The organism is Chitinophaga pinensis (genome assembly GCF_007896845.1).
In the GTDB taxonomy this organism is placed as follows: domain Bacteria; phylum Bacteroidota; class Bacteroidia; order Chitinophagales; family Chitinophagaceae; genus Chitinophaga; species Chitinophaga pinensis_C.
This window is the reverse complement of the sequence record NZ_VOHS01000051.1, coordinates 1-47,640: the sequence shown is the minus strand read 5'-3', so window position 1 is coordinate 47,640 and position 47,640 is coordinate 1. Positions and strand designations below refer to the sequence as shown.

Below are 47,640 nucleotides of genomic sequence, written 5' to 3'. Positions count from 1 at the left end.
GAAACAATGCTGGCAGAACACTACGCATTAAGGGATGGATTCTTTTACAGCTGTATTGATGCTGGTGACTCTGATCCCAGCTTCGAAACTGCCACAGAAAGTACAACGCCGGTTAAAACACAAAGAGGCACTTGATGAATGTAGTGAGTATTAACTGCTACACTGTTGTGTCACATCAACGCACTTTAACCATTTGCTATAGATATTCTGGCTGTATTTGCTACTGGTACGATTTTCCTGTTTATCAGGAAAAAGCCGGGGACATGAGAAATCCTGTATTTGACAAAAAACATTGGTTGGAATACTTAATGTATGGCTTAATAGCCGCTTTGTTGTATAGTGTGTTACTGATCATTCATCTGAAGGACGGTAACTATGAAAGTTTGTATTTACTCTATATTGGAAATGCCTTATTTGGCGTGGCAATACTGGCCTATAATTTCAAACTGATATACAGGCCATATGAGAAACAGCGGACAGTCTCCATGTTGATTGCTGCACATCTGACCACCGTGATCGGTACCATCATTTCCATGATTTTTGCAGCAATTTGCTAACAGTATTCTATCCGGATATTTTGTCGTCTACCCCGGATACACTTGCTCCCGATAGCGCCCCGCCTCAGGTACCGGAAAGACCGGCTGGCTGGTTGTTTATGTTGATAATAAATGCTCTCGTACTCAACTTCAGCATGGGATCATTTATCTCGATCGTATCATCTTACGCCGGGAAAATCAATCAGACAAAGGATAAACCCGCTCATTTGAACAAGCGGGTGTCTGATGGACCTGTGACCAACGATGCCTGAGTAATTTCTTCATCATGCACAGTATTGTTAAACCATAAAAAAATTGTTATGAACGAAAATTCTTCAACAGGCAATAAACCTGCAGTAAACGTAAATAACACCGAACGTATCATTTCTGCCGTAGCAGGCGGGTTTCTGCTCATCAATGCGATTACCGGAAAAAAAGCCCGTTTCCTCAAAGCCGGGGCCGGCGCCTTCCTGCTCTATCGTGCCATCACAGGTAATTGCCTGCATACAGCGCACTGAGGAAAAAACGGTTGCCTGATCCGGCAAAGAATGTTAATGTCCGCGTATCATTGACCGTCGGCCGTCCACGCAATGAAGTCTATGCTTTCTGGAGAGATCTGGAGAACCTGCCGCTTTTTATGAGACATCTCAAAACAGTCACAGATCTGGGCGGAGGGCGTTACCATTGGGAAGCCGAGATTCCAGGGATGCCAGGCCCCATTAATTGGGATGCAGAGATCATCAAGGAAGAAGAAGGTGCATTGCTTGGCTGGAATGCCTTGCCGGGCGCAGATATCGACAACGCAGGTAAAGTTACCTTCGTCGATGCAGGAGAGAAGAGCACAGAACTACAGATCGTCATCACCTATAGGGCGCCGCTCGGCCCTGCAGGCAGAGGTCTGGCAAAATTGCTGAATCCTTTGTTTGAATCAATGATCAAAGAAGATCTCCGGAATTTCAAAGCGTATATTGAAACCAGTGGAGCACAGCCCATCAATGAAGAAACTTCCAACAGCGGACCAGTATTATATGTTGACGAATCTCCCGACAGTGAAAGCGGCAAATAGCAGTAAACGCATTCTTTAGCGTAACGGATCCATAAACAAATCGGGAGCGCATTTTAATGCGCTCCCGATTTAATGTGTCTGGCATGTATCATATTACTATAGGGTGTAGATACCCATGGAGATTTAAATAGCTAAGAAAACAAAAATGTTTAAAGAATGCGTGTTCAACTTGCTTATTCTTCATGAGCTCTCCCTGTGTTGATTTCAGCAAGCTTTTTTTCTATCAGGTTTTTATGTTCCTCAATAATTGCTTTGCCAAGCTCGTTAATCTGATCTAAGCTTAGATATTCCCCGTAAGAGTGCCTGTAATAAATTTTGCCTCCATCAAAGTTTGTAGTGTAATAGGTTTTTTGAAATTCCCACACAATTTGAGCTGTATGGCTAAACTCTTTGAAACCTTCTAACTTGAAGCGTTCGTAAGTAAACCGGAGAATAATTCTGTTAAGGTTATTTGTTATCTGTTTTTTCGCAATATGGATAGTACTGTAACGTTCACCCAATCTTCTACTCGTTCCGTCAATTTCTATTGTCTGGTCAACAGTAAAATAGTAATCCGCAAACTGAAGAAAGTTTGGCAAAAAGGTATCATAAGCCTTCACAATCGCATTGTCAAACAGTTCATTCAGTGTTTCTGCTGTCCTATGTTCTATTACATTGCCAATGGCATTTAAGCGTTGTTTTAATAATGCGGCTTCTTTATAAACATCGTCTTGCTCTTCTATATTCTCTCCCTTAGCACCTGCAATCATAATTTCAAGTGAGCGAACCAGATTTTCCGCAATATATTCAACGAATGCCGGAAAGTTATCTGCATCTGCCTGCCGGAGCGCATTGAAATAATTTTGTTTATCCTGTGTCTTGATAATAGCCGGAGGAAAACCACTTTTCATCAATATAAAGTTCATCAGTATACGTGCTGACCTTCCATTCCCATCATCAAAAGGGTGTATCCTTATGAATTGATAGTGGAATTCTGCCGCTAGTATAATAGGATTTACATCTGGTTTTTCGCTTTCCTCCCTGTACCATTCGATCAGATCATGCATTTTTGCCGGCGTTTCCTCCGGGCTGGCGAAATAAAAAATTTCACCTGTAATAGTCTGAACATGATTCGGGGCTGATTTGTAACGGCCTACTTCGATCCGGCGTTTGGTGGCATTGCCGTCTGGTGTTATTGCACGTGCATCATAAGATTCTTTTAAAAGCAAAACGTGTAATTCCCTGATAAACATTTCGGTTAACGGATAGTCACCTTTTACAACCTCTTCAACCCATTTAATAGCCTCGTTATGCCCTGTAATTTCGAAATGATCTTTGAGTGGCTTCCCTTGAGCGGTAACACCAAACATAATCAGTGCTTTAGCCTCTCCATAGGAAAGACTATTACCTTCCAGATTATTACTGTGATAATTCCAATCCAGACGGAACTTCTGCATAATGCGGGCTTCCTGCTCTGGGCTAAGGGGAGGCAACTGGTCAAGTTCTTGCTTAAGTTGCATGGCTATTTGAATAGCATCTACGGACATATCTAAGCTTTAATAACATCTTACTGATACCTGTCAAATTTAAAGGACAAATATGGGGTTTAGGTACAAAAGGTTGGATTTCACCAGTGGATGATCTTCACATGAAGAGAATTCGGGGAGAGTGAAGAATCCTTAATAGATATCGGAAAGTAGAAGAATGATGGGGAAACAACATCAGTGGACATTAAAGTAAAAGGGTGTATCAAGTATTTTGATACACCCTTTTTTCTTTATCCTTCGCAACTCTTACATGTCACAAGACTGTTCACCAGCTCTTTAGACACGCTTTGACTACGTTGATAATACAATGTCTTCACACCTAATTTCCATGCCTCAATCAACAGTCTGTTCACCTCTTTCACCGGCAGGTTAGAAGGAATATTCAGGTTCAGGCTCTGTGCCTGATCAACATGCGTCTGACGGATAGCAGCCTGCTGAACGATTTCCAGCTGACTGATCTCTTTGAAGGTCTTGAACACATCTTTCTCGTGTTCAGTCAGTTCTTCGAGATGCTGTACGCTACCGTGATTCAGCATGATGCTGCGCCAGGTGTCTTCATTGTCGATACCTTTCTGCTCCAGCAGGGCTTTCAGGTATTTGTTTTTACGCATGAAGTTACCTTTTGACAGACCTGCTTTGAAATAATTGCTGCTGAATGGCTCAATACCGGGAGAAGTCTGACCGAGTATCGCAGAAGAAGAAGTAGTAGGCGCAATTGCCATCAGGGTAGTATTCCTGCGGCCATATCCTTTCAATACTTCTGGTTCTCCGTAAATCCATGCCAGTTCTTTGGTCGCTTTTTCAGCTTTATCTCTGATATCTTTGAAGATGATAGAGGTCAGTTGTTTTGCCTGCATACCTTCAAAAGCAATCATATTTTTCTGCAGATAAGAATGCCATCCCAATACACCCAGACCTAAAGCACGGTGACGTTTTGCAAAACGGTTAGCCGCTGCGAGGAAGTGGTTACCTTCAGTTTTAACGATAAACTCCTGCAATACGGCATCGAGGAAGAATGTAGCCAGTTTAACAGCGTCTGTATCTTTCCACTCATCGTATAACTCGAGGTTCATGGAAGAGAGACAGCAGATGAATGACTCATCTTCTGTAGATGGCAGCATGATCTCCGAACAGAGATTGCTGGCGTTGATAGCAAGGTTCAGATCTTTATATACCTGTGGTTTATTACGATTCACGTTGTCAGTGAAGAACAGATAAGGCAGACCTTTCTGCTGACGGCTTTCCAGCACTTTCGCCCAGATCTCACGTTTCTCCATATCACCGTCGATCATATCCTGCATCCAGTAGTCAGGTACACATACACCGTAGAAGAGATTCTGGATCGGGTGACCGATATCCTTGATGGATAAGAATTCCTGAATATCATCATGGTCAATGTCCATGTAGGCTGCAAATGCACCACGACGTACACCACCCTGAGAGATAGTATCCATAGCGGTATCAAACAGACGCATGAAGCTCACCGCACCACTGCTCTTACCATTATCAGTTACCGCGCTCCCACGTGCACGCAATCCGCCGAAATAAGCAGAAGTACCTCCACCTATTTTAGTCTGCATGATCACCTCACCCAGCTTGTGTGTAATGCCTTCAATATTATCCGGAATATGCACATTGAAGCAGGAGATCGGCAATCCACGTTCTGTACCCATGTTGGCCCAGATAGGAGAGCTGAGGCTCATCCAGCCTCTTTCGATCATCTCAACAAATGCTTCTTTCAGTTCCGGTTTATAGAGACGCTGTGCAGCAGCGGTACAGATCCTGTCAATTGCTCCTTCTACTGTTTCGCCTTTTAACAGATATCCTCTGTTCAGGATCTGTTCACTCTCTGAATTCTTCCACCACAACTTAGGCATTTCGTATTGTTCCGTCACACCTGTTAGCTGTGCTAATTCTGTTATCGCCATGACAAATGTTTTTTCCGTTTAATGATTCAATAAATGAGATTAGAAGAGGTCAAGCGCAGAAATGCTCTTGTCGTGTTTTGTGTAATCCACAGGACGTTTTGCAAAGAAATCGTCCAGGCTGTTGGCAAACACCTCTTCTTCAAACCACAGCATAGGCTTGTTATCCTCTGTACTGATATTGAAAAGCGTAGGCAGGTTGATCTTTTTCAGACTGTCATCTGCACGGTATTTCATGAAGTTTACCAGATGCTCTTTACTCACAGTATCAATCTTACCTTCAGAGAAGATCCAGTCCAGGATCCTGCTTTCTACTTCAATAGATTCTTTTACCAGATTACTTACTCTGGTGATAGTTGCTTCGTCGAACATTTCCGGATATTCTTCCCTGATCTTATTGATCAGATAGATACCTGCATTCGCGTGGATCTGCTCGTCTACTGAAGTCCAGGCAATGATATTGCTCACATTCTTCATCAGCCCTTTGAAACGGGTAAATGAAAGGATGATGGCAAATTGACTGAACAGGCTCACGTTCTCAATCAGAATAGAGAACAGAATGAGTGAAATGGTATATTCTCTGGTATCAGTTGATTTTGCGTTGCTGAGAGCATCAGATAAGTATTCGATACGCTGGCGGATAACCGGTACTTCTACCAGCTTTTCAAACTGGCTGTTATAACCCAGTACCTCTACCAGACGGGAATAAGCTTCTGAGTGACGGAATTCACATTCCGCAAAAGTAGAACCCAGTCCGTTCATCTCCGGCTTTGGCAGATGATTGTACAGGTTACCCCAGAAGGACTTTACAGCTACTTCGATCTGTGCAATAGCCAACAGACTGTTTCTTACTGCTGTTCTTTCAGCCGGATTCAGGTGGGAATGGAAGTCCTGCGTGTCCGCCGTGAAATCAACCTCGGCATGTACCCAGAATGATTTATTGATCGCTTCGGTAAACTGTAACACTTCCGGATACTCAAATGGCTTATACTGTAATCTCTTATCAAAAATTCCCATACCTTCTATTTATTTAGCGTTAAAGTCTGATTGGTGTGCCAGCCGTTGAGGGACAATGTAAATCCTCAAAAAGGCAATGCAGCGCAGCATTCACATGACGTATATAAACTACTTTTCATATGCTGCCAGACTACAAAAGTGAAGTAGCGAATGGTTTTTTCAAAAAAAAGGAACTAACACATGTGGAAAACTAATAAACGAAATAATCAAAGTCATACTGGTAGGCACTTATTGCTTATTCTGACAGTGGATACCCCGCCTCCCGTTCGAAAATGAACAATTTTTGTACCGAAAGTGGACACCTTTCTGGCACTTTTGCTTATTAACATATTAATTTACAACTTCTTAAATATGCGGCATTAAATTAGATCCGCTTTCCCAAATTTCCCCTTCATGATCCGCAACTACCTGAAAATTGCGCTCCGCAACCTCCTTAGAAACAAAACCTTCAGCGTTATTAACATCGTTGGTTTGTCTGTAGGTACGGTCTGCTGCCTGTATATTATCTTGTATGTAACAGGTCAATACAGCTACGATCGCCAGCATCCGGGTGCTGATGACGTCTATAGGGTGAACTCGAGGATTATCAGCGAAGGGGTACTACATAATAATGCCACCAGTTCTCCACCTATCGCCCCCGCCCTGAAAAGCGACTTTCCCGAAGTCGTAGCGTACACCCGGGTAGTGCCGACCGTAAACCTTGGTGCTGCACAACACCTGTTGACTTATGAAGGAGAGAGTATATATGAGAAGAATGCAGTATATGCGGACTCTACCTTTTTCGATATATTCAATTTCCATTTTATATATGGCAGACCCCGGAATGCGCTTTCTGATCCTTACACTGTAGTGTTGCTAAAAAGTACAGCCGAGAAATTATTTGGCAACAGTGATCCGGTAGGGAAGACAATAGAAATGTCCAATGCATATGGTAAAAATAGTTTCCGGGTGACCGGCGTATTGGATGAGCGTCTGGGAAAATCGCATATACATGCCAATATTTTCATGTCGATGAACAGCGGGGGAATGGGTAGTTTTACAAGAGAAAGCAATTCCTGGGCTGCTTATAACTACGTAGCCTCTTATGTGAAGCTGCGTGAGGGAACAGACCTCGCCACACTGGAAAGAAAATTACCAGCCTTCCTGTCAAAATATGGCGCACAGCAGCTCAAAGACCACGGTATGCAAAAAGAACTGCACCTGCAACAGCTAAGCAGCATCCATACGACCAAAGGTTACTCCAACGAACTAATGCCCACCAACGATCGCTCTTTCCTGAACAGATTACTACTGATCGCCATATTAATACAGGTAATGGCCTGTATCAACTTTATGAACCTGAGCACAGCAAGGGCTTCTAAACGCGCAAAAGAAGTAGGTATAAGAAAAGTAATCGGCGCCAGAATGAACGATATCATCAGCCAGTTTCTGGGAGAAGCTCTGCTCTTGTCTGTATTCGCCATCGTCATTGCTATCCCTTTACTGGCATTCCTGCTGCCAGTCCTGAACCGGCTGACAGACGCAGACATTAATCTGTTCAGTTTAGTGAATTATCGCTTCGCTTTTCTGTTGCTCGGTTTTATATTCATTACCGGTTTGCTGGCAGGAAGTTATCCGGCCTTTTATCTTTCTGCCTTCCGGCCCATCAGCGTACTAAAGGGTAACTTCAGTAGCCGCCTTTCCTCAGTCAGCATACGTCGCTTACTGATCGTCTTCCAGTTCTCCCTGTCTATTGTATTCGTCTCCGGAATCATCGTTATTGCCCGTCAACTGAATTACCTGCAGCGGATGGATATCGGCTTCGAACGTACACAGAAACTGGTATTCAATTTTCACACAGACGAAGAAAAGACAAAGCTTCATGCATTTATGAGCGACCTGCGACAGCTGACCGGCATAAAGACCGTCAGCCAGACCGATAATTATCCCAGCCAGAAGATCAGCCATGACTGGCCCTACTATCTGGAAGCTGCAGGCGCTGTCATCGGAAAAGATGTACAATTCATCTCCTCCGACGAAAACTATGTAAAAGCATTAGGTGTAAACTAATCGGTGGAAGAGATTTCAGATCCGGTGACTCCGGAAAAGTAGTGATTAATGAAACATTTGCAAAGGCACTTGGTCTGACTGCCTTAAACGCACCCGGAAGAAGATTATATCCCCAGCACGATGCTAACGAACCAGTAAATTTTGTGGAGATTATTGGTGTAATAAAAGACTATAACAATAACTCCCTCCATGAGGAGGTACAGCCTCTGATGCTGCGTTACGGACCGGTAGACGCTACTAATAATATCATCGTCGCCGCCGATACTAAAGACTATCAGCGATTACTCAAAAACATCAGCCATGTCTGGCAACGTAACTTTCCACAAACACCTTTTGCCTATTCGTTCCTTGACGAAGACGTTCAGCAACAATATCAGGCAGAAGTAACACTATCGAATATCATCAATGCCTTCACCCTGATCGCCATCTTCATCTGTTGTCTGGGCCTGTTCGGACTCTCCGCATTCATGGCAGAGCAACGGAAAAAAGAAATCGGTATCCGCAAAGTACTCGGCGCAAATCTCCTGATATTGGTGTCCCTCTTATCAAAAGACTTCGTAAGACTGGCCGGCATCGCCCTGATTATTGCCATACCATTCGCATGGTGGGCGCTCGATAAATGGCTGCAGACTTTCGCTTACCGTATCACACTGTCCTGGTGGGAATTCGCGCTCGCCGGCTTTGTTGTTATGCTGATAGCCCTGACAACCGTCAGCATACAAGCCATCAGATCCGCTGTCGCAAATCCGGTGAAAAGTCTGAAAATAGAGTAGGAGTCCGTTCTTCTCAGAACGACTCCTCAATCATATCCTTGTTGAGTATCGCTCCGGTAAACGTACCGGTGGCCACCGCATTAGCTACTGAACGCATCATACTCGTATTATCACCGCATGCATACACATGTGGAACGGTCGTCTTTTGCATCGCATCCACCTTCAGATATCCCTGTTCCGTCAATTCACAACCCAACTGCACAGGTATATCGCAATGCTGCTTAAAATTAACACGGGCATACAATGCCTTCAGCGCAAATCTACTCCCATCCTCAAACACAAGCTGACGGATATAACCATTATCGTGTTCAATCGCTTTAATGACTTTCTCCACCACAGCTATATGATGTTGCGCAAGTTTCTCCACCTGCTCAGGTTTCAATGTAGACGCACCATTAGTGAAGATGGTCAGCTCATCCGTCCAGTTGGAAATCAGTTTACCAAATCAAACGCCATATCCCCATTCGCCAATATACCTGTCTTCTCCTTCTTCACCTCATATCCATGACAATACGGACAATGTATCACGGATATCCCCCAACACTCCGCAAAGCCCGGAATAGCAGGCTGTTCATCAGCAATACCTGTAGCAAAAATGAGCTTGACAGCCGAAAAAGTATCACCCTTATCTGTACACACTTCAAACCCCGCTTCTGTCTTCACACCACTTGTCGCCAGACCAGTATAAAACTGCACCGTATCATACTTCAACACCTGTTCTTTCCCGATCGCCGCAATCTCCGCCGGCGTATTACCATCCCTCGTCAGAAAATTATGTGAATGCGGCGTCTGACGATTACACGGCTTCCCACTATCAATGATCAATACCTTACGTAAAGCGCGACCTAAAGACATCGCCGCCGCCAATCCGGCATAACTGCCACCTATGATGATTACATCAAAATGATTATTCCCTCTCATTACTATCAATGCTGTTCTGTGCTGTTAGTGACTGAATTTCCTTTTAACCAAAGCAAAGGTAAAAGAAAAACCCATACATTTGCAACAAAGATGCAAATATGTTTTAATCAGGACCAATCATCTCATCAACCACCAATCTCCATCTTCAATCTCCATTACCAATTCCATCACCAATTCCATCTCACCACCTCCGTCTATTCCCTAAACCCTCAATAACTTACGAAGCCGCAATATTTGCAGATGAGGATGAAGGGCCTCAGGCCTTCACACACCGCCTAACCCATCCACCAACAGTTTAATCAACCATCCAACGCTGCCCCACAACCCACCGCTCAATACACGAACGTGTGGAGGGCGTCAGCCCGCAATCCCATCTGCAAATGTTGCGCAGCCCTAAAGCACCAACACCACCTCTATCACCCATCTCGCCACCTCCCTCAATTCCCCAAACCACCGAATAACTTTACGAAGCCGCAATATTTGCAGATGAGGATGAAGGGCCTCAGGCCTTCACACACCGCCCAACCCATCCACCAACAGTTTAATCAACCATCCAACACTGCCCCACAACCCGCCGCTCAATACACGAACGTGTGGAGGGCGTCAGCCCGCAATCCCATCTGCAAATGTTGCGCAGCCCTAAAGCATCACCACCACCTCTATCATCCATCTCGCCACCTCCCTCAATTCCCCAAACCACCCAATAACTTACGAAGCCGCAATATTTGCAGATGAGGATGAAGGGCCTCAGGCCTTCACACACCGCCCAACCCATCCACCAACAGCTTAATCAACCATCCAACGCTGCCCCACAACCCACCGCTCAATACACGAACGTGTGGAGGGCGTCAGCCCGCAATCCCATCTGCAAATGTTGCGCAGCCCTAAAGCACCCACACCCAAACCCCGCGAAGAAAATAGGAAGATTCGTTATTAACAAGGAAAGCACATATCACACAATATTATTGCCATGGCAAAAAGCAAAAATTCGCATAAGCGAGAGGAAGACATCACCACGCACTACTCAGCCTCTTCATTTCTTCCGCCGTAACAGGCATTACAGTACCATGCCGCGGATGAAAATCCAGCGAAATGTTCTCATCTATCGCTACGAAGTTTTTAAAATCAGTCGTTTTGGTAAATTGATACCTGCCACTGGTATACATATCATACATCAGTATATAACCACTACCATCATTCAACCTGAACGTCCCGGCACCCTCCACAGGTTTATCCGTCTGTTGCACATAATCATTGCTCTGCATCTTATACCCGCCTGTCAACCGGTCAGACACCGCAACCTTAATCCCCGGCCGTCTGTCTTCCGTCTTAAAGAACAGATAAAATTTACCATCCTTTTGCTGTATATCACCATCAATACACGCAGCCTGCTCCGGATTAAAAAACAGTTGTCCGGGCGCACCTTCCAGCCCCGTAAAGTCTTTATTCGCATAAACGTACACGATCTTATCCGGCTGACTACCATATTTCGTAGAAAAATAGATCATGTATTTTTTCGCCTGCTCATCATAGATCGTCTGCGGTGCCCATACACGCAACAAACTATCCTGACCAGCATATTGTGTCTGAAGATTAATGGCTGTTGAAGTCCAGTGTACAAGATCATCAGATTTCATCAGCACCAATCCGCGATTGCTGTTCCAGCCTTTGGCAGATACCATATCAGTCGCCACCATGTAAAACGTCTTTCCATCAGCACCGCGCAGAATATGCGGATCACGCACACCACCTGTTTCACTGATATCTGCCGAATTGATCACAGGTTGATTCCCGTTCAGTGCTTTAAAATGATAACCATCATCACTAAGGGCAAAGCAAATTTGCTCTTTACTTTTATCATTCCCGGTAAAGTAGGTAAAAAGATAGCCACTAAACACCGGTTTTGCTTTACCTGTACCGCGGCGCTGTGCAGAAGAGGGGAGTACCATGCCCAATATAACAGCAGATATGAAAGTAATACGGGCAAAATGCCATGTCTGACGAAGAAAGTAAAGGACGAATATTTTCATCATGGAATTTGATATTGAACAATACTAATTATTACTGTCAAATGTACAATAATATATGAGGAAACAATAAAGGCGCTGCAGTTTCCCGCAGCGCCTTCGTTAACAACAAATATACAACTATAGCAATTGTGCTAATGCTTCTTTAGAAAATCCTTTCAACTCACCTGTTCTCTCGTCTCTGATTTTCTGTACCCATTCTGCATCAGCCAGCAGTGGTCTGCCTACCGCTACAAGATCAAAGTCACCTCTGTCAAATCTACGTAGCAGTTCTTCCAGCGAACTAGGTTCAGAACTTTCACCTTTGAAAGCCGCGAGGAATTCACCATTCAGTCCTACAGAACCTACTGTGATAGTTGCCTTACCAGTTACTTTTTTCGCCCATCCTGCAAAGTTCAGGTCTGATCCTTCAAATTCAGGTTCCCAGAAACGGCGTTGTGAGCAATGGAAGATGTCAATACCGGCTTCTGATAATGGTTGCAGCCATGCTTCCAGTTCTTCCGGCGTATTAGCCATTTTACCATTGTATTCATACGGTTTCCATTGGGAAAGACGGATGATCAATGGAAAATCTTCTCCCACACGCTTACGCACTTCTTTGATCACCTCTACAGCAAAACGGGTACGCGCTGCCAGTGATTGACCACCATATTTATCTGTACGGAGATTTGTCTTTTCGGAGAAGAACTGGTCGATCAGGTAGTTATGTGCACCGTGTATTTCAACCGTGTCGAAGCCCAGTCTTTTGGCATCCGCAGCAGCGTCGCCAAATGCTTTGATGGTATCGGCAATATCTTTTTCAGACATCGCATGACCGTTGGTGTTTTCTGGCCTGTTCAGACCGGAAGGACCTTCAAAAGGCGTCAGCGGCGTCCAGCCGGAATGATGATTATCCATGATACCCTGATGCCAGATCTGCGGACCCATTGCACCACCGGCTGCATGTACCCCGTTGATTACTTTCTGCCAGCCACCAAGGGAAATATCACCATGAAAACGGGGAATGTTCGGATCTGCGGAAGAGGCAGGACGATTGATCACGGTGCCTTCAGATAAAATTAATCCCACTTCTCCTGCAGCACGACGCTGATAATATGCGGCGACATCCTCTCCGGGTACGCCGTTTGGTGAAAATGACCTCGTCATAGGGGCCATTACAATTCTATTCTTTATATTCAGCGACTTGAGGCTGAAAGGCTTAAACAAGCTCAGATTACTCATGTTTGTCTACGTTTATGTTTACGTTATCAACGGATCTCTGCTGCAAAGATATCGGAGAATTCCGAAATGCCAATAATATTTTATCCCGGGCGGAGCTTCCCGGCACTCAAAAAAGACCGCTTTTTTCCGTCAAATGCTCCTTTTTTCATTGATCTCCGGGCCGATTTGTAGTATTATCCTCTTACTACCACAGTATCTGGCCGTTAATGCGCCGTTCCCCGACGAAGCACTAACGGACAAATACGGTAATAATAAGGGGGTAATACGAGGAAAAAAGCATGGACAAATGCGTATATAACTCCTTTATACAATGTGAGTTTAAACTTTGATTTATAGCAAAAAATGTGTAGTTTGGTATGGAGGAATATATGCCCCAAAACAACATTAGAAAAATCCTCAGACGGAAACAGTTAACACCCCAAAAAATCACATGTAGATGAATCCCTCCTCATCACCCGCTACGCGTCACGATTACGCGCATACGCAGTTGTTACAATTGCGTAAACAATCTTATCGGACAGATTGCGTTATTACGCAAAGAACTCCGTATTTTCAGCACCCTTAAAAACGCTTAGCATGAAATCAACAGAAGAACTGCATCGGGAGAACGAAATGATCCGGGACCTGCTGAAGAACGGAATAGAAGAGCTGTTACTGAAGATCCCCGGTGTACACCACGTCAGCATCGGTTTGAAAGAAACCGGTGGCCGGGTCACAGACCAGCTCTGCATCCGGATCTATGTGGACGAAAAGAAAGACCACAGCGAACTGCATGCCCATGAGGTACTGCCTTCCGAAATCAATGGCATCCCGACTGACGTGAACATTATTCCCGGTTTCCGTGCCTGTCTGGATGAAAACAAATACCGTCCCGTAAAAGGAGGTATTCAGATCACCAACCGTATTATTATCCGTGACGAAGAAAGCTTCGGTACAGAAGTCGCTCATGGTACCCTCGGTTGTCTGGCACGAAGAAATAAGGATGGTAAACCTGTCCTGTTGAGTAATTGTCATGTACTCATGGCCAATACCGCAAAACCTGGAGATAAAGTCTACCAGCCTGCTCCCGCAGTCATTCCTGAAATGCCTGATAAAGACCTGCCTTTCCATCCCACAGATGATAAGAATGCCATCGGTCAGATCGTGAAAGGTGTTATCAACGAAAGAGTAGATGCCGCTATCGCGGAAGTGGAAGATACCGCTATTGGTCAGTCAACAGGCAATGAGATCAATGGTCTGAGTATCGATGGTATGCCCCGGTATAATAGCATCGTTGGTATGGGTGTGGCACTCGCGGGTCAGATCGTTTTTAAGGTAGGCGAAGTCTCCGGTCGTACAGAAGGCAGAGTAGTGGATATCAATTATCCGGCGACCACCTTCCCGATAGAAGGAAAAGAACACACCTTCAGAGGACAGATCGCCATTCAGCCGGTAGATCCTACTCACCATTTTTCCGAAAAAGGAGATTCTGGCGCCGTTATCGTCGATAAGGAAAGCAGGATCATCGGATTAATGTTTGCAAACAACGGTAATGCGCAACCTCAGATCACATTGGCCAATCATATTGCAGACGTTACAGAAGAAATGGATATCAGTATTCAGTTTTCACCGGTAGTGGCAGGCGCTGTGCAGGCGATGGAAGCAAAATAAATTAAGCATTGACAATTAAGAATTGAGAATTGGCACCGCAATAATTTTTGTTGCATTCAATGCTTAATTCTTAGTTGTTAATTTTTAATTCTTCAACAAGCCAAGATCCGGTTGCGCATACTTATACACCTTAAAATAAAGCGTAGTCTTCGTCTGATAAACCCCTTCCAGTTTTGATAACTCATTGACAAATTCCAGCAGGTGGTCATTATCCCTGCACATCACATTTACTTCGAGGTCATAAGCCCCGGAGGTCATTGCCAGAAAGCTCACTTCCGGCATAACAGCAATCTGTTGTGCAACCGTATCCTTTAGCGTCGCCGGTCTGACATAGACCGCAATATGGGCATAAGAGCGAAAACCGACCTTGTCAGGGTCAACCCTGCCCACAATATTAATAGTCCCTTCTTCAATCAGACGATTAAAACGGGTCCGGATCGTTCCGATAGATACGTGCAGCTTTTCAGCAATAACTGTAAAGGAAATCCTGCCGTCCTGTTGCAGGTATGTCAGAATAGAGAAATCCAGTTCATCAAGGGGTGTTTTGTCGGCGGACTTAGTTTTTCCCATTTCTCTTAAATATATAGGTGAGGAGTTAAAAGGGCTACTTACAGAAATGTTAGAAAATACATACTAAATGTACAGATTTTTCAGTAAATTAAGGGTATCGTATAAAAAATGCACCCATAACCCAAACTCCCCAAAGCATATGAAGTACGAACGGGTCAGGAACTTTGTTAATGGAAGTTTTAAAGAAGTATCATCTCAACGGACACTGCCTGTCATTTCACCAACAGACGGCTCCTTGTTAGCAGAAATGCCATGCTCCACAGCAGCCGATCTTGATGAAGCCGTACAGGCAGCAAAAGCAGCATTCCCCGCATGGAGTAAAACACCCATCAAAGAACGGGTACAGGTGTTCTTTCGCTATAAATATCTGCTTGAACAACATCTGCAGGGACTGGCCGCACTGGTCAGTGAAGAAAACGGTAAAACCATCAGTGAAGCCATTGCAGAAGTAGAAAAGTGTATCGAACTGACAGAATTTGCCACTTCTTTACCACAACTGATCGCGGGAGAAGTACTGGAAGTCAGTGCAGGTGTCGAATGTCGTACTTCGCATGTACCATTGGGAATCGTCGCGTCTATCGTGCCTTTCAATTTCCCTGCGATGGTACCTAACTGGACCATCCCGAATGCCATTGCCCTCGGCAATTGCCTGATCATGAAACCTTCTGAAAAAGTACCACTCAGTCTTGGTATCATCGCCCGTTTACTGAAAGAAGCAGGTCTGCCAAATGGTGTACTCAATATTGTCAATGGTGACAGCGAAATAGTAAATGCCATCTGCGATCATCCGGATATAGAAGCAGTCTCTTTTGTAGGTTCTACAAAGGTTGCCAGAATAGTCTATCAGCGGGCGACGCAACACCTGAAACGTTGTCTCGCATTAGGTGGCGCGAAGAATCACCTGTTGGTATTACCGGATGCTAAACCCGGTATGACGGCACAGAATGTAGCCGCTTCAATGAGCGGCTGCGCCGGACAACGTTGTATGGCGGCATCTGCCATGATCGGTGTCGGAGACGTTAATCATATCGTAGACCTCGTATGTGAGGAGGCACGAAAGATTGTACCCGGACAAAACCTGGGTGCAGTCATCAGTAAAGAATCAAAAGAAAGAATCGAAAAATATATCACTGAAGCAGAAGCGCAAGGCGCCCGCATTCTTGTAGACGGTCGTGGTGTGCAGGTAGCAGGTAAAGAAAACGGTACCTATGTTGGCCCTACCGTGATCGATTATGTGACCGCTGATATGGCGGTCGCCCGCGAAGAGATCTTCGGACCTGTTATCAGTATCATGCGCACTGACACCGTAGATGAAGCGCTCCGCATTGAAAATGCCAATCCCTACGGCAATGCGGCATCCGTTTTTACACAGAACGGAGGGATGGCCCGCTATATCGCTGAAAGAGCCAGCGCCGGTATGATCGGCGTAAATGTAGGTGTGCCCGTTCCCCGCGAACCCTTCTCTTTCGGCGGATGGAATGAAAGTAAATTCGGCGTAGGTGATATCACCGGAAAAAGCTCAATAGAATTCTGGACCAAGTTGAAGAAAAGTACGACCAAATGGAACCCTGAAGAAGGCGTTAACTGGATGAGTTAACATTATTGACTACAAAAATGGCGTTTATGCCGGAAGCTAAGACATTATCACATGCCCAGGAGATCATCCAGGACAATCTGGATTATACATTATTCTCGTGGAGCAAACAGAAAGGTATCAGCCCTATCGCGGTGAAATACGCAGCCGGGGTATATCTCTATGACTATGATGACAAACGTTATCTGGACTTTTCATCAGGACTGATTAACGTTAACATCGGCCACGGTCACCCACGGGTGACTGCGGCCGTTATGAAACAGATGCAGGAAGTCAGCTATGTCACGCCGGGATGTGTTACTGAGGCTCGTGGCCAACTGGGGCGTAAACTGGCTGAAATCACACCGGGCAATCTGCAAAAGACATTGTTTACCGTATGCGGCGCCAGTGCTATAGAAAATGCCATCAAACTGGCCAGACTGTATACCGGCAGACATAAGATCATAGCCCGCTATCGTGCCTTTCACGGCGCCTCTTACGCGTCTATGGCCGCCGGAGGTGATCCCCGTAAACTGCCGCATGATATGCAACAGGCGCCTAACTTTGTGCATGTGGAAGATCCATACTGCTACCGCTGTCCCTTCGGAAAGGAAATCACTTCCTGTAACCGCGAATGTGTCAGTCATGTAGAAAGAGTGATACAGTTCGAAGGCCCGGAAAATGTAGCCGCCATTCTGATGGAAGGAGAAAGTGGCTCCTCTGGTTGCATCAAATATCCGCCGGATTATCTGCAAAAGATCCGGGCCATCTGTGATAAATATGGCATCTTGCTGATCATGGATGAGGTCATGAGCGGATTCGGAAGAACAGGTAAATGGTTTGCCTGTGAACTGCACGGTGTAGTACCTGATATGATCGCTACCGCCAAAGGAATTACCGCCGGATACATCCCCTTGGGTGCTTTGATTGTTACTGATACAATAGCGGCTCATTTCGATGATAAAACGCTCTGGCTGGGACTGACCTATTCAGCCCACCCTGTAGCCTGCGCAGCGGGTGTGGAAGTGCTGAAGATCTATGAAGATGAACACCTGATAGAAAACGCTGCCGATATGGGCATGTACATCGAAAAAGAAGTAGAAGCCATGAAATTACATCACCCCTGTATTGGCGACTTCCGTAATACCGGACTATTGGGTTGCATCGAACTGGTGAAGAACCGGGACTCAAAAGAACCCATGGTGCCTTTCAACGCCAGACCGGAAGAAATGGCGGTGATGAACAGGGTCGCCGCAAGGCTGAAACAACTGGGAATGTATGCCTTCGTGCGTTGGAATTATGTCTTCATCGCACCGCCGCTGAGCATTACCAGAACACAGGTAGACGAAGGGCTGGCCATGATTGATGACGCGCTGTCTATTGCTGATGAATATGTGACCTGATAATATACGGCCAGCGCCGATCGCATAAATACCTATAATCCGACATACATGACAGAGCACGAAGACATCAGCCAAAACGTATCCCGCTCCACACTCTACAGCGAGGATCTGGCGCCGGTACCCGCGTCCGGAAGGACATGGAACACCTGGAACTATGCCAGCCTGTGGATCAGCATGAGCCTATGTATCCCTACCTATATGCTCGCCAGTTCACTCATAGAAGGTGGCATGAACTGGTGGCAGGCCATCCTGACCATCTTTGCCGGCAACACCGTTGTACTCATCCCTATGATCCTGAATGGCCACGCCGGTGCTAAATATGGAATTCCTTTTCCGGTATTTGCACGGGCCAGCTTCGGTACCAAAGGGGCTAATATTCCCGCCATGTTACGTGCCATCGTCGCCTGTGGATGGTTTGGCATCCAGACCTGGATCGGCGGTTTTGCATTGTATCAGATGCTGCAATTATGGATACCCGGTCTGGCAACATTGCCGGCAGTATTTCCTGCATCGTTCGGACTGGCAACCGGTCCGGCAATTTGCTTCCTGCTCTTTTGGCTGCTCAACATGTACATCGTATATCTGGGCATAGACAGTATCCGGAAATTACTGGTCTTTAAAGCTATTTTTTTGCCCGTAGCTGTACTGGCTTTGTTGTTCTGGGCAATCAATGCCGTAGAAGGCGGATTAGGCCCCATCCTGACACAACCATCCCGCTTTAGCTCAGATGCTGCTTTCTGGGCATTCTTTGTACCGGGATTGACCGGTATGGTCGGCTTCTGGGCCACCCTGTCTCTCAACATCCCTGACTTTACCAGATATGCCGTTAATCAGAAGGCCCAGATCAAAGGGCAGGCACTTGGATTACCTCCCTCCATGACCCTGTTCTCCTTTATCGGTGTTGTAGTGACTTCCGCGACCACCATCGTTTATGGTACCACCATCTGGGACCCTGTCGTACTGGCGGGTAAGTTTGAGAATAAAATACTGGTGAGTATTGCCATGATCGCCGTAGCTATTTCTACATTGGCTACCAACATCGCAGCTAATATTATCAGTCCGGCCAATGACTTCGCCAACCTCGCCCCGCAAAAGATCAACTTCCGCACAGGCGGATATATCACCGGCATCATCGGTATACTCATTTTCCCATGGAAACTGGTCGCCGACCCCACAGGATACATATTTACGTGGCTCGTGGGTTATTCGAGCTTATTAGGCCCCGTAGGAGGTATTATGATCGCAGATTATTACCTCGTGAGGAAACAACAATTACAGTTGGCTGAACTATATCATCCAAAAGGACAATACAGTTTCACTAATGGCTTTAACCGCTATGCCATGCTGGCCCTCTTATTGGGTATCGTACCCAATATACCGGGTTTTCTTACCACCATTAAAGTCATTCCGCCAGACGCAATACCATCATGGATCACACAATTGTATAGCTACGCATGGTTTGTAGGTTTCTTTGTATCTGGTATCAGTTATTACCTCATTATGCGTTCTTATAATATCATTACCGCTACCGGAACAATAAACAGGGAATTAATTATGTCACTGCTGATTAAAAACGGAAGGGTTATCACCGCTACAGATGATTATCAGGCAGATATACTGATACAGGGTGAACAGATCATCGCCATCGGCAAAGAGCTGTCTGCCAATGATGCTGAAATCATTGATGCCACCGGACTGCTGGTCATGCCGGGAGGTATCGATCCGCATGTACATCTGGATATGCCCTTTATGGGTACCTTCTCCAGTGATACGCATGAAACAGGTACCCGCGCAGCCTTACACGGTGGTACGACCACCGTTATCGACTTCGTATTACAGAAACAGGGACATTCCCTGCAGGAAGCATTAGATGAATGGAATAGCAGAGCCAGAGGAACAGCGGTAGGTGACTATAGCTTCCATATGGCAGTGACTGATTTCAATCCGGCTACCAAAGCCGAGATAAAAACAATGGTCGAACAGGAAGGAATCACGTCCTTCAAAACCTTTATGGCGTATAAAGGAGCACTCATGATCGATGACCGGCAGATGACAGGATTAATGCAGGAGGTACGGCAACAGGGCGGTATGGTTACCGTACACGCAACGAACGGAGACGTGATTGATTATCTCGTTGCAAAACATCTCTCCGAAGGAAAAACATCTCCCTTATATCACTATCTGTCCCAGCCGGAAGTGACGGAGGCAGAAGCCTCTGCCCGCTTTGCCGATCTGGCAGATTATACCGGTTGCCCCGGTTATATCGTACACATGACCTGCGAAGGTGCGCTCAATGCCGTTCGTAATGCCACCCGGCGCAATCAGAAAGTATTCGTAGAAACCTGTATTCAGTATTTACTGCTAGATGCGTCAAAATATGATCAGGGTTTTGAAAGTGCTAAATGGGTAATGAGCCCACCATTACGGGAAACGAAAGATCAGGAAACACTCTGGGCTGGTATCAATCAGGGGCTTGTCAATATCGTAGCGACAGATCATTGCCCGTTTATGTGGGAACAGAAACTGATGGGAAAAGACAATTTTGCGAAGATCCCCAATGGACATCCTGCCATTGAAAACAGAATGGAATTGCTGTTTAGCGAAGGCGTCAACAAAAACAGGATCAGCCTCAACAAATATGTGGAAGTGGCCTGTACCAATCCCGCAAAGATCTTTGGTATGTTCCCGAAAAAAGGTACCATCGCTATCGGTAGTGATGCAGATATCATACTGTTCGATCCAAAAGAACAACATACCATTTCAGCAGCCACACATCACATGCATGTAGACTATTCTGCCTACGAAGGCTGGCCGCTTACCGGGAAGGTGAAAACTGTGCTGCTCAGAGGTAAGGTGGCTATTGACAAAGGCGAATGCCTCGTCCCCAAAGGATATGGACAATTCATAAAACGCAATAAGGTCAGCGGAAAAATCTGACTGTTACCACTGACCATTCATTACCCTAAAACAGCACCCATGTCGCGTATCATTAAATCAGGCCTTATTCAAATGAGTTTACCCAAAACGGAAGGCGAAGGCACCATTGAAGAGATAAAGAAGCCATGATTCAAAAACACATCCCGCTGATAGAAGAAGCCGGCGAAAAAGGTGTGCAGATTCTATGTCTGCAGGAAATTTTCGATACACCTTACTTCTGTCCCGGACAGGATGCCAGATGGTATGCTTCCGCAGAAACAATACCCGGTCCTACAACAGAACGGATGGCCGCCTATGCAAAGAAATACAACATGGTGATCATCGTACCCATCTATGAAAAAGAACAGGCCGGCGTGTTGTATAATACCGCCGCCGTGATCGATGCAGATGGTACCTACCTTGGCAAATACAGAAAGAATCACATCCCCCATACTTCCGGATTCTGGGAGAAATTTTTCTTTAAACCCGGTAATCTGGGATATCCTGTTTTTCAGACAAGATATGCGAAGATCGGTGTCTACATCTGCTATGACCGGCATTTCCCGGATGGTGCAAGGATACTCGGACTGAACGGTGCAGAAATCGTCTATAATCCATCTGCCACAGTAGCGGGCTTGTCACAGTATTTATGGAAACTGGAACAACCAGCCCATGCCGCCGCTAATGGTTATTTCATGGGTTGTATCAATAGAGTAGGAGAAGAGAAACCATGGAATATCGGTAAATTCTATGGCTCTTCTTATTTCGTAGATCCCCGCGGACAAATATTCGCCAGTGCCTCCGAAGACAAAGACGAGCTATTGATCGCATCCTTCGACCTCGATATGATCGATGAAGTCAGAAATGTATGGCAGTTCTTCAGAGACCGCCGGCCGGAAACCTATGGTAAACTGACGGAGTTATAATTTTTATTTAAATCACCTATATGGCAGTACGTAATAACAGATTGACTGCTGAGGAATACGAACAGCATTTCAGCGATATACATCCCCCGTTTGAAACAAAGGATGCAGCAATGGTAGATGCTAACCGTTGCCTCTTTTGTTATGATGCACCCTGTACCAAAAGTTGCCCCACAGGTATTAATGTTCCCAAATTCATCAAACAGATCACAACGGATAATCTCCGGGGTTCTGCCTACACCATCTTTTCTTCCAATATCATGGGTGGTGGCTGCGCAAAAGTTTGTCCGGTAGAAAAGCTTTGCGAAGGAGCCTGTGTCTACAACCTGATGGAAGAAGAAGCCATTCCCATCGCCCGTCTGCAACGTTATGCCACAGAAAAGGCTATTGAAGAGAAATGGCAGCTGTTTGAAAGAAAAGCATCCATAGGAAAGAAAGTAGCGGTAATTGGTGCCGGTCCCGCCGGACTCAGTTGCGCACACGCACTTTCGCGTGAAGGGGTAGATGTAACGGTCTTTGAAAAAGAAGCAAAAGGCGGCGGATTAATGACCTATGGTATCGCAGCCTATAAAGTAACTCCACAGTTCTGTTGTGATGAAGTGGATTTTATCACATCTCTGGGTGGTATAGAGATCCGCTATGGAAAGGAACTGGGAAAGGATATTACATTGGACGCACTGCAACAACAATATGATGCGGTATATCTCGCTTTTGGCGTCGGATTGGCACGTCAGTTATACATTCCCGGTGAACAACTGGATGGTGTGGTAGACGCCATCAGCTTTATCTATGATATCCGCAATAGTGGTTATCCAACTGTACCAGTGGGCGATCAGGTGGCCGTCATCGGTATGGGAATGACAGCTATTGATGCAGCCACACAGGCCAGACGTCTCGGTGCGAAAGAAGTGACCTTAGTCTATCGGAGAACACAGCAGGAAATGCCCTGCACCGAAACAGAAATGAATATCGCTTTACTGGATGGCTGTAAAATAGTCTGGCTGGCAGCTCCTACCGAAATACGCGGAGAAAATGGGAAAGTGACACAGCTGGTTTGTCATATGGTGAAATTGGAAGATGACGCCAACGGACGCAGACAGCCAGTCATCACAGAGGAGAAAATCATATTGCCGGTGGATATGGTTATCAAAGCTGCCGGACAAATGCCTTATGAACAATTGGTACATGACTATCAGCTGCATCATAACAACGGAAAAATCAGTGTCACCAATGGCATCAGCAACATTACGGGTGTATTTGCCGGTGGCGACTGTGTGAATGGAGGCAAGGAAGTCGTAGATGCCGTACAGGCCGGAAAGGATGGCGCTAAAGCAATTTTACAGTATCTGCTGGACGGCGCACAGGCCGGTAACAACTTTTAAACTTTTTCCTATGGCAGACATATCAGCCAATTTTCTGGGCATCAGATCGCCTAATCCTTATTGGTTGGCGAGTGCCCCTCCGACAGATAAAAAGATCAATGTACTTCGTGCATTTGAAGCAGGATGGGGAGGTGTCGTATGGAAGACATTGGGTAGTCAGGTAAAGAATGTCTCTTCCCGTTACTCTTCCGTTGATTATAACGGCAGTCGCGTGATGGGCTTCAACAATATTGAATTGATCAGTGATCGGCCGCTGGATATCAACCTGAAAGAAATAACAGAATGCGTCCGCCTTTTCCCGGACCGTGCAATGGTTGTATCACTGATGGCAGACAATAACCGGGAAAGCTGGCATGAACTGATCAAAAAGGTGGAAGATACCGGTGCGCACGGACTCGAACTAAACTTCGGATGCCCCCACGGCATGACCGAAAGGGGAATGGGCGCCGCTGTCGGACAGGATCCCGAAATAGCAGGCCGCGTAGTGGAGTGGGTGATGGAGGTTGCGAATATCCCCGTCATCACGAAGTTAACGCCTAATGTACATTCAGTTGTACCAACCGGCCGGGCATCCGTATTGGCCGGTTCTCACGCTTTATCCCTGATCAATACCATTCAATCTGTTACCGGTGTCAACCTCGATACTTTTGTTCCCAACCCTAATGTAGGCGGACAGTCTACCTTTGGGGGCTATTGCGGTCCTGCCGTGAAACCCATTGCTTTGAAGATGTTGACCACCATCAGTCAGGATCCTGTTACAGCACGCGTACCTATCTCGGGTATCGGCGGTATCAGTACTTGGAAAGATGCCGCAGAATTCATGTTACTGGGTGCCACAACCGTACAGGTCTGCACAGCAGCCATGCGCTATGGCTTCCGTATCATAGAAGATCTATGCGACGGCCTGAATAACTGGATGGATGAAAAAGGCTTTTTAACGATTAATGATTTCATCGGACGTTCCGTGCCGACACTGACCAGCTGGGAAGAACTGGATATCAATTATCATATTGTTGCCAATATTAATCAGGAAAAATGCATTCATTGCGGACTTTGTTACATCAGTTGTGAAGATGGTTCGCATCAGGCAATTAACCTGTCATATGGTAGTCCGTACAATACTTATTCCATCAAAGAGGAAGAATGCGTGGGCTGTAATCTATGTAAACTGGTATGCCCGGTAGATAATTGTATTACAATGGTAGAACAGCGGAAAGGAGAGGAGTATGTAAACTGGAAGGAATTTCAGAAGAGAGGAATGCCGTTGAATGACCACTGAGTCAATAAGAATAATCAATCAGGAATCAGGAATTGGTAAGCCTTGTATCGCTTAAATTTTTACGTTTCTATTTACAAGCTTCATAGCGAAAAGCACTCATGCAGCAGGCCGCATTGATGACCAATTCCTGATTCCTGACGGATAACTGATAGTTAAACTGTTCTTCCCATTACAGGGTCTGTCACACTCACCTTACCTGTCTCCACATGTCCTGCAAAACTCTCCACCAGCAGCGTTCCGGGTACACTCACAGTATAATCATACCACTGATGACTTTTCGCTAAGTTCAACACAACCTTCGTTGTTTCCTGCGGAGCAATCGTCCTTTTGATTGTGGTATTCTTATAACTGTTATCCCTGATTTCTATAACGAGCGCACGGGCATCGTTATTGGTGATCGTTACAACGATATTACCACTCAAAGCAGCAGCCCCCTTTTTACCTTTTTCGTAGCTGCTGTCTATTTTGATCAGAGGATTATTCCTGTCGCCGGCAAATTCACGATAGAAGCCATTCGGTGCATATACACGCAAATGATATCTGCCATTCTCAAATGCCTGTACATCCCATTTGTCCGTCAGGGTATCACCTGCAGCGGTAGCATATTGCCAGGTACGCAGCAATTCCTGCTGATAAGGATTCATGGCATATACCATGAAAGGAGCACCGGCAGCTTTATCACCAAAGGCGGTATTGCCAGCCTGAAAACTGATCGCAAATTTGTTGTCCTGTTTGTTATATTCTCCATTTACCAGCAACTCATAAGGCACCGCACAGGCATTACGGGTGCCTTTCTCCTGTTGAGGGAAATAGGAGGACTGGGAGTGATCTTTATTGATCTGTGCTATTTCAGTAGCGGAGAGCGCTTTGAAGTTGGCAGGTGCATCTTTGAACTTCGCACTGTAGATCTTTTCCAGAAATTCCTGTTTGTGCAGGAATTCAGGTGATTCGATCTTTTCACCGTTGTAAGGTCTGAAAGCGGAACTAAGATCACCGCAGACAGTTCTTCTCCACTGTGTGATATTTTCTTCTTTTACCTGCTTGTTGAATTTCTTTGCGAGGAAGTTTTCAAGGAATTGCAGGGAGGAAGTATGATCAAACAGCTCGGAACATACATAACCGCCTCTTGACCATGGAGACGCAATGATCATAGGTACGCGGTAACCCAGACCAATTGAGCTTTCCCTGATACGGTTTGGCGTAGCAGAAGGGTTGGTTTGCTGGTCTTTCAGCACGAAATCCATTTTAGGATCTATTCCCTGTGATACTTTACCTGTATTCTCCTTATAAGGATCAGGTACGGCATAAGGAGGAACGTGGTCAAAAAAGCCATCATTTTCATCATAAGTGAGGATGAAAATGGTTTTCTTCCATACCTCAGGATTCTGTAACAGGATTTCCATTACTTCGTTGACATACCATGGGCCAAACCAGGGTACACCCGGATGGTCGGAGAAGTTGGCAGGTGTCATCAGCCATGACACAGTCGGTAAGGTGCCGTTCTTCACATCTTCCCTGAACTGGTGCAGGATATCGCCTTTCGGGATATTGAGTTCTCTATCATTGCCGGCGTCCTCATATTTCATGCTGGCGAGATCATGGAAAGCTGGATCCTTGCTATTAACAGTGAATGCTTTAGCATTCAGTTGTTTCTTTTCTTCCGGCAGATTATTATAAGCTTCCATGGTGTAGGTCAGCTTATCTTCTTCAATCTTCGCCAATACTTTTTTAGCAGCCGCCAGTTTCAGGCTGTTGCTGTCATTTACAGGCTCTTTCTCAAGGGCGGCGATCTCTTTCAGGATGTTGGCTTTCTTAAGATCGAGATTGGCAATACTGCCCGGGTGCAGGCGCACATTGAACTGTTTGTAGTATTCCAGTACGTTGGTACCGAAGTTACTCAACCACGCGCTTTCTTCTCCTTTGAGCCCATATCCCATGGTCAGTTCATTCTGGTATACTTTCCATGAGATACCGTTTTCCTGCAGGCGCTCAGGATAAGTCTTCCAATCCAGTTCCGGAGTCACATAATTGTTGACATTCCAGAGATGCGCAACTCCTTCCGGTGTATTCTTTTCCCTGACGGTACCCGTCATCCAGTAATGGCGGTTGGGGTGTGTACCGGTGATGCTGGAACAGAAGTTCTGGTCGCACACGGTAAATGCATCCGCCAGTGAATAGTAGAAAGGAAAATCGGAACGGTCGCAGTAGCCCATGGTAAGTGGGGTAGCCACGTATTCTTTATTAGAGGCTTTCTTTACATCCAGCCAGCGGTCATATTTACCTTCATTACGGGCATCTGTCTGATCGGTCCAGTTGTGTGGCGTAGATCCCATCCACGGCACTTTCGTGTCTTTGGTGTTCAGACGGAAGGGTGCATAGGTTTGCCCTTCCTTGTTAGTCTGCAACCATACCTTGTTCTGATTGCTGAGACGGATGGCACGAGGATCGTTAAATCCTCGTACGCCCTGCAGCATACCAAAAAGGTGATCAAAGGAACGGTTTTCCTGCATCAGGAAAACAACGTGCTCAGCATCATAAAAAGTACTGCCCGGAGCAGGATTGATGGCTAAAGCTCTTTGAATGGCCGGCGGCATTGCGTTGGCAAGAGCAGCACTGCCTGATAACAGTGCTGCTTTTCTTAAGAATTCTCTGCGGGTATCCATATATCCAATATGATAATTTAGCTTAGAATGAATAGCGGGCGCCCAGCTGTACCTGATATGGCGTACCATTTTTGGTCGTAACGCCCACATTCTCGTTTACACGGTATTTATATTCTTTTGTAGCCTGATCAAATCCTGTTACGAATAAAAGGCTCTGATCGCCAAGGTTGTAGTTAACACCCCAGTTCTTATTCAGGAGGTTAGCGAAGTTAAACACATCAACACTAAAGGTCAAGCCTTGTGTTTTAAATGTTTTGAAAGTTTTCTGCAGTCTTACGTCAAATGTACCGGAGAAAGGATTAGATCCACCGTTACGGTCAGCTATTTTGCCAAGACTCTGGGTGATATACTTCTTTGCACGGTTTTCCGGATTGCTCAGGACTTTTTCCATAGAAGCTTTCACGTCAGCTGGTGTATTATGGTTGTTCGGATCGAATACAAAAGCCAGGTCATTGTCAGTACCGGGACCACCTACGAAGTCACCATTGATATCTGCATCTATGGTCATGGAGTAGCGGGTGCCTGATAAACCTCTGAAGGTACCGGCAAATACAAATCCTTTCCAGTTTGGTGTAGCACCGTACAATACGATCTTATGTCTGAACTGGTTATCGGAATAGTTCATTTCAGTCAGGTCTCTCGGATCAGATTTTACTGCTCTGAAAGTAGAGGTGTTTGCCACGTTACCATTGTAAGAAGAGTTGTCTTTCGCATCGTTCCATGTATAGCTGACGTTGAAATAACCGTCTTTGAAATAACGCAGACTTGCATCAACGATCACAGCAGCCTGTCTCAGTTTAGCTCCATTAGTCAGCATCAGTGTTCTGCCCACATCCTGTGTTTTTCTTCCCAGTACATTGTTGGTAGTACCATTGGCAGTGATCGTGTTTGCAGGAACGAATACAGCTCTGTTGTTTTCATTTGCAAGACGGAAATACGGCTGATCTACCAGATTCTGGTCAAGGTATACGTAGTTATTGCTGGTATGAGAGTAGAGGAAATTCACACCTACACGCAGCCAGTCACCGAAGATCCTGTTATAGCTGATATTGCTTTTGAAAATAGAAGGCATTTTCAGATTCGGATCATTCAGGTTGATGGTTGATACTGTCGGTACACCATTGATAAGTCCCGGTGCAGTAGAAGGATCTTTTCTGTAGGAAACGAAATCTGGTACTGGTACCAGACTGGTGCCTGTAGCAGGACGGGATACGTCGATAGAGGCTACCATGGTGCCACTGTTCTGGATATTGTTTACCTGCGCATAGTTCACCGGATAAGCGGAGAACAGACCTGCGCCTACACGCACGATATCTGTTTTATTGCCTTTGATATCCCATGTCAATTGTAAACGCGGCTGGATCTTACCGGCATCAGTGATTTTACTGTCAGTGCGTAAGCCGAAAGCTTTTTCAACAGCCGGGTTGTAGTCTGCCTGACTCAGGTAACTGGTCAGGTCCCATCTTACACCGATGAGGGCTTCTACGTTCTTTACCGGTTCAAACTGCATCTGTCCGAAGAGAGATGCATTCAGGATCCACTGCTGTACGGAAGGAATACCTTTTAAAGGTACTTCTCTGGCATAGCGGGATGGGTTCATATCTGCAAATTCCTGCAGACTGTTAAAGATGAAACGGCCGTTCTGTTCGCTGGAAATATAAGTGTCCAGATAGGTCAGCGTATTATCTGTACCGAAGGTAAAACGGTATTTGCCTTTGGTGAGATAAGAGGTGTTCACCAGCTGTATCTGGTTTTCCAGATTGCTTTCAGGGAAGAAACGCTGTCCGCCCAGCTGTACGGTCGTATTACCCATTGTACCATTTGGCAGGAAGGAACGAACGGTTACAATCGCACGTGGGATATTGGCGGAAGGCAGTTCGCTGTTCGGGTAATAGTTACGGGTAGCAGACTGGTACTGTACTTTCAGTTCGTTCAGGAAGGTAGGCGTAAACTGTGTACGTAAGGACGCCAGTGTACTGTTTTCCCTTGACTTAAAATTCCCCCATACTTCAAACAGGTTGATATTAGAGTTATCGCTGTTGCTGTTTGGGTTTTTCCAGTCGCTATAGTTGTTACGGATGGTCAGACGGTTCTTTGCGTTGATCTGCCAGTCCAGACGCAGGAAGAAGGTATTCGCCAGTGTTTTACGCTGGAATTCTCCCACCTGTGGATTATTGCTCAGACCATATTTGGTACGGGCGATATTGAGGAGTGTATCTAATGCACCTCTGCTGATACGGTTAGCGATTATATCATTGTCATCTTTCAGGTCAGCGATGTAGAACGGTTGTTTTTCATCCTGTCTGTCGAGTGCTGCGAAGAAATGCAGTTTATCTTTAATGATCGGGCCACCAAGGCTGAATCCATACTGGTTGGTCGTGAACTGTTGCTGACGTTTGTTACCTCTGATATCATAAGGACTGGCGAGGAAATCGGAACGGTAGTAGTCGAACACGCTACCGGTCAGTGTATTAGTACCTGACTTAGTAACTACGCTTACAGCACCACCGCCCTGACGGCCCTGTGTCACATCATATACGTTGGTGATCACTTCAAACTCACGGATCGCTTCGAGGGACAGGGAGTAGGGACCGCTACCCAGGGCGCCGGAGGTCAGGTTGTTTCTTGCGCTGGCGCCGTCGATCAGGAAGTTGGTGGAGGAAGCACGTTGTCCGCTGATATTGGTACCATTGGTAGTAGGCGCGAGTGCAGACAAGTTATTGAAGTTCCTGTTTTGTGCCGGCAGCTGCTGAATATTCTGTGCGGTTACTGCGGTACTGGAACCCAAACGGTCAATCCTTTTGTTGAGGGTGTTAGCATTGATGATGATCTCTTTGAGTTTGCTGACAGATTCGCTCATGGTAAAATCCAGTATCAGGTTGTCACCCTGGTTTACGCTCAGCTGGTTTTGATCTGTGTGGCAAAACCTACGAAGGCTGCTTTTACGGTGTAGGGTTTACCGAGGGGTAACTGGATGAAAGAGTATTTACCCTCTTTATTGGTGATGGAGACAGACTGGAAGCCTGTTGATTCGTTGCGAACGGTAACAGAAACGCCGGAGAGTCCCTTTCCGTCTTTACCGGTTATCTTACCGGAGATGGAAGCGTCTGTGGACTGCGCATAACTGTCGTTGGCATTAGTCAGGACAAAAGAAAAAGAAGTGAGCTGGCAATAAAGGTTGTGTGAATGACAAAATTCTTTATCATTCTTTGTAGAAAAAGATGCATCTTGTGATGTTTTAATTAATTTTTAGTTACTCAGTTAATTAAATAATTAATGAAAGAGGTGCTTCATTACCTCTGGCATAGGAGCAAGGGTGCGTCAACACTCTTGCTTTTTTATTGTACCCTTTTAGTTCATTGATCGGTGGTTTTAGGTTGTATAATCAGGTGTTGTTTATTAACGATGGTATAGCTAAAGCCTGTTTTTGCTGATAAGGTTCTCAATATGTCATCAAGGGAAGCATGTTCCAGATCTACTGTATAAACAGAAGTGTCATTCTCCGGATTATTCAGCTGTACAAAAGGTTAAACCGGTCCCCGAGTGCCTGTCCGATTTCCTGTAAGGAGAGTGATCGTGTTACGTGCGCTGCTTTCCGTGTTGGTATGGTTGCTAATGTTCTCGTTTCTATTTTATAGTTGGCTGTGTTTTTATTCATGGTCAGACACTGGTCAGTGGTCATTTCTGCCGCCAGTATTTTTGTACCGGATGCATCATCCCGCTCTACCCGGATCTTACCACTCATTACTTCCACTTTAAAGTCCGGCTGATTGCTATAGGCGCTTATATTAAAAGAGGTGCCGAGTACTTTGATGCGGAGTCCTTTTGCATGTACGGTAAAGGGGAGGAGGGCATGTTTTCTCACATCGAAGAAGGCTTCTCCTTCTTCCAGTTTCACATTACGTTCATCTCCATGGGTGAATGCGCTTAAATAGGTGATACGGGAATTTGCCTTCAGGGTAACGGTACTACTATCAGGCAGCACAATCGTACTGGTTTCTCCTGTATGTGTACTGACACTTACCCAGCTGGTATCCTGCTGTGCAACCGGCTTTCTGAAATAATGAACAAGGAATACGGTATTGACGATCACAGCTACAACAGCTGCCGCGATCTTCAGTACGAGAAATGTCCGCTGCCTTTTACGGGAGATGGTAGCTGTGATACGATCGTAGATCTCATTACCGATCTGTTGTTGTCGTTCGGTACTGCCGAATGCATCAAAAGGCTGCGCATCATTGGTACTGTCATACCACGCATTCGCCTGTTGGTCCTGATTGTCTGAAGAATTATTTATATCACCCATATAATAACTCAACCCAGCAAAAAAGGGAAAGTACCGCCGCCCAATGTTAACTGCAGGTTACGGTTTTGTTAACAGGATAATGAGCACACCAAGAATGTTGGCTGGTTCTGCGTAGAAGGATTGTGTTTTCTTTCTCAGTCTGTCGAGTGCCTGAGAGATATTGTTTTTAATAGTTTGTTCAGAAAGGGAGAGCTCTGTTGCTATTTCACGGATAGACTTGTTTTCATGACGGCTTAATACAAAAGCCTTTCGCATGGTATCTGACATGCTGGCTATTTCATCATTAATGACGGCTTCCAGTTCTTTGGCATCCAGACTGGAATCAGGCGCGTATTGTACCTGCTCATGCTGAAACTGTGCGTCCCGGCTCATACTGGCCATGTTCTTTTTGTAGAAGCTGATGGTTCTGTTACGGACAGCCCTGTTGAGATAAGGGGCGAGGGTATTTTCTATAAGGATCTCTTTACGGGAAGTCCACAGATTCACAAATATGTTCTGTACGATGTCTTTTGCAGCATCTTCATCACCTATCCTGCGGTAACACATAGTGTATAATTCCGCCCAATAACGGTCGTATAAGACGCTGAAGGCGAGTTCATCGCCTTTCTTTAACGCAGTTAGCAATAGTTTGTCTGTATCCTGAACAACATTCATAATGACGTTCAAATATAGAGTTTGGTAAAAGCATATTATATTAAATTAAGGTTAAGGCCCGTTGGTCTGAAAGACAGGCGACAGAAAAGACTGATGGCTGCCTGCTACCTTTGTGTTGTCGGAGGAACCTAACTGGTTCAGACAGCTGCAGAGAGAAAATTAGCGTAAACAAATATCCGCCTCCGGGCTTTTTATATGAGAGACTTTATCTGGACGGTAAAGTCTCTTTTCTATGTAATTAATCGAAATATTTATGTTGATCAATTTATCATATATCTTTGCTCAGGAAAACATACCACCATGAGCACACAAGCTGAAAATATCGCAATAGCGCAGACTGAACAGATCATCGGACAGCTGCTGCATACCTGGGAGTCTCAGAATAAGAGAGTTACAGGATTCTTTGCCAAATATGCCGATGAAGATTATATGGAAGAAGTAGCGCCTGGAAGAAGCAGGGCTATTTATCTGTTGGGGCATCTGACAGCTACTAACGACGGACTGTTACCACTGTTCGGACTGGGAGAAAGGCTGTATCCTCAACTGGAAACGCTGTTCAGCAGAAATCCTGACAGAACATTTGATGATATCCCGTCTATGGCTGAATTGAGAACATACTGGGAGAATGTAAATGCTACCCTGACAGCGCATTTCAGTAAGATGACCGCGCAGGACTGGTTATCAAGACACATGAGTGTATCGGAAGAAGACTTTGCAAAGAGCCAAACCGTAATAAGCTGAATGTACTGGTAAGTCGTACCGTACATGCCGGTTATCATATGGGACAGCTGATCTTCCTGAAGAAGAGAGAAATGCTTAATATTTTTTTATACCGGTGATGCCTTGCATCACCGGTATGCTTAAAAGTGTTAGTTCCGACAGTCAGCAGCTACAGTCTGCAATGGTCTGCCTTACGTCATGCTACCCAATGCTGATCACTATTTCCAGTTCGCCGGCATTACTATAGAAAGGAATTGCTTCCAGTCCGGGAACATAGTTAAACACCCTTTTTCCCGTCATAGGGAGTAGATTTAAGGGCTTATCAGCCTTTACCCGCACTTTCAGATCCATTCTGGATATCTCCGCTAATTCCGGCTTTATAATGCGAAATTCCTCTGTCGCCGGAGAAATCAGAGGTATAATGATACGGACACCCTGCTGCTCAGGAGCATTGTGTTTAAAGCGTAGCGTGATTTTGTCTTTGGAAAAGCGCCAGGTAGTCGTACATGCGATATCGCCTGAAGCGGGCCCTTGTTGATCTTTATCTACCAATGAAGCACTGGTAAGCACCGTGACTTCGCCATCTTTATCATCAATAGCCATTCTGGCGCCAAAGTCCTGAATGTTCATGTAAATCTTTCCTTCTTCTTCCAAAGCGATACGCGGGGTCAGACAGATGGATAACGGGTCGGTATCCTGTTGCATATTACCTGCCTCATATAACTGGTATTCATTCATACTGGCTGCCAGTATGATACCCGCCTTTTCATGCCATAACATAGACAGTGCACCACCGGAAGCATGGCCTCCTTTAAAATCTTTATAATCACGGTCGTATGCTGTTACCGTTCCCCTGAACTTGCCTACAGCAATCAGTCCTGTCTGTATGTCCTCAAAGTACTTACTGCCATAAGCCTGTTCCCGTGGTAGGGTCACTTTGGCAAAGGTTCTGGGTGGCGTTGGAATACCATGATCCAGTATTGTGGCCAGAGCCTTGATATGACAGAACGTATGATGGAGGCTGACAGGTGCTTTATGAGAGAAATAATGCGGACCACCATGTAAGAGACCATCGTGGGTGCAGGTCTGTAGGAGTTGGGTATTGACAAGGGCTGCTTTGTAGAATTCCGGTACGCTGTCGGCCATTAGTGCATAGGCCGGCTGACAACCATCAGAGGTCCTGCTGCCCCAATAAGTCCATTTGTAGTTCCGGGTACCCCAGCTATTATCCCAGCCACCATCTGGCAGCATAAAGGCAAGGTGTGCGGACAATAGTTCCCGGACAGACTGTAAAACAGCTTCGTCATTGGTGAGTTTAGCATACAATACGAGGGAGGGTAGAGATTCCTCCACGTTGTATCCCAGGTCAACGGAAAGACAGCCCTTCGGGCTTTTACTGTAATAAGGACCGCCTTCGCCTGATAATAGTTTGTCCTTAGGTGTGATAAAAGACATGGCTTTATGAGCCAGTTCCTTTCCTTTTTCCCTGAATCGCTTTTCACCCAGTAGTTCACCGAGCAGGGACAGACAGTAAGTCGCTGTGATGGGATAGTTGATATTGCCGTAATCGATCGTGAAGTTATTATAGATAAAGTCGCCGCTTTTCTTTAAACGGGCAGTCATCTCCTGTTTCAAGGGAGCGTCAAGTAATGCGCCATGATGTTTAAGCGCTTCGGCGAGTGCAATTGCGGAGAAGACCGTGGTTCCTTTCCACGCACCCTTTTTGGGTTCGTTTAACCATGAGCCGTCTTCCTGACTTACAGTACGTTCCATCCAGCGGTAGAGTAATACTGCTGCATCTGTATACCGATGGTCGTTTGTGCTGGCCGCAAGGTGCAGGAAGGGATAAATACAATCTCCCATTCTGCCATGTATAATGTTTTCCTGCGGATAGATCAGTGTTCCGTAATTGGGATCGTCTTTGTCTGTTATCTGCAGACAGAGTAAGCGTTGTCCCCAGATACCGACCAGTTCCTGACAAAGCGTCTGTAGTTCGGGTTGTGCAGAGGAGGAAGCGGTAGTCCCTGTGTGGTATACAAAGCACCGAGTAGTCCCGCTGCGCTTTGTTTGATGAAATGTCTTCTGGAAGCGTTGTTCATAGTTGTAAGATGGAATCCTTCCGACAAAGTATGAAATCTTCGTTATAAGTCCGGCTTATTGTTTTACGGCCCAGAGTGGTTTGGCTTTTACTACCTTTTTGTAGATCTCACAGGTGCTGTTGTGTGCACCGGGTAGCATACCAATACTCATCAGAAACTCGTTCACGATTTCACCGCCAGTGAACCTGAATGTTTTCTTAAACAGTTTTACCCATTCTTCTTTGGTTTTTGGATGATGTGCTTCCAGCCATTTCTCAAAGGAACCATGCTCTTTTTGTAATTGCAGGATTGTTTTGGCGTTTTCAATAGCAGCATTGATCTTCAGCCGGTTCCTGATTATATTGGGATCTGCCATTAATCTTTCGCGGTCAGCTTCGGTATAGGCAGCTACTTTTTTGATATTGAAATTGTTATAGGCTTTCCTGAAACCGGCTTCTTTCCGCAGGATGGTTTCCCAGCTGAGACCTGCCTGATTGATTTCCATGATCAGGCGGCAGAACAGTTCATTATCATCATGGATAGGGAAGCCGTAATGCTGATCATGATAAGCCTTGTGAATAGCTTTCTTTTCTGCTGACATGAATTCGATAGCGCTGCAATATGACATATCTGTGTTGTGTTAGTTATCCTCCGGAGAGGAGGCGTCCAAGGTACTTATTTATTCCTTGCAAAATTCAGTATCGTACTGCTTTTATATGTATCCATATTGGTAAATCCTGTATCCGTCCCGGAAAAAGGAATTGCCATCGTCCTGTGATCAGATACACAAGATGATGGCAACTATAATCAGATAAAAGAGGTCTATTTTTCAAATACCAGTGCATCCGTTTGGGCTCCCAGTTGCTCCAGTGTAGCGGTTAGTTCCAGCACCATTGGATCAGGACCGCATATGTAGAAATGTTTACTAAAGTCGTCAATTTCAGCTTTCAGAAAGTCGCTGTCTACACGCCGTTGATCATGCCGGCTATCCTGCTGCCGCGTGACTGTAAAGTGGGCATTATCTCCCAATATGGTTTTTAGTTCTTCCGCCAGAATAATGTCTTCATCTGTTTTGTTAGAGAAAAAGAGTTTATTATCTCTGGCTTTTCCTTCTGTATGCAATTGCCGGAAGATCGCTATAAAGGGCGTGATACCAGCACCACCCGCGATGAAATAACCGGGACCTTTGTATTCGATCGCCCCCCACGATTCCCGCAGGATCAGTTCATCTCCGGGATTCAGCAGACTAAGCTGATGAGTGACACCCTGATGCTCAGGGTAGATCTTGATAGTAAATTCCAGATAAGGAGCATCTGTCAGAGCGGTAAAAGTGAAAGGATTGCGTTTATCTTTCCAGCCTTCTATATTGATAGATAGCTCTGTTGCCTGACCGGGTGTGAAAGTGTAGTCTGCCGGCTTTTCCAGTCTGAATCTCCTTACGTCATGGGTAACGTAGTCTGCGGATAGTATTTTAACGATAGCTTCCATAAAGATGAATTTTATTGGACGATCACAACCCGTGGCATGTTTTATGCTCTTAGCAATGTAAACAAATAATATGGAAAAACATGAGTTTCAGGGAGATGGTGGAAGGACTAACGAGCACCAACAGACTTTTGTAATTGCAGATCTGGCGGAAGAACTGGGTGTATCCCCGCAGGAAATATTGTCTGCCGTTGAGATAGTAGGAGATGACCCGGTGAGAGTAAGAGAGTTTGTACGCCGTAACCACACGGAAATAGATGACACCAATGAGGTCTAGGAGTCACCTTGCAACTGTATAATGTATGTTCCCGGCGACTAACGCAATGTCACTTTACGCCGGGACTTCAACATATCTACCTTTTCAGCAGCATGTTCGTTGGCCCATGATTCCAGAGCTGCCAGCGCCGGACCTAATGCTTTACCTTTTTCTGAAATGCGGTACCAGACTTCAGGTGGAAAGCCGTTCTTTTCATCCCGTATGATTAATTCATCCTGTTCCATCTGCCGCAATTGTTCCAGCAGCACTTTCTTCGCCACTTTGGGAATAGCCCGCCACAACTCTGTAAACCTGATCTCTTCCTGATGGAAGAGATAAAAGAGAATCACCGGTTTCCACTTACCAGACAATACACCCAGAGCCACATTCAGACCGCAATATTTAAATTCGTTATAGTTCATGGTTACAGAAATGTAAACAGGTTACTTAAAAGTTACCTTCATCAGATTACGGAGCAGTTCCTTCATCTTCGTGCTGTCAAAATTAAACGAATATGATGAAAGTACAATTACTGAGAAATGCTTCACTGGTGCTGACTGTCCGGGAGAAAACGATCCTCGTGGATCCGTACCTGGCACCTAAAGGAACGTATAATGCATTTGACTTTACCGGCAATGATCGCCGTAATCCACTGGTAGACCTTCCGCTGAGCGAACAGCAGCTGGCTGACCTCATTACACATACTGACGCTGTTTTATTGACCCATATCCATTCCGATCATTGGGATGATAAAGCCCGGGAGTTACTATCTGAAAACATACCGGTACTGTGTCAGCCCGTTAATGAAGCTTCTATCAGGGAACAGGGTTTTAAGAACGTCACGCCAGTCGCAGATGAACTGATATGGGAGGGTATAAAGATCGGTCGTACGGGTGGCCGGCATGGTACCGGACAGATAGGTGAGCGAATGGGTATTGTATCCGGGTATGTGATCAGTGATGGTGCAGAGGTTATTTACATCGCGGGAGATACGATCTGGTGTGAAGAAGTGCAGCAGGCGCTGGATAAGTACAAGCCGGCAAAGATCATTGTCAACGGTGGCGGCGCCCGTTTTATAGAGGGAGATGCTATCGTGATGGATGTTCCGGATATATTACAGGTATGTAACCACGCACCTGCTGCGAGTGTATGGGTAGTACATCTGGAGGCAGTGAATCACGGTAAGCAATCCCGTGAGGAAATCCGGAAAGCCTTGCAGGAGCATCGGTTGTCAGACCGCTGCTTTGTGCCTGAAGATGGAGGCATCCTTTTCTGAGCATAATAAAAGTTTTGTTATACGGGAAATATTTCAAAAATTGGGTGGCGTAAATCACACCCGTTTATGAAATACTTTCCCGTTTTTGTTTTCTGTTTGTTCATCTTCCGCGGCGTTTATGGTCAGACAGACCTGCAGCAGCCTTTCCTTGATTGTAAAGTGAAGGGCAGTATTACTCTTTATGATTATAACAAGCAGCGATGGCTGTTCAGCGACAGTGCTGATGCATTGCATACCACGCAGCCTGCTTCAACCTTTAAAGTGATTAATCTCCTGATTGCACTGGAAACCGGTGTTATCAAAAATGAGAACGAAGTCGTAAAATGGGTGGGTGCAACGGATACCGTTTTATATGGCTACCGTCCGGATATCTATCATGATATGACTGTAAAAGAGGCTTTTCAGGTATCTGCGGGATGGGTTTTTATTGAACTGGCGAAGAAGATAGGGCGTAAGCGTTATCGTACTTATCTGGAACGATGTCACTATGGCAATGGTGACCTTTCCGAAAAAGGGGCTGACTTCTGGAACTTTGGTAATTTCGGAGTGTCACCACGTAATCAGGTGGAATTGCTGGTAAAGGTGTTTGAGAATAAACTGCCTTTTTCTCAGCGGAACATAGATATATTAAAACGGGTGATGGTGACAGAAGACACTGATGGCCACGTGATACGTTCAAAAACCGGCTGGACAAGGGTAGGTGGTTATGAGTGAACTTAACCCTGAATTTGGCGCCTGCCGGAAGAGGATCACGCTGGAGGTATTGCGCCAGCTTGGTTATTGATGGTAGCAGGTATAATCGCCTTTATCAGAGGCAATTATACCTGCGCATGTATTTATGCTGTTGTAGTGGTGGCGGTATTGGCGGTAACACTGTGCAGCGGATGACTTATTTCAAAGGAAATCGTAATTGACGCACCTCCGTTATTCTTCAGTAAAAGCGCTCCTTCTATGTCGTTTGCCAGTCCGCGGATGAGTTTTAATCCCAGTCCGCGTACATTCCCCTGCAGGATCTCCTGTGGGATACCTACACCATTATCCGTAATTGTCAGTTGAGCACGTTCATTGTTGGTAAGCAATGAAATGCTGATACTATTGCCGGTCTGTGGTACAGGGAAGGCATATTTGATAGCATTGGTCACGGCTTCATTGACGATCAGCCCTAAAGGGATTGCCTGAGATACGTCCAGTTCTACGTCATGTACCTGCACATTGAAGAGGACATTGTTTTTAACATTGTAGCTGAGTCGCAGGTACTGCACGAGTTCAGGCAGATAGACGCCCATATTGACAGATGATACGTTTTCATCATGGTACAGCTTCTGGTGGATCAGGGACATGGCATAGATCCTGTTCTGGCTCTCCTGTATGGCCAGTAATGCCTCGTTCTGAAGGTAGGCAGATTGTGATTCCAGCAGGCTGACGATCGTCTAAAGATTGTTTTTGACACGATGGTGTACCTCACGTAGCAGCCATTCTTTTTCATCTACGAGTTGTTGCAATGCCACATTTCTGGCCAGTGCATCCTGACTGGCATTCCGTTTAATACGGTATTGGTTGTAAAGTAGTCCGACGATGATCAGTAAGAGTGCTACACCGCCAAGCGTGATCTTACTCACCATTGATGAACGGGACAGTTTCGCTTTCTGTAGTTGTGTGTCTTGCTTCAGAATACGGATATCCTGATCTTTTTTCTGTGTTTCATATCTTATGATCATGCCGTCCATTGCTTTACGTTGGGAAATACTGAATACAGAATCCCGGTAATACATGTACTGACGCATGTATTTTAGTGCCGACAGGTAGTTGCCGCTGGAAGAGTCGATCCGGTATAACATGTTGTAGGTATTGGCCAGTTCAGGTGCTGACATTTTGCCGATAGGGTGTTCCAGCGTAAGAGAGGCGTACTTACGGGCAAGTTCAAAGTTGCCTGTTTCGAGATAAAATCTGGCTACCGCATTATAAGATCCGATTGTTTCTGCATAGACGAATTGTGGGGGAAAGTTTTTTACGATATCCAGAAATAACAGATATTGCTTCAATGCTTTTTGATGGTCGCCGGACTCCTCATAGGCACCAGCAAGCTGAATGCTCAGCATCATTTTGTTGTACATCGTTTCCGGAGGGTGGAGACGATTGAATTTGTCTATTAACCTGATCGCTTCCAATGGTTTTTTTTCCGGCGAAACAAAGCCACTTTGGAGAGAAAGCTTTTATACCATAATATCTGCGTTTCTTTTGTCAGTGGGAATACTTAGTGCACGATCATTCCAGAGATGAGACATTGCTATTTCATCAGCATTGTTATACATCTGTGACAGTCGCATGCAGATAACAGTTGAAAAGACAGTATCTTTTGTCGCCTCCATTGCCTGTACGGCCAGATCTGCATATCTGACACCTTGTATGGCGTCACCTCTCAGGCCATGCATATAGGAGATATTAGTATAGGAGTATTGATGATGAAGAAAGCCGATCTTTTTTTCCAGTGCCAGTGCATCCATCATCTCTTGTTCTACTACGGAAGGGTTTGTGCGGAAGTGTTCCAGTATTGTATGATGCATAATGTTATACTCCAGCATGCCCCATTTATTTTCCCTTGCTATTTTTAATGCTTCCTGAAAATCGGTTTCCTTCCGGGGCGTGCCTACCGGTAGTCCATTGGCCTGATATATAAGCGCGCGTACCAATGCCCGTTTGTCACCTGATTTTCTGCAGAGTGATACTGCCTGACTGAAATAAGGCTGACTCTTTGCAATATCGCCGAGGTCAGCATAGAGCGCTCCCAGCAGCCAGTAACTCTGTAGCAGCCAGAAGTTATCACCTTTTGACTGGCTATCCTGCAGGAGTTGCTGCATAAATTTACCAGCCTCCTCAAGGTCAGACGGCTCACTACCTGGCCTGTGCAGATAGTAATTGCCGAGTTCTGCCAATAATTGCAATCTGGCGTTACCTTTCATGGTATGTACAAGGCTTGCGGCTTCAGCTATCCTGCCTGCGTCTATCAGCTGTTGGCCGGGATAGTCTCCACCTTTTTTATATCCCTCATTATAGGGCATTAATCTGCTGACGTTATAAGTGGCCGTTGCGAAAAGGCTGGCACTGTCTCTGTCCAGTTGTCCCTGAGACACGCCGTAAAGGTAATTGCCTGTGGACTGTATCAATAACCTTTGCATCTCCTCGTTATAGGAAGGGGGGAACTGGTTATGCAAATTTGGGCGTTCAATACAGTGCATGGCAATATTAATAGCCAGCAGAAAAATATGTGTCGGTACATGGCGGGATTTTGGTTTGTGAAGGCAAAATACAAAATGGCCCAGAGTTTCGCAGAAATAGCTGATTATGATAAATAGAAGAGTCCGATAAGGGCAAATGAAAGTTGGGGTGTCTTAGTCTAAACCATGTTTTTCACTATTAACAACACAACACACGCCAACAAATGAACACAAAGGCTTTATTTTCACTGTTTTCCCTCGCGGTATTATGCTTCGCATGCTCCAAAGACAAACAAACGAACCCCTTCGGAGACGATGTAAAGGAATCTTACAAATCTGGTACGACCCTCGAAATACAGGATCTGGCCCTTTATACCAAAACGGGTATCGTATATGATGCGGAGACCATTAAACAGTTTCTTGACATTCATCTTCCTGATGAGCAGTCTTCTTTAAGAAAGTATTTTTACTGGAATCAGACTTCCGCTACTGATCATCATATTGCCATTGCCGTAGATTTTCTGGCTGACAACAAGGTGCGTTTCAATACGAAGCTGACGCAGATCATCAGCAAAACAGATACGAGTATGGTGCTGGAAGAAATAGATGCGACGGATGTACCAAAAGCAGGAACTGCACCCTGTGATGTGGCGCATGACAAAGTAGCGAAGATCACACCGCTGAGTAACTGTCCGGGTGGTGCCTGTACGACATACCGTAAGACCTATCCGATTATGATCAAAGGTGGAAAGTATTATCTGCCTACATTATACTTTATGGCGATCAATACGCACATAGAATATGTATTTGGTATGCCGGCAACAATCACTTGTTTTAAATTATCGCAGGATTATCCAATGTTGAATTTTGTAAATCCTGCATTGTCTGAAGCAATGACTGCAAATGATACGATACTGGTGCAGAGTGCACAAATTGCACTGGAGAAGAAATAAAACGTGCTGTCATACTTTAAAGCTGCTGTGTAATAATACCGGCAGCTTTTTTATTTGTCATTTATGCGAACGATGTTAGAGTGCCGCTTGCTGTTATGTTATACTATTCATTTCAGTTATAGTGAATATTGACAGACGTTTCTATTGTAATTAGCTGTCATGGCCTGATTGAAGAGAGTGTCCAATATATTTATCTGATACTTGTATGAGGGTAAGATGAGATGTCAGCGTATATGAGTTAGCGGACGCATGAGAAAATTTTTTTCCACATTCCGGAAGAAAATTCCGGCACATGGAATGGACAAGTCCGTTGGAAACTACATATCTGGTTGATTTTCAGATATTCGCCACGGTGGCGGCATTCCGGCATTTTTTTAGTGTACATGGTACACGTACACGTACTGACCAATAGAATAATCATATGACCTAAATGTTTCTTTAACATAAATGCTTTAGTTAATTCATATCCTAGTTAATAATTTTTTTATTAGAGAATCACCTTGCGTTTTCTATATTTGCGACGCGAGAAAATTTTAACCATATTTTTAAACTACATCATGAAGAAGAACCGCACCTACGTGGCGCAGGCATTGCTCTGTGCGTCTATCCTTGCCTTGTCTACAAGCTGTAAAAAAGAAGAAGCCATTCAGGAAAAATTAAATGCAGACAGTGAGCTGGCTGTTACAGCAACGGCTACAGGAAGAGAATTTACATTGCTTCCGGATGCTACCGGCCGACTGGCAATTGACAATTCTGCCGGTACTTACAAAGCAGGAGACATCATTAATCTTAAAGGGACAATCAAAGTACTGCAGATCTCTAACATGAGTGGAAGTGCATCAGCGCCGATAACAGTACGTAATCTTGCAGGTAACACCGTAACGATCGGTAATCCTGCGTGGAATGGTGGTGCATACGGTGTGGCGTGTGTATTCTGGAATTGTCATTATATCCGTTTCGGCGGACAATCGGGTCAGTCCTCCGTTATTATCAGTGGTTCTACTGCAGCTGCAAAAGCGTCTTATTATGATCTGCAGCTTGGCAACAAGACAGATAACATCGAAGTATCTAATCTGACTATCCAGAACGGTGGTAATGGTATTGTGGCAAAAACGGATCCGGTGAAAGGAGATGCAAGCACGGCTTATCCTAATACAACTATGATGAATCTGAAGATCCATGATGTGTTGATTAAGAATACCACCAATGAGGCGATGTATATTGGTCATACAGCTACTTACTGGGATCTGACAGCGAATGCACCTTATTACGGTTCTACTTCTGCTATGACTTCCGGTCATCAGTATGTACAACCTGTGATCTGGCGTAATGTGAAGATCTACAATAATACCTGTAAGGATATAGGTCTGGATGGTATTCAGACAGCTGCGATCGATCAACTGGAGGTATACAATAATGAGGTAACCAACTGGGCATTGCAGAAAGATGGTTCTCATAATGGTGGTATTCTGATTGGTGGCCGTACAACGAATACCAATGTACATGACAACTGGGTACATGATGGCTGGGGTGAAATGCTGCAATTCTATGGTTCCGGTGAGAATGGTGCTACGCATATCATCAACAATAACCTGTTTGCTAAAAATCAGGGGGAAGGTTTGAGTATCCGGGGTACTGCGAATGCGGTAGTAAGAATAACCAACAATACGATCGCATGGACAAAAGGTAACAGCCTTCGTCTGAACGGCAGTACTGGTATGAGGACAGCGCAGATCATTAATAACAATGCGTTCATCAGACCTATTAACGGTGTTACCACGATTACGGTAAGAAACTATATTTATGCTGAAGTGGGTGCTATTTTTACAGAAGGTACAGGCACGCTGGCGAATAGAAGTTCCCGACTGTACAATCAGCAAAAGTAGATGCTGCTAATTACTATATTCCGCTGGCAGGTTCTCAGATGGGAAATGCCGGTTATAGAAAAAATAATTACCAGACCTGAAGTTTTAAAAGCCCGTGGAATGTGAAATTCCACGGGCTTTTCTGTTATGTGAGGCGCGGCAAAATAATGCTGTTAACAAGTTGTTAACGAAGAGTTCGGTATTTGTTTTAAATTGGTACTACGATTTGAACCTCAAAAGATTAAGTGCCTTTTTAGAGAATGAGCACGCGCTACAGCGGGACGTACGGATTATCAGACACTACTAGTCTCAAAATATCGGAGGACTTTCAAAATTACCACGGCTACATTACAATCTGACCCCTATAAATGAAAAAAGATGCCCCAGAAAAATCTCTACGCAGTTCTGATTGGGATCAATCATTACGAAGCTGTCAATAGACTGAACGGTTGCGTAAAAGATATCCTCAATATAGATGCTATACTACGGAAGATATGTGTTTCTCAGATAGCGTCTTCTATTACTTATCATCCGCTTTATTTACTGTCACCCAGAGACGGAGATACTTCCATTCAGGACTATCAGCAGGAGCATGGTCTTTCGTTTGATTACCATGCACCTGATTTTGTGAATGTCACCCAAAAGGCTTTCGATCACCTTGGGAATGCCAGCGACGAAGACATCTGCCTTTTTTACTTCAGCGGTCATGGTTCCACCATGCAGATGCCACCCGGATTCCGTCCGGATAAGGGCAATCCCCAATGGGAGACGATTGTCTGTTCGGACAGCCGGAAGCCGGGTGTCCGGATGTGGTAGATAAGGAGCTGGCCTATCTGCTGTACAAGACCTTGCATCAAAAGTCGAAAGTGCATTGTCTGCTTGTGATGGATTGCTGTCATAGCGCTGATAATACGAGGAGTCTGGCTCCCCGTGAAGCGCAGATTCAAAACCGTCAGGTGGAGTCTTCCGGACTGAAATTAGCATTGTCCGATTATCTGGGCTATAACGAGGGTTTTTATGAGATCGAAGACGGCCGTTTAAAGATAAAGCCGGCCAGATATGTACATATGGCCGCCTGTCGGGATGATGAGGAGGCCCGCGATACATGGATGGCGGACTATTCTCCTGTAAACTGCAGGAATTGTTTATGGAGTGGTGCTACGGTATTAAGCTACAGGAATCTGGAGCGGAGCCTTGCTGCTACCGTGGCTATCGCCAATAGTATGCAGCACCCTGTTACGTATGCCAGTACTGATGAGGACCTTGACTTACCGTTTATCAGTGGCGAGCCGGTTAAATTCAAGCCGACCTTTGAAGTGCGTTTTAATGCTGCCAAAGACCGCTGGGAAATGATAGCCGGACGGCTGCAGGGTATTGCGCCTTCGCAATCGCCGACTTACAGGACGATGGTGGAAATTGAAGGCACCGATATAAAGCGGAGGTGACAGAAACCAGCGCCTTGAGATCGGTATTGTCTGGTGAAATGCTGAGTAAGTTAGACGTGAAAAGTAACCAGTATAAGGCATACGTTACCGAGTTGGCTACAAAGCGGATCATTGTAGGTATATCGCCTGCCTTGAGGAAAAATGAGTCTGCATTGGATAGATTGACAAAAGAAGATCGAAATCCCTATCACTATTTACAGCTTGATATAGCGGAGGCATCTGTGACAGACTATCTGGTTGGCTTTTTTAGTAAAGGCGGTTTGGAGTATTACTATCTGACTTCGGCTTATAATGATATCCCGCTATTTAAACCAGAGACATCTCCGAAGTATTTCTGACTAATGTAAATTTAGTAGGAAAGTGGTGTACTGTGAAGCAGTTGGAAACCGGAATACAAGGTTTAAAGCAGATGATTTCGTGTTTTACTTTAGAGAAGATAGAAGGTGAGGAGATTACGGAAGATAATATAGAAGGCATTAGGGGAGAAAAATTGAAGTAGCTCCGGAATCACAATGACTTTTCCTACAAGAACGACTTCCTCCCCATTCAGTTTTCGATAAAATCAATCCTAATTCAAATCTCAGTAAATGTTACGTAAAGGCCATCTACCTCGATAGTTTTGTTTGGGATTAACACCGGATATATTGATGCATCGGAAAATACTCTGGTTGAAGACGGCGCTGAAATACAGCTGAAGGTGAAAGATGGAAATCATCGTTTGTTTAATCTTATAGAGCTTTTTATAGACGATGGATATTATAAATTTAATGTTACAGAAATTACCGACTATATAAAGATTGTTGTAAGTACGCAGCCAGATATTGATCTCAGGAATTTTGATCAGCCGCCTCTTAGTATTGATGAATTAGACGAAGAAGAGCGGAGGTCTCCATTTAGTAACAAGTCCAAACGCAGATTGGGCGGTGTTTTAATTTCAAGCTTCGGGTAATTGGGCCTAATAAAGAACTGGAATTGTCGCCTCAGGAACCTTTCGGTGTGTTTTCCATCAAGCTCCTGAAGGGGCAGGCTGCTGCAACCCTTGTCACACAAAAAGAGATGGTCACCGCCCGTTCAATAATGCTGTTACTCCCGATATCTATCCTCCTGCGACAATATGGGGAAATGCCTTAAGTGACGCGTCTCCTTTTCCATATGTTGGAACTGCAGAGCTGGCCGACCGGGTATAGCGCTTGAAATAGGACCTCGAAATGGGAGAGACTTTCCTGTATTACGCGAAGGAGAAGAACTGGTCATTATACCTAATAAGCAGCAGTCCGAAAGCCGTTCCATAGAAGCGTATGACGAAATTGTTGTTCCTTATGCGTATGACAAGAAAGGGGATTATATGTTCCGGTAGGGTATACTGATGAGGATGGGGAACATCCGGGTGAATCACTTCCCTGCACCAACAGCCGGCACGTTGGTAGCGCCTTCCATTACATCAAGAAGTTTTGTTCGGTTCTATAAAACTGTATTTTAAGAAGTTGCTGCTGCCGGCGAACGGAGACATTGACCTTGCATTATTTTGAAGATAATGCATGGCATACGACGGCAAATCCGGGGCAGATAAAAGAAAGCTCAAAGTATTATCTGAGACTGACAGGCTGCCGTTATCATACATGGTATTTTTGGAGATACCGCTCTATTACGGAAAGTATGAAAATGGATACACGTATGGAAACCATATCCGTTAATGCTCAGTTTTGATTACGAGAATTTATAGCCTATTCAGATATTGCCGGAAGTTAAGTAAAGAATTGAAAGTAGTTGGTTTCGGCGAAGACCTGTTACCCAAAATCTCTATTGTGGCCCATAGCATGGGCGACTGGTGTCCCGTATGTTTATAGCAAACAGAGGGGCCGCCCTCGTTGATCGGTTGATCATGGCAGTACGCCTAATGGAGGATCTGAATGGGGGAAGGCAGGACCGCTATTGTAGATTCTGCGGGTATGCTGCTTATGCATGCG

General features: G+C 45.2%; 43 protein-coding genes. 21 read left to right on the top strand and 22 right to left on the bottom strand.

The features are described from left to right. Nucleotides 1-263 precede the first annotated feature (263 nt). From FEF09_RS26500 to FEF09_RS26495, 3 genes are all read left to right on the top strand, one after another. Nucleotides 264-557 (top strand): hypothetical protein, encoded by a 294-nt coding sequence (locus FEF09_RS26500; RefSeq protein ID WP_146307894.1) that lies wholly within the window; start codon nt 264-266, stop codon nt 555-557. A 299-nt stretch (nt 558-856) separates the two neighbouring features. After that, complete coding sequence (locus FEF09_RS33815) at nt 857-1,054, top strand: DUF2892 domain-containing protein (RefSeq protein ID WP_261387798.1); 198 nt, start codon at nt 857-859, stop codon at nt 1,052-1,054. A gap of 11 nt (nt 1,055-1,065) precedes the next feature. Then, a complete protein-coding gene (locus FEF09_RS26495) occupies nt 1,066-1,602 on the top strand; it encodes an SRPBCC family protein (RefSeq protein WP_261387797.1) in 537 nt (178 codons plus the stop codon). A gap of 173 nt (nt 1,603-1,775) precedes the next feature. Here the strand turns inward: FEF09_RS26495 and FEF09_RS26490 are convergent, their stop codons facing one another. The 3 genes from FEF09_RS26490 to FEF09_RS26480 all read right to left on the bottom strand — a co-directional run bounded on the left by FEF09_RS26490 (nt 1,776) and on the right by FEF09_RS26480 (nt 6,070). After that, nucleotides 1,776-3,128 (bottom strand): Fic family protein, encoded by a 1,353-nt coding sequence (locus FEF09_RS26490; RefSeq protein WP_146307893.1) that lies wholly within the window; start codon nt 3,126-3,128, stop codon nt 1,776-1,778. 230 nt (nt 3,129-3,358) lie between these two features. Then, nucleotides 3,359-5,056: a ribonucleoside-diphosphate reductase subunit alpha gene (locus FEF09_RS26485; protein ID WP_012791074.1), complete on the bottom strand. Its 1,698-nt coding sequence runs from the start codon at nt 5,054-5,056 to the stop codon at nt 3,359-3,361. Nucleotides 5,057-5,095: 39 nt separating this feature from the next. Beyond that, a complete protein-coding gene (locus FEF09_RS26480; protein WP_146307892.1) occupies nt 5,096-6,070 on the bottom strand; it encodes a ribonucleotide-diphosphate reductase subunit beta in 975 nt (324 codons plus the stop codon). Between the two features lie 393 nt (nt 6,071-6,463). Between FEF09_RS26480 and FEF09_RS26475 the strand changes: the two genes are divergently transcribed. Beyond that, complete coding sequence (locus FEF09_RS26475; protein WP_261387796.1) at nt 6,464-8,119, top strand: ABC transporter permease; 1,656 nt, start codon at nt 6,464-6,466, stop codon at nt 8,117-8,119. A 41-nt stretch (nt 8,120-8,160) separates the two neighbouring features. Then, entirely contained in the window at nt 8,161-8,892 is a 732-nt protein-coding gene (locus FEF09_RS33810; protein ID WP_261387795.1) for an ABC transporter permease, read from the top strand. A gap of 13 nt (nt 8,893-8,905) precedes the next feature. On the opposite strand, the gene FEF09_RS33805 is transcribed toward FEF09_RS33810, so the two are convergent. From FEF09_RS33805 to FEF09_RS26460, 4 genes are all read right to left on the bottom strand, one after another. After that, entirely contained in the window at nt 8,906-9,259 is a 354-nt protein-coding gene (locus FEF09_RS33805) for an NAD(P)/FAD-dependent oxidoreductase (protein ID WP_261387794.1), read from the bottom strand. Nucleotides 9,260-9,324: 65 nt separating this feature from the next. After that, the gene (locus tag FEF09_RS33800) at nt 9,325-9,813 is read right to left on the bottom strand and encodes an NAD(P)/FAD-dependent oxidoreductase (protein WP_261387793.1); all 489 of its coding nucleotides are present in this window, start codon (nt 9,811-9,813) and stop codon (nt 9,325-9,327) included. 1,010 nt (nt 9,814-10,823) lie between these two features. Then, nucleotides 10,824-11,846, bottom strand: a complete 1,023-nt coding sequence (locus tag FEF09_RS26465) for a glycoside hydrolase family 43 protein (RefSeq protein ID WP_261387792.1) — start codon at nt 11,844-11,846, stop codon at nt 10,824-10,826. A gap of 114 nt (nt 11,847-11,960) precedes the next feature. After that, entirely contained in the window at nt 11,961-13,061 is a 1,101-nt protein-coding gene (locus tag FEF09_RS26460) for an NADH:flavin oxidoreductase (RefSeq protein WP_146307891.1), read from the bottom strand. Nucleotides 13,062-13,637: 576 nt separating this feature from the next. Here FEF09_RS26460 and FEF09_RS26455 point away from each other — a divergent pair. Next, the gene (locus FEF09_RS26455; RefSeq protein WP_146307890.1) at nt 13,638-14,711 is read left to right on the top strand and encodes a hypothetical protein; all 1,074 of its coding nucleotides are present in this window, start codon (nt 13,638-13,640) and stop codon (nt 14,709-14,711) included. 84 nt (nt 14,712-14,795) lie between these two features. On the opposite strand, the gene FEF09_RS26450 is transcribed toward FEF09_RS26455, so the two are convergent. Beyond that, the gene (locus FEF09_RS26450; RefSeq protein WP_146307889.1) at nt 14,796-15,281 is read right to left on the bottom strand and encodes an Lrp/AsnC family transcriptional regulator; all 486 of its coding nucleotides are present in this window, start codon (nt 15,279-15,281) and stop codon (nt 14,796-14,798) included. 139 nt (nt 15,282-15,420) lie between these two features. On the opposite strand from FEF09_RS26450, the gene FEF09_RS26445 reads away from it, so the two are divergent. The 6 genes from FEF09_RS26445 to preA all read left to right on the top strand — a co-directional run bounded on the left by FEF09_RS26445 (nt 15,421) and on the right by preA (nt 24,757). After that, nucleotides 15,421-16,878, top strand: coding sequence for a CoA-acylating methylmalonate-semialdehyde dehydrogenase (locus FEF09_RS26445; protein WP_146307888.1), 1,458 nt, complete (start codon nt 15,421-15,423; stop codon nt 16,876-16,878). A 26-nt stretch (nt 16,879-16,904) separates the two neighbouring features. Beyond that, on the top strand, nt 16,905-18,257 hold the full coding sequence (locus FEF09_RS26440; RefSeq protein WP_146307887.1) for an aminotransferase class III-fold pyridoxal phosphate-dependent enzyme: 1,353 nt from the start codon (nt 16,905-16,907) through the stop codon (nt 18,255-18,257). A 48-nt stretch (nt 18,258-18,305) separates the two neighbouring features. After that, complete coding sequence (gene hydA, locus FEF09_RS33795; RefSeq protein WP_261387791.1) at nt 18,306-21,194, top strand: dihydropyrimidinase; 2,889 nt, start codon at nt 18,306-18,308, stop codon at nt 21,192-21,194. Nucleotides 21,195-21,319: 125 nt separating this feature from the next. Further along, nucleotides 21,320-22,099 carry a nitrilase-related carbon-nitrogen hydrolase gene (locus FEF09_RS26425; RefSeq protein WP_146307886.1) on the top strand — a complete coding sequence of 260 codons (780 nt, stop codon included), beginning with the start codon at nt 21,320-21,322 and terminating at the stop codon, nt 22,097-22,099. A gap of 20 nt (nt 22,100-22,119) precedes the next feature. Next, nucleotides 22,120-23,478 carry an NAD(P)-dependent oxidoreductase gene (locus FEF09_RS26420; RefSeq protein ID WP_146307885.1) on the top strand — a complete coding sequence of 453 codons (1,359 nt, stop codon included), beginning with the start codon at nt 22,120-22,122 and terminating at the stop codon, nt 23,476-23,478. A 10-nt stretch (nt 23,479-23,488) separates the two neighbouring features. Further along, nucleotides 23,489-24,757 (top strand): NAD-dependent dihydropyrimidine dehydrogenase subunit PreA, encoded by a 1,269-nt coding sequence (preA, locus tag FEF09_RS26415; RefSeq protein WP_146307884.1) that lies wholly within the window; start codon nt 23,489-23,491, stop codon nt 24,755-24,757. Between the two features lie 152 nt (nt 24,758-24,909). On the opposite strand, the gene FEF09_RS26410 is transcribed toward preA, so the two are convergent. The 6 genes from FEF09_RS26410 to FEF09_RS26395 form a co-directional block, all read right to left on the bottom strand. Next, the gene (locus tag FEF09_RS26410) at nt 24,910-27,420 is read right to left on the bottom strand and encodes a phosphocholine-specific phospholipase C (protein ID WP_146307883.1); all 2,511 of its coding nucleotides are present in this window, start codon (nt 27,418-27,420) and stop codon (nt 24,910-24,912) included. Nucleotides 27,421-27,442: 22 nt separating this feature from the next. Then, nucleotides 27,443-30,280 carry a carboxypeptidase regulatory-like domain-containing protein gene (locus FEF09_RS26405; RefSeq protein ID WP_222597167.1) on the bottom strand — a complete coding sequence of 946 codons (2,838 nt, stop codon included), beginning with the start codon at nt 30,278-30,280 and terminating at the stop codon, nt 27,443-27,445. Between the two features lie 38 nt (nt 30,281-30,318). Next, nucleotides 30,319-30,507, bottom strand: coding sequence for a carboxypeptidase-like regulatory domain-containing protein (locus FEF09_RS33790; RefSeq protein WP_261387800.1), 189 nt, complete (start codon nt 30,505-30,507; stop codon nt 30,319-30,321). Between the two features lie 269 nt (nt 30,508-30,776). Then, the gene (locus FEF09_RS35020; protein WP_409994887.1) at nt 30,777-30,893 is read right to left on the bottom strand and encodes a hypothetical protein; all 117 of its coding nucleotides are present in this window, start codon (nt 30,891-30,893) and stop codon (nt 30,777-30,779) included. Nucleotides 30,894-30,931: 38 nt separating this feature from the next. Continuing rightward, nucleotides 30,932-31,726 carry a FecR family protein gene (locus FEF09_RS26400; protein ID WP_146307882.1) on the bottom strand — a complete coding sequence of 265 codons (795 nt, stop codon included), beginning with the start codon at nt 31,724-31,726 and terminating at the stop codon, nt 30,932-30,934. Between the two features lie 57 nt (nt 31,727-31,783). Continuing rightward, nucleotides 31,784-32,380: an RNA polymerase sigma-70 factor gene (locus FEF09_RS26395; RefSeq protein WP_146307881.1), complete on the bottom strand. Its 597-nt coding sequence runs from the start codon at nt 32,378-32,380 to the stop codon at nt 31,784-31,786. A gap of 300 nt (nt 32,381-32,680) precedes the next feature. Here FEF09_RS26395 and FEF09_RS26390 point away from each other — a divergent pair, with 300 nt between their 5' ends. After that, nucleotides 32,681-33,121 (top strand): DinB family protein, encoded by a 441-nt coding sequence (locus FEF09_RS26390; RefSeq protein WP_222597165.1) that lies wholly within the window; start codon nt 32,681-32,683, stop codon nt 33,119-33,121. Between the two features lie 180 nt (nt 33,122-33,301). Here FEF09_RS26390 and FEF09_RS26385 read toward each other — a convergent pair whose 3' ends face one another. The 4 genes from FEF09_RS26385 to FEF09_RS26375 form a co-directional block, all read right to left on the bottom strand. Next, nucleotides 33,302-34,963, bottom strand: coding sequence for a hypothetical protein (locus FEF09_RS26385; protein ID WP_146307880.1), 1,662 nt, complete (start codon nt 34,961-34,963; stop codon nt 33,302-33,304). A 65-nt stretch (nt 34,964-35,028) separates the two neighbouring features. Further along, nucleotides 35,029-35,199, bottom strand: a complete 171-nt coding sequence (locus FEF09_RS31040) for a hypothetical protein (protein ID WP_186774546.1) — start codon at nt 35,197-35,199, stop codon at nt 35,029-35,031. Between the two features lie 55 nt (nt 35,200-35,254). After that, nucleotides 35,255-35,806 (bottom strand): DNA-3-methyladenine glycosylase I, encoded by a 552-nt coding sequence (locus tag FEF09_RS26380; RefSeq protein ID WP_146307879.1) that lies wholly within the window; start codon nt 35,804-35,806, stop codon nt 35,255-35,257. Between the two features lie 194 nt (nt 35,807-36,000). Further along, nucleotides 36,001-36,666: an FAD-binding oxidoreductase gene (locus FEF09_RS26375; protein WP_146307878.1), complete on the bottom strand. Its 666-nt coding sequence runs from the start codon at nt 36,664-36,666 to the stop codon at nt 36,001-36,003. Between the two features lie 70 nt (nt 36,667-36,736). Here FEF09_RS26375 and FEF09_RS26370 point away from each other — a divergent pair, with 70 nt between their 5' ends. Further along, the gene (locus tag FEF09_RS26370; RefSeq protein WP_146307877.1) at nt 36,737-36,940 is read left to right on the top strand and encodes a DUF3606 domain-containing protein; all 204 of its coding nucleotides are present in this window, start codon (nt 36,737-36,739) and stop codon (nt 36,938-36,940) included. A gap of 38 nt (nt 36,941-36,978) precedes the next feature. On the opposite strand, the gene FEF09_RS26365 is transcribed toward FEF09_RS26370, so the two are convergent. Then, a complete protein-coding gene (locus tag FEF09_RS26365) occupies nt 36,979-37,341 on the bottom strand; it encodes a winged helix-turn-helix transcriptional regulator (RefSeq protein ID WP_146307876.1) in 363 nt (120 codons plus the stop codon). A gap of 92 nt (nt 37,342-37,433) precedes the next feature. On the opposite strand from FEF09_RS26365, the gene FEF09_RS26360 reads away from it, so the two are divergent. Then, nucleotides 37,434-38,195, top strand: a complete 762-nt coding sequence (locus tag FEF09_RS26360; RefSeq protein WP_146307875.1) for an MBL fold metallo-hydrolase — start codon at nt 37,434-37,436, stop codon at nt 38,193-38,195. Nucleotides 38,196-38,261: 66 nt separating this feature from the next. Continuing rightward, on the top strand, nt 38,262-38,909 hold the full coding sequence (locus FEF09_RS26355; protein ID WP_261387790.1) for a penicillin-binding transpeptidase domain-containing protein: 648 nt from the start codon (nt 38,262-38,264) through the stop codon (nt 38,907-38,909). Between the two features lie 122 nt (nt 38,910-39,031). On the opposite strand, the gene FEF09_RS26350 is transcribed toward FEF09_RS26355, so the two are convergent. The 3 genes from FEF09_RS26350 to FEF09_RS26340 are packed head-to-tail and all read right to left on the bottom strand — an operon-like array spanning nt 39,032 to nt 41,371. Continuing rightward, nucleotides 39,032-39,613: a sensor histidine kinase gene (locus FEF09_RS26350; RefSeq protein ID WP_315898193.1), complete on the bottom strand. Its 582-nt coding sequence runs from the start codon at nt 39,611-39,613 to the stop codon at nt 39,032-39,034. A 12-nt stretch (nt 39,614-39,625) separates the two neighbouring features. Next, nucleotides 39,626-40,363 carry a hypothetical protein gene (locus FEF09_RS26345; protein ID WP_146307874.1) on the bottom strand — a complete coding sequence of 246 codons (738 nt, stop codon included), beginning with the start codon at nt 40,361-40,363 and terminating at the stop codon, nt 39,626-39,628. Between the two features lie 45 nt (nt 40,364-40,408). After that, the gene (locus tag FEF09_RS26340) at nt 40,409-41,371 is read right to left on the bottom strand and encodes a tetratricopeptide repeat protein (protein WP_146307873.1); all 963 of its coding nucleotides are present in this window, start codon (nt 41,369-41,371) and stop codon (nt 40,409-40,411) included. 263 nt (nt 41,372-41,634) lie between these two features. Between FEF09_RS26340 and FEF09_RS26335 the strand changes: the two genes are divergently transcribed. The 5 genes from FEF09_RS26335 (at nt 41,635) to FEF09_RS26315 (ending at nt 46,622) form a co-directional block, all read left to right on the top strand. Then, nucleotides 41,635-42,363: a hypothetical protein gene (locus FEF09_RS26335; RefSeq protein WP_146307872.1), complete on the top strand. Its 729-nt coding sequence runs from the start codon at nt 41,635-41,637 to the stop codon at nt 42,361-42,363. A gap of 557 nt (nt 42,364-42,920) precedes the next feature. Beyond that, nucleotides 42,921-44,249 (top strand): right-handed parallel beta-helix repeat-containing protein, encoded by a 1,329-nt coding sequence (locus FEF09_RS26330; RefSeq protein WP_261387789.1) that lies wholly within the window; start codon nt 42,921-42,923, stop codon nt 44,247-44,249. A 357-nt stretch (nt 44,250-44,606) separates the two neighbouring features. After that, complete coding sequence (locus FEF09_RS26325; RefSeq protein ID WP_146307871.1) at nt 44,607-45,044, top strand: caspase family protein; 438 nt, start codon at nt 44,607-44,609, stop codon at nt 45,042-45,044. After that, nucleotides 44,990-45,673: a hypothetical protein gene (locus FEF09_RS26320; protein ID WP_146307870.1), complete on the top strand. Its 684-nt coding sequence runs from the start codon at nt 44,990-44,992 to the stop codon at nt 45,671-45,673. The genes FEF09_RS26325 and FEF09_RS26320 overlap by 55 nt, the downstream gene beginning before the upstream one ends. Nucleotides 45,674-46,292: 619 nt before the next feature. Further along, nucleotides 46,293-46,622: a hypothetical protein gene (locus FEF09_RS26315; RefSeq protein WP_146307869.1), complete on the top strand. Its 330-nt coding sequence runs from the start codon at nt 46,293-46,295 to the stop codon at nt 46,620-46,622. Nucleotides 46,623-47,640 lie beyond the last annotated feature (1,018 nt).

Coding starts and splice junctions, on each gene's coding strand:
- FEF09_RS26500 (WP_146307894.1), top strand. CDS start 264: ATGAGAAATCCTGTATTTGACAAAAAACATTGGTTGGAATACTTAATG.
- FEF09_RS33815 (WP_261387798.1), top strand. CDS start 857: ATGAACGAAAATTCTTCAACAGGCAATAAACCTGCAGTAAACGTAAAT.
- FEF09_RS26490 (WP_146307893.1), bottom strand. CDS start 3,128: ATGTCCGTAGATGCTATTCAAATAGCCATGCAACTTAAGCAAGAACTT.
- FEF09_RS26485 (WP_012791074.1), bottom strand. CDS start 5,056: ATGGCGATAACAGAATTAGCACAGCTAACAGGTGTGACGGAACAATAC.
- FEF09_RS26480 (WP_146307892.1), bottom strand. CDS start 6,070: ATGGGAATTTTTGATAAGAGATTACAGTATAAGCCATTTGAGTATCCG.
- FEF09_RS26475 (WP_261387796.1), top strand. CDS start 6,464: ATGATCCGCAACTACCTGAAAATTGCGCTCCGCAACCTCCTTAGAAAC.
- FEF09_RS33800 (WP_261387793.1), bottom strand. CDS start 9,813: ATGAGAGGGAATAATCATTTTGATGTAATCATCATAGGTGGCAGTTAT.
- FEF09_RS26465 (WP_261387792.1), bottom strand. CDS start 11,846: ATGATGAAAATATTCGTCCTTTACTTTCTTCGTCAGACATGGCATTTT.
- FEF09_RS26460 (WP_146307891.1), bottom strand. CDS start 13,061: ATGAGTAATCTGAGCTTGTTTAAGCCTTTCAGCCTCAAGTCGCTGAAT.
- FEF09_RS26455 (WP_146307890.1), top strand. CDS start 13,638: ATGAAATCAACAGAAGAACTGCATCGGGAGAACGAAATGATCCGGGAC.
- FEF09_RS26450 (WP_146307889.1), bottom strand. CDS start 15,281: ATGGGAAAAACTAAGTCCGCCGACAAAACACCCCTTGATGAACTGGAT.
- FEF09_RS26445 (WP_146307888.1), top strand. CDS start 15,421: ATGAAGTACGAACGGGTCAGGAACTTTGTTAATGGAAGTTTTAAAGAA.
- FEF09_RS26440 (WP_146307887.1), top strand. CDS start 16,905: ATGCCGGAAGCTAAGACATTATCACATGCCCAGGAGATCATCCAGGAC.
- hydA (WP_261387791.1), top strand. CDS start 18,306: ATGACAGAGCACGAAGACATCAGCCAAAACGTATCCCGCTCCACACTC.
- FEF09_RS26425 (WP_146307886.1), top strand. CDS start 21,320: ATGATTCAAAAACACATCCCGCTGATAGAAGAAGCCGGCGAAAAAGGT.
- FEF09_RS26420 (WP_146307885.1), top strand. CDS start 22,120: ATGGCAGTACGTAATAACAGATTGACTGCTGAGGAATACGAACAGCAT.
- preA (WP_146307884.1), top strand. CDS start 23,489: ATGGCAGACATATCAGCCAATTTTCTGGGCATCAGATCGCCTAATCCT.
- FEF09_RS26410 (WP_146307883.1), bottom strand. CDS start 27,420: ATGGATACCCGCAGAGAATTCTTAAGAAAAGCAGCACTGTTATCAGGC.
- FEF09_RS26405 (WP_222597167.1), bottom strand. CDS start 30,280: ATGAGCGAATCTGTCAGCAAACTCAAAGAGATCATCATCAATGCTAAC.
- FEF09_RS26400 (WP_146307882.1), bottom strand. CDS start 31,726: ATGGGTGATATAAATAATTCTTCAGACAATCAGGACCAACAGGCGAAT.
- FEF09_RS26395 (WP_146307881.1), bottom strand. CDS start 32,380: ATGAATGTTGTTCAGGATACAGACAAACTATTGCTAACTGCGTTAAAG.
- FEF09_RS26390 (WP_222597165.1), top strand. CDS start 32,681: ATGAGCACACAAGCTGAAAATATCGCAATAGCGCAGACTGAACAGATC.
- FEF09_RS26385 (WP_146307880.1), bottom strand. CDS start 34,963: ATGGGAGATTGTATTTATCCCTTCCTGCACCTTGCGGCCAGCACAAAC.
- FEF09_RS31040 (WP_186774546.1), bottom strand. CDS start 35,199: ATGAACAACGCTTCCAGAAGACATTTCATCAAACAAAGCGCAGCGGGA.
- FEF09_RS26380 (WP_146307879.1), bottom strand. CDS start 35,806: ATGTCATATTGCAGCGCTATCGAATTCATGTCAGCAGAAAAGAAAGCT.
- FEF09_RS26375 (WP_146307878.1), bottom strand. CDS start 36,666: ATGGAAGCTATCGTTAAAATACTATCCGCAGACTACGTTACCCATGAC.
- FEF09_RS26370 (WP_146307877.1), top strand. CDS start 36,737: ATGGAAAAACATGAGTTTCAGGGAGATGGTGGAAGGACTAACGAGCAC.
- FEF09_RS26365 (WP_146307876.1), bottom strand. CDS start 37,341: ATGAACTATAACGAATTTAAATATTGCGGTCTGAATGTGGCTCTGGGT.
- FEF09_RS26360 (WP_146307875.1), top strand. CDS start 37,434: ATGATGAAAGTACAATTACTGAGAAATGCTTCACTGGTGCTGACTGTC.
- FEF09_RS26355 (WP_261387790.1), top strand. CDS start 38,262: ATGAAATACTTTCCCGTTTTTGTTTTCTGTTTGTTCATCTTCCGCGGC.
- FEF09_RS26340 (WP_146307873.1), bottom strand. CDS start 41,371: ATGCAAAGGTTATTGATACAGTCCACAGGCAATTACCTTTACGGCGTG.
- FEF09_RS26335 (WP_146307872.1), top strand. CDS start 41,635: ATGAACACAAAGGCTTTATTTTCACTGTTTTCCCTCGCGGTATTATGC.
- FEF09_RS26330 (WP_261387789.1), top strand. CDS start 42,921: ATGAAGAAGAACCGCACCTACGTGGCGCAGGCATTGCTCTGTGCGTCT.
- FEF09_RS26325 (WP_146307871.1), top strand. CDS start 44,607: ATGCCCCAGAAAAATCTCTACGCAGTTCTGATTGGGATCAATCATTAC.
- FEF09_RS26320 (WP_146307870.1), top strand. CDS start 44,990: ATGGGAGACGATTGTCTGTTCGGACAGCCGGAAGCCGGGTGTCCGGAT.